This window comes from Novosphingobium sp. FSW06-99 (assembly GCF_001519065.1).
Lineage (GTDB): Bacteria > Pseudomonadota > Alphaproteobacteria > Sphingomonadales > Sphingomonadaceae > Novosphingobium.
This window is the reverse complement of the sequence record NZ_KQ954253.1, coordinates 373430-427914: the sequence shown is the minus strand read 5'-3', so window position 1 is coordinate 427914 and position 54485 is coordinate 373430. Positions and strand designations below refer to the sequence as shown.

Annotated in this window: 62 protein-coding genes and 1 tRNA gene (1 of these 63 cut by a window edge); 29 read left to right on the top strand and 34 right to left on the bottom strand. The window is 58.3% G+C overall.

Translation table 11 applies throughout. The annotated features are described in order from the left end of the window. Positions 1–690 carry the 5' portion of an OmpA family protein gene (locus AQZ49_RS06735; RefSeq protein ID WP_067614190.1) on the bottom strand. It extends 396 nt beyond the left edge of the window, so the window shows 690 of its 1086 coding nt (coding positions 1–690); the start codon lies at positions 688–690; the stop codon falls past the left edge of the window. A gap of 363 nt (positions 691–1053) precedes the next feature. Between AQZ49_RS06735 and AQZ49_RS06730 the strand changes: the two genes are divergently transcribed. Continuing rightward, the gene (locus AQZ49_RS06730; protein ID WP_067614189.1) at positions 1054–1704 is read left to right on the top strand and encodes a YqaA family protein; all 651 of its coding nucleotides are present in this window, start codon (positions 1054–1056) and stop codon (positions 1702–1704) included. On the opposite strand, the gene AQZ49_RS06725 is transcribed toward AQZ49_RS06730, so the two are convergent. From AQZ49_RS06725 to AQZ49_RS06715, 3 genes are read right to left on the bottom strand one after another with little or no spacing between them, the layout of a single operon-like run. Continuing rightward, positions 1701–2444: a GDSL-type esterase/lipase family protein gene (locus AQZ49_RS06725; RefSeq protein WP_067614188.1), complete on the bottom strand. Its 744-nt coding sequence runs from the start codon at positions 2442–2444 to the stop codon at positions 1701–1703. The two genes, AQZ49_RS06730 and AQZ49_RS06725, sit on opposite strands and share 4 nt — an antisense overlap. A 3-nt stretch (positions 2445–2447) precedes the next feature. Further along, positions 2448–3665 carry a serine palmitoyltransferase gene (locus tag AQZ49_RS06720; protein WP_067614186.1) on the bottom strand — a complete coding sequence of 406 codons (1218 nt, stop codon included), beginning with the start codon at positions 3663–3665 and terminating at the stop codon, positions 2448–2450. Between the two features lie 7 nt (positions 3666–3672). After that, positions 3673–3912 (bottom strand): acyl carrier protein, encoded by a 240-nt coding sequence (locus AQZ49_RS06715; protein ID WP_067614184.1) that lies wholly within the window; start codon positions 3910–3912, stop codon positions 3673–3675. A 308-nt stretch (positions 3913–4220) separates the two neighbouring features. Here AQZ49_RS06715 and AQZ49_RS06710 point away from each other — a divergent pair, with 308 nt between their 5' ends. Then, entirely contained in the window at positions 4221–6830 is a 2610-nt protein-coding gene (locus tag AQZ49_RS06710) for a TonB-dependent receptor (protein ID WP_067614182.1), read from the top strand. Between the two features lie 925 nt (positions 6831–7755). Then, the gene (locus AQZ49_RS22205) at positions 7756–8193 is read left to right on the top strand and encodes a hypothetical protein (protein ID WP_156428178.1); all 438 of its coding nucleotides are present in this window, start codon (positions 7756–7758) and stop codon (positions 8191–8193) included. A gap of 8 nt (positions 8194–8201) precedes the next feature. Here the strand turns inward: AQZ49_RS22205 and AQZ49_RS22200 are convergent, their stop codons facing one another. Continuing rightward, complete coding sequence (locus AQZ49_RS22200; protein WP_156428177.1) at positions 8202–8708, bottom strand: hypothetical protein; 507 nt, start codon at positions 8706–8708, stop codon at positions 8202–8204. 139 nt (positions 8709–8847) lie between these two features. Here AQZ49_RS22200 and AQZ49_RS06700 point away from each other — a divergent pair, with 139 nt between their 5' ends. Beyond that, entirely contained in the window at positions 8848–9096 is a 249-nt protein-coding gene (locus tag AQZ49_RS06700; protein ID WP_067614178.1) for a hypothetical protein, read from the top strand. A 54-nt stretch (positions 9097–9150) separates the two neighbouring features. Here the strand turns inward: AQZ49_RS06700 and AQZ49_RS06695 are convergent, their stop codons facing one another. Together AQZ49_RS06695 and AQZ49_RS06690 are read right to left on the bottom strand one after the other, a co-directional pair. Beyond that, positions 9151–9546: a hypothetical protein gene (locus AQZ49_RS06695; protein ID WP_156428176.1), complete on the bottom strand. Its 396-nt coding sequence runs from the start codon at positions 9544–9546 to the stop codon at positions 9151–9153. Positions 9547–9553: 7 nt separating this feature from the next. Continuing rightward, positions 9554–9916: a response regulator gene (locus tag AQZ49_RS06690; RefSeq protein WP_067614174.1), complete on the bottom strand. Its 363-nt coding sequence runs from the start codon at positions 9914–9916 to the stop codon at positions 9554–9556. Between the two features lie 96 nt (positions 9917–10012). Here AQZ49_RS06690 and AQZ49_RS06685 point away from each other — a divergent pair, with 96 nt between their 5' ends. From AQZ49_RS06685 to AQZ49_RS06665, 5 genes are read left to right on the top strand one after another with little or no spacing between them, the layout of a single operon-like run. Further along, on the top strand, positions 10013–10249 hold the full coding sequence (locus tag AQZ49_RS06685) for a DUF3572 family protein (RefSeq protein WP_067614172.1): 237 nt from the start codon (positions 10013–10015) through the stop codon (positions 10247–10249). Continuing rightward, a complete protein-coding gene (locus AQZ49_RS06680; protein ID WP_067614168.1) occupies positions 10246–10875 on the top strand; it encodes an HAD family hydrolase in 630 nt (209 codons plus the stop codon). Before AQZ49_RS06685 ends, AQZ49_RS06680 begins: the two co-directional genes overlap by 4 nt. Next, entirely contained in the window at positions 10872–11339 is a 468-nt protein-coding gene (locus tag AQZ49_RS06675) for a RidA family protein (RefSeq protein WP_067614166.1), read from the top strand. Before AQZ49_RS06680 ends, AQZ49_RS06675 begins: the two co-directional genes overlap by 4 nt. Next, positions 11311–12117 (top strand): glycerophosphodiester phosphodiesterase family protein, encoded by an 807-nt coding sequence (locus AQZ49_RS06670; protein WP_067614164.1) that lies wholly within the window; start codon positions 11311–11313, stop codon positions 12115–12117. The genes AQZ49_RS06675 and AQZ49_RS06670 overlap by 29 nt, the downstream gene beginning before the upstream one ends. Continuing rightward, positions 12114–13250 carry a GNAT family N-acetyltransferase gene (locus AQZ49_RS06665; protein ID WP_067614162.1) on the top strand — a complete coding sequence of 379 codons (1137 nt, stop codon included), beginning with the start codon at positions 12114–12116 and terminating at the stop codon, positions 13248–13250. Before AQZ49_RS06670 ends, AQZ49_RS06665 begins: the two co-directional genes overlap by 4 nt. A gap of 24 nt (positions 13251–13274) precedes the next feature. Here the strand turns inward: AQZ49_RS06665 and AQZ49_RS06660 are convergent, their stop codons facing one another. Further along, a complete protein-coding gene (locus AQZ49_RS06660) occupies positions 13275–13631 on the bottom strand; it encodes a hypothetical protein (protein WP_197410953.1) in 357 nt (118 codons plus the stop codon). 283 nt (positions 13632–13914) lie between these two features. Between AQZ49_RS06660 and dksA the strand changes: the two genes are divergently transcribed. Together dksA and AQZ49_RS06650 are read left to right on the top strand one after the other, a co-directional pair. After that, positions 13915–14373, top strand: coding sequence for an RNA polymerase-binding protein DksA (gene dksA, locus AQZ49_RS06655; RefSeq protein WP_067614160.1), 459 nt, complete (start codon positions 13915–13917; stop codon positions 14371–14373). Positions 14374–14635: 262 nt separating this feature from the next. Beyond that, positions 14636–15001: a PilZ domain-containing protein gene (locus AQZ49_RS06650; RefSeq protein WP_067614317.1), complete on the top strand. Its 366-nt coding sequence runs from the start codon at positions 14636–14638 to the stop codon at positions 14999–15001. Between the two features lie 28 nt (positions 15002–15029). Here AQZ49_RS06650 and AQZ49_RS21740 read toward each other — a convergent pair whose 3' ends face one another. Next, positions 15030–15206: a DUF1674 domain-containing protein gene (locus AQZ49_RS21740; RefSeq protein WP_082701602.1), complete on the bottom strand. Its 177-nt coding sequence runs from the start codon at positions 15204–15206 to the stop codon at positions 15030–15032. A gap of 70 nt (positions 15207–15276) precedes the next feature. Here AQZ49_RS21740 and AQZ49_RS06645 point away from each other — a divergent pair, with 70 nt between their 5' ends. Continuing rightward, positions 15277–16563, top strand: a complete 1287-nt coding sequence (locus AQZ49_RS06645; RefSeq protein WP_067614158.1) for an RsmB/NOP family class I SAM-dependent RNA methyltransferase — start codon at positions 15277–15279, stop codon at positions 16561–16563. 163 nt (positions 16564–16726) lie between these two features. Here the strand turns inward: AQZ49_RS06645 and msrA are convergent, their stop codons facing one another. Beyond that, positions 16727–17254, bottom strand: coding sequence for a peptide-methionine (S)-S-oxide reductase MsrA (gene msrA, locus AQZ49_RS06640; RefSeq protein ID WP_067614157.1), 528 nt, complete (start codon positions 17252–17254; stop codon positions 16727–16729). A gap of 106 nt (positions 17255–17360) precedes the next feature. On the opposite strand from msrA, the gene aguB reads away from it, so the two are divergent. The 5 genes from aguB to AQZ49_RS22195 all read left to right on the top strand — a co-directional run bounded on the left by aguB (position 17361) and on the right by AQZ49_RS22195 (position 20441). Next, a complete protein-coding gene (gene aguB / locus AQZ49_RS06635; protein WP_067614155.1) occupies positions 17361–18215 on the top strand; it encodes an N-carbamoylputrescine amidase in 855 nt (284 codons plus the stop codon). Then, a complete protein-coding gene (folK, locus tag AQZ49_RS06630; RefSeq protein WP_156428175.1) occupies positions 18212–18724 on the top strand; it encodes a 2-amino-4-hydroxy-6-hydroxymethyldihydropteridine diphosphokinase in 513 nt (170 codons plus the stop codon). Before aguB ends, folK begins: the two co-directional genes overlap by 4 nt. A 5-nt stretch (positions 18725–18729) precedes the next feature. Further along, positions 18730–18805 (top strand) — tRNA-Lys (locus AQZ49_RS06625). A 296-nt stretch (positions 18806–19101) separates the two neighbouring features. Beyond that, on the top strand, positions 19102–19917 hold the full coding sequence (locus AQZ49_RS21735) for a ParA family protein (RefSeq protein WP_197410952.1): 816 nt from the start codon (positions 19102–19104) through the stop codon (positions 19915–19917). Positions 19918–19943: 26 nt separating this feature from the next. Then, positions 19944–20441, top strand: coding sequence for a hypothetical protein (locus tag AQZ49_RS22195; RefSeq protein WP_156428174.1), 498 nt, complete (start codon positions 19944–19946; stop codon positions 20439–20441). A 260-nt stretch (positions 20442–20701) separates the two neighbouring features. Here the strand turns inward: AQZ49_RS22195 and AQZ49_RS06615 are convergent, their stop codons facing one another. Beyond that, positions 20702–22357 carry a DUF6119 family protein gene (locus AQZ49_RS06615; protein ID WP_197410951.1) on the bottom strand — a complete coding sequence of 552 codons (1656 nt, stop codon included), beginning with the start codon at positions 22355–22357 and terminating at the stop codon, positions 20702–20704. Positions 22358–22447: 90 nt separating this feature from the next. Here AQZ49_RS06615 and AQZ49_RS06610 point away from each other — a divergent pair, with 90 nt between their 5' ends. Genes AQZ49_RS06610 through AQZ49_RS06585 form a run of 5 tightly spaced genes read left to right on the top strand, consistent with a single transcriptional unit; the run spans position 22448 to position 29680 of the window. Then, the gene (locus tag AQZ49_RS06610) at positions 22448–24235 is read left to right on the top strand and encodes an N-6 DNA methylase (protein ID WP_231738969.1); all 1788 of its coding nucleotides are present in this window, start codon (positions 22448–22450) and stop codon (positions 24233–24235) included. Further along, positions 24232–25437 (top strand): restriction endonuclease subunit S, encoded by a 1206-nt coding sequence (locus tag AQZ49_RS21730; protein WP_082701600.1) that lies wholly within the window; start codon positions 24232–24234, stop codon positions 25435–25437. The genes AQZ49_RS06610 and AQZ49_RS21730 overlap by 4 nt, the downstream gene beginning before the upstream one ends. Continuing rightward, a complete protein-coding gene (locus AQZ49_RS06595; RefSeq protein ID WP_067614143.1) occupies positions 25434–28364 on the top strand; it encodes a type I restriction endonuclease subunit R in 2931 nt (976 codons plus the stop codon). Before AQZ49_RS21730 ends, AQZ49_RS06595 begins: the two co-directional genes overlap by 4 nt. Further along, positions 28364–28657, top strand: a complete 294-nt coding sequence (locus AQZ49_RS06590; protein WP_067614141.1) for a M48 metallopeptidase family protein — start codon at positions 28364–28366, stop codon at positions 28655–28657. Before AQZ49_RS06595 ends, AQZ49_RS06590 begins: the two co-directional genes overlap by 1 nt. An 18-nt stretch (positions 28658–28675) precedes the next feature. Further along, the gene (locus AQZ49_RS06585; protein WP_067614139.1) at positions 28676–29680 is read left to right on the top strand and encodes a restriction endonuclease; all 1005 of its coding nucleotides are present in this window, start codon (positions 28676–28678) and stop codon (positions 29678–29680) included. A 24-nt stretch (positions 29681–29704) separates the two neighbouring features. Here the strand turns inward: AQZ49_RS06585 and AQZ49_RS22190 are convergent, their stop codons facing one another. Continuing rightward, positions 29705–30115 carry a hypothetical protein gene (locus tag AQZ49_RS22190; protein WP_156428173.1) on the bottom strand — a complete coding sequence of 137 codons (411 nt, stop codon included), beginning with the start codon at positions 30113–30115 and terminating at the stop codon, positions 29705–29707. A gap of 356 nt (positions 30116–30471) precedes the next feature. Here AQZ49_RS22190 and AQZ49_RS22185 point away from each other — a divergent pair, with 356 nt between their 5' ends. The 3 genes from AQZ49_RS22185 (at position 30472) to AQZ49_RS06575 (ending at position 33944) form a co-directional block, all read left to right on the top strand. Beyond that, entirely contained in the window at positions 30472–31095 is a 624-nt protein-coding gene (locus tag AQZ49_RS22185) for a hypothetical protein (protein WP_231738965.1), read from the top strand. A gap of 215 nt (positions 31096–31310) precedes the next feature. Continuing rightward, positions 31311–32969 (top strand): chaperonin GroEL, encoded by a 1659-nt coding sequence (gene groL / locus AQZ49_RS06580; protein WP_067614313.1) that lies wholly within the window; start codon positions 31311–31313, stop codon positions 32967–32969. A 3-nt stretch (positions 32970–32972) separates the two neighbouring features. Beyond that, positions 32973–33944 carry a hypothetical protein gene (locus tag AQZ49_RS06575; RefSeq protein WP_067614137.1) on the top strand — a complete coding sequence of 324 codons (972 nt, stop codon included), beginning with the start codon at positions 32973–32975 and terminating at the stop codon, positions 33942–33944. 394 nt (positions 33945–34338) lie between these two features. Here the strand turns inward: AQZ49_RS06575 and AQZ49_RS22180 are convergent, their stop codons facing one another. After that, entirely contained in the window at positions 34339–34656 is a 318-nt protein-coding gene (locus AQZ49_RS22180) for a hypothetical protein (protein WP_156428171.1), read from the bottom strand. A gap of 126 nt (positions 34657–34782) precedes the next feature. Between AQZ49_RS22180 and AQZ49_RS06565 the strand changes: the two genes are divergently transcribed. Continuing rightward, positions 34783–35010, top strand: coding sequence for a hypothetical protein (locus AQZ49_RS06565; protein ID WP_067614133.1), 228 nt, complete (start codon positions 34783–34785; stop codon positions 35008–35010). A 70-nt stretch (positions 35011–35080) separates the two neighbouring features. Beyond that, on the top strand, positions 35081–35344 hold the full coding sequence (locus tag AQZ49_RS21725; protein ID WP_231738962.1) for a hypothetical protein: 264 nt from the start codon (positions 35081–35083) through the stop codon (positions 35342–35344). A 51-nt stretch (positions 35345–35395) separates the two neighbouring features. On the opposite strand, the gene AQZ49_RS06560 is transcribed toward AQZ49_RS21725, so the two are convergent. The 9 genes from AQZ49_RS06560 to AQZ49_RS22170 form a co-directional block, all read right to left on the bottom strand. Beyond that, positions 35396–36571, bottom strand: a complete 1176-nt coding sequence (locus AQZ49_RS06560) for an AAA family ATPase (RefSeq protein WP_082701599.1) — start codon at positions 36569–36571, stop codon at positions 35396–35398. Then, the gene (locus AQZ49_RS21720) at positions 36568–37494 is read right to left on the bottom strand and encodes a DNA-primase RepB domain-containing protein (RefSeq protein WP_082701598.1); all 927 of its coding nucleotides are present in this window, start codon (positions 37492–37494) and stop codon (positions 36568–36570) included. The genes AQZ49_RS06560 and AQZ49_RS21720 overlap by 4 nt, the downstream gene beginning before the upstream one ends. Then, positions 37494–37703: a helix-turn-helix transcriptional regulator gene (locus AQZ49_RS21715; protein WP_231738959.1), complete on the bottom strand. Its 210-nt coding sequence runs from the start codon at positions 37701–37703 to the stop codon at positions 37494–37496. The genes AQZ49_RS21720 and AQZ49_RS21715 overlap by 1 nt, the downstream gene beginning before the upstream one ends. Before the next feature lie 96 nt (positions 37704–37799). Then, entirely contained in the window at positions 37800–38450 is a 651-nt protein-coding gene (locus AQZ49_RS06545; protein WP_067614125.1) for a hypothetical protein, read from the bottom strand. A 91-nt stretch (positions 38451–38541) separates the two neighbouring features. Continuing rightward, a complete protein-coding gene (locus AQZ49_RS06540) occupies positions 38542–39045 on the bottom strand; it encodes a GNAT family N-acetyltransferase (RefSeq protein WP_067614123.1) in 504 nt (167 codons plus the stop codon). After that, positions 39033–39329: a type II toxin-antitoxin system TacA family antitoxin gene (locus tag AQZ49_RS06535; RefSeq protein ID WP_082701596.1), complete on the bottom strand. Its 297-nt coding sequence runs from the start codon at positions 39327–39329 to the stop codon at positions 39033–39035. Before AQZ49_RS06535 ends, AQZ49_RS06540 begins: the two co-directional genes overlap by 13 nt. 50 nt (positions 39330–39379) lie before the next feature. Continuing rightward, positions 39380–40534 carry a tyrosine-type recombinase/integrase gene (locus tag AQZ49_RS06530; RefSeq protein ID WP_067614121.1) on the bottom strand — a complete coding sequence of 385 codons (1155 nt, stop codon included), beginning with the start codon at positions 40532–40534 and terminating at the stop codon, positions 39380–39382. A 301-nt stretch (positions 40535–40835) separates the two neighbouring features. Then, a complete protein-coding gene (locus AQZ49_RS22175; protein WP_156428170.1) occupies positions 40836–42101 on the bottom strand; it encodes a hypothetical protein in 1266 nt (421 codons plus the stop codon). Between the two features lie 521 nt (positions 42102–42622). Further along, complete coding sequence (locus AQZ49_RS22170; protein WP_156428169.1) at positions 42623–43276, bottom strand: C40 family peptidase; 654 nt, start codon at positions 43274–43276, stop codon at positions 42623–42625. A 407-nt stretch (positions 43277–43683) separates the two neighbouring features. Between AQZ49_RS22170 and AQZ49_RS06525 the strand changes: the two genes are divergently transcribed. Then, on the top strand, positions 43684–44649 hold the full coding sequence (locus AQZ49_RS06525) for a DUF4268 domain-containing protein (protein WP_197410949.1): 966 nt from the start codon (positions 43684–43686) through the stop codon (positions 44647–44649). A gap of 399 nt (positions 44650–45048) precedes the next feature. On the opposite strand, the gene AQZ49_RS21710 is transcribed toward AQZ49_RS06525, so the two are convergent. From AQZ49_RS21710 to AQZ49_RS06510, 4 genes are all read right to left on the bottom strand, one after another. Further along, on the bottom strand, positions 45049–45372 hold the full coding sequence (locus tag AQZ49_RS21710) for an HNH endonuclease (RefSeq protein ID WP_082701595.1): 324 nt from the start codon (positions 45370–45372) through the stop codon (positions 45049–45051). A gap of 241 nt (positions 45373–45613) precedes the next feature. Further along, positions 45614–46450, bottom strand: a complete 837-nt coding sequence (locus AQZ49_RS06520; RefSeq protein WP_156428186.1) for an alpha/beta fold hydrolase — start codon at positions 46448–46450, stop codon at positions 45614–45616. 481 nt (positions 46451–46931) lie between these two features. Continuing rightward, complete coding sequence (locus AQZ49_RS06515; protein ID WP_067614115.1) at positions 46932–47540, bottom strand: FMN-dependent NADH-azoreductase; 609 nt, start codon at positions 47538–47540, stop codon at positions 46932–46934. A gap of 34 nt (positions 47541–47574) precedes the next feature. After that, positions 47575–48000, bottom strand: coding sequence for a nuclear transport factor 2 family protein (locus AQZ49_RS06510; RefSeq protein ID WP_067614113.1), 426 nt, complete (start codon positions 47998–48000; stop codon positions 47575–47577). 116 nt (positions 48001–48116) lie between these two features. Here AQZ49_RS06510 and AQZ49_RS06505 point away from each other — a divergent pair, with 116 nt between their 5' ends. Further along, a complete protein-coding gene (locus tag AQZ49_RS06505; RefSeq protein WP_082701594.1) occupies positions 48117–48524 on the top strand; it encodes a winged helix-turn-helix transcriptional regulator in 408 nt (135 codons plus the stop codon). On the opposite strand, the gene AQZ49_RS06500 is transcribed toward AQZ49_RS06505, so the two are convergent. The 8 genes from AQZ49_RS06500 to AQZ49_RS06465 form a co-directional block, all read right to left on the bottom strand. Beyond that, positions 48521–49315, bottom strand: a complete 795-nt coding sequence (locus AQZ49_RS06500) for a substrate-binding domain-containing protein (RefSeq protein WP_067614109.1) — start codon at positions 49313–49315, stop codon at positions 48521–48523. The genes AQZ49_RS06505 and AQZ49_RS06500 overlap by 4 nt on opposite strands. Positions 49316–49352: 37 nt before the next feature. Beyond that, entirely contained in the window at positions 49353–50339 is a 987-nt protein-coding gene (locus tag AQZ49_RS06495; RefSeq protein WP_067614107.1) for a malate dehydrogenase, read from the bottom strand. A 38-nt stretch (positions 50340–50377) separates the two neighbouring features. Beyond that, positions 50378–50989, bottom strand: a complete 612-nt coding sequence (locus AQZ49_RS06490; protein WP_067614105.1) for an HvfX family Cu-binding RiPP maturation protein — start codon at positions 50987–50989, stop codon at positions 50378–50380. Positions 50990–51000: 11 nt separating this feature from the next. Next, complete coding sequence (locus AQZ49_RS06485) at positions 51001–51672, bottom strand: HvfC/BufC family peptide modification chaperone (protein WP_067614103.1); 672 nt, start codon at positions 51670–51672, stop codon at positions 51001–51003. Continuing rightward, a complete protein-coding gene (locus tag AQZ49_RS06480) occupies positions 51656–52501 on the bottom strand; it encodes an MbnB/TglH/ChrH family RiPP precursor modification enzyme (protein WP_067614101.1) in 846 nt (281 codons plus the stop codon). Before AQZ49_RS06480 ends, AQZ49_RS06485 begins: the two co-directional genes overlap by 17 nt. After that, on the bottom strand, positions 52489–52782 hold the full coding sequence (locus tag AQZ49_RS06475) for a hypothetical protein (RefSeq protein ID WP_067614099.1): 294 nt from the start codon (positions 52780–52782) through the stop codon (positions 52489–52491). Before AQZ49_RS06475 ends, AQZ49_RS06480 begins: the two co-directional genes overlap by 13 nt. Positions 52783–52802: 20 nt before the next feature. Next, a complete protein-coding gene (locus AQZ49_RS06470; RefSeq protein ID WP_067614097.1) occupies positions 52803–53738 on the bottom strand; it encodes an MBL fold metallo-hydrolase in 936 nt (311 codons plus the stop codon). Positions 53739–54024: 286 nt separating this feature from the next. After that, positions 54025–54420, bottom strand: a complete 396-nt coding sequence (locus AQZ49_RS06465) for a hypothetical protein (protein WP_156428168.1) — start codon at positions 54418–54420, stop codon at positions 54025–54027. Positions 54421–54485 lie beyond the last annotated feature (65 nt).

The following is a 54485-nucleotide window of genomic DNA, read 5'->3' as shown; positions in this document are numbered from 1 at the left end:
CGGCGGCGGGGGCGGCGGCGGAGCTGCCGGAGCCGGAGCCGGTTTCGGTGCACCACCGAAGTTGTAGGTCAGCGTGCCCATGAACGAGTGGCTGCGATAGCGGCCACCGATGATGTCGCCGCCCCAGGCAGCGCCCTGGCCGACCTGGTTGACGCCATCGACGTTGAAGTAGCTGTAGCGCAGACCGACATCGACATGGTCGGAAACCGGGGCGCGGACGCCCGCGATCAACTGCCATGCAAACTTGCTGACAGCGCCGGCGATGCCGTAGTTGGGATCGTTGATCAGCTGCGAAACGCGGGCAACCCCGACGCCGCCACCGATGAAGCCCTGCAAGCCATTGTCGGGACCGAAATCGACCAGCCCGTTGGCCATCGCATCCCATACATGGGTGTGGCCATATTCGGGGGTGGTGACGCCGTTGACCGTCAGGTCCTTCGGCTTGTTGGTGCGATAGCCGCTTTCCGCTTCAAGGCGGAACGTGCCGAAGTCGTAGCCGATTTCACCGTTGAAGGTGCCGCCGGTGTGCGAGTCCAGCGTGCCATCGAAACCAATGCCGCTGGCTTTGTTTTCGTTTTCGAGAATGGATACGCCAGCTTCGCCTTCGACGTACCACTGACCAGTGCGCGCAAAGGCGGGCGTCGCCATGGCGGTTGTCGCCAGGACCAGGCCCAGGACCAGTTTCCGCATTATCGTTTCCCCTTTTGTGTAGGTATTTTCGCTACGTCGTGGCTTGGGCTCTACCGTTTTCATTGGTTTTTCGCAAGCGCGAGAATGGTGAATGTGTTGCAATCCGGCAACTGTTGTCCCGGATGTGGTAGTCGGTACCGCCGTAATGGGACAAATTTGCGGCTATAGGTACCGCAACGGACCAAGCTGGCAACCTTACCTTGCGCCCGACTGCCTGTGGCCTGCGCCGACGCGCTTTGGCTGAGTCGCAGGCCTTGATGCGTGCGACGGGTGCCGCGCGCGTTTACCTCTGGCCCTTTGGGGGTGGGTCTACTAATCAGCCGTTGCATCATCACCCGTGTCTTGCCTGCAACAGGATTTGCCATGCTTCGCCGATTGTATGACTGGACTATGGCCAAGGCCGCGCATCCCCGTGCAGAATTGTGGCTGGCCTTTTTTGCCTTTGCCGATGGCGGCTTGTTCCCGTTTCCGCCCCATCCGTTGCTGGCGCTGATGTGCCTCGCCGCGCCGAACAAGGCGGTCAGGCTGGCGCTGGTGACCACGGTTGCCTCGGTCGCGGGTGGCCTGCTTGGGTATGGCATCGGCCACTTTGTCTATCAGGCGGTCGGTGCGCAGTTGTTGTCGGTGCTTGGCCTCACGGCGAAATTCCCCACTGCCGCCTGCTATCTCAACGCCTATGGCACCGAAATCATCGTGTTCAAGGCGGCGACGCCGATCCCGTTCCTGCTGCTGTCGGTCACCGCGGGCTTCATCGCGTTTCCGGTGCTGACCTTTGCGGCGGCCAGCCTGGTTTCGCGCGGCGTCATCTTTTTGACCATCGGGGTGCTGTTCCGCGTGTTCGGTCCACCGATCAAGGCATTCATCGACCGTTATCTCGCGTGGTTGGTCGCTGCGTTCGTCGTGGTGGTGCTGTCAGGCTATATCGCGTTTTCGATCCTGAGCGGCGGCACCAAGGTAACCCATGACAAATGCGCGCATGTTGCCGGGTTGCCTGCCGGGGCGAGTGCGATCTAACGGGCTCCGGCGTGCTGCTCTGCTTCGGCAATGGCGGCGCGCGCGATCGGTTCCATCAGTGCATAGCCGGCGGCATTGGGATGCACGCCGTCGGCTGACAGGCCGGGCTTCATGGCGCCTGCCGGATCGGCCATCGCGCTGTAATAATCGGCATAGACCAGCCCGCGCTGTTTCGCGAGATCGCGCAGCCAGGCGTTGAGCGCCACGATCTGCGCCGCCGGGCGATAGCCGGGGCGCCAGGTGAACGCACCGGCGGGCAGGATCGATCCCACCACGACGGCGATATTGTTGGCGCGCGCCATGTCGATCATGGCGAGGACCGCATTGGCATAGTCTTCGGGGCTCGACGGGCCGGTGTTGCCGGCAATGTCGTTGGTGCCGCACATGATCTGCACCACATGGGGGTTCAACCGCACCACGTCCTGATAGAACCGCGCCATGATCTGCGTGCTGGTCTGCCCCGACACGCCGCGATCGACGATGCCGTCGGCAAACAGCGCGGGCGCGGTCGGCAGCCAGAATTCGGTGATCGAATCGCCGATCAGCACCGCGCGGGGCGGTTTGTCCACCGCGTGGTTGGCATCGCGATAGTGGCACAGCGCAGGCCAGTCCTGGTCCGCGTTGCGCGGAGGCGTGCAGGGGGTTTCGGTCATCGCGGTGGTCGCCCCGGCGGCGCTCGCCGGGGCTTGCGCCAGGGCCGGGGTCGCCGTCAGTGCCACCAGGGCCAGCCATGCGCGCATCGGTCAGATGATCCCGACGGCCTTGCCGGCGCGTTCGAACATGCCGATGATCGTCTGCACTTGTTCAGCGGTATGTTCGGCGCACAGCGAACAGCGCAGCAGCGTCATCCCGGCCGGGGTGGCCGGGGGCCGCGCCAGATTGACATAGAGCCCTTCGTGCAACAGCGCTTCCCACATTGCTGCGCCGCGTTCGAGATCGGGCATGATCACCGAAATGATCGCGCTTTGCGGTGTCTGCGTGCCCAGCGCAAAGCCCCGTGCGATCAGCCCGGCGTGCAGCGTGCGCGAATTTTCCCACAGATGCGCGCGCTTTTCGCCGGCATGCATCAGCTTGCGGATCGAGGTCGCGGCGGTGTGCACGACGCTGGGCGGCAGGCTGGCGGTAAACACATAGGGGCGGCACACCAGCCGCATGATTTCGAACTTCGGGTGGTTCGACACACAGAACCCGCCGACGGTGCCGACCGATTTGGAAAACGTGCCGATCACGAAATCGACCTGATCGAGCACGCCCTGGTCTTCGGCCACGCCGCGCCCGTTGGGGCCGATAAAGCCCATCGAATGGGCTTCGTCGACCAGCACCATCGCGCCGTGCGCCTTGGCGACTGCGATCATCTCCTTGAGCGGGGCGATATCACCCAGCATCGAATAGACGCCTTCGAGCACCACCAGCTTGCCCGCGCCTTCGGGAATGCGGCGCAGGCGCTTTTCCATCGCCTCGATATCGTTGTGCTTGAACGGCACGACTTCGGCGTCGCCCATCTTGCAGCCATCCCAGATCGAGGCGTGGCTGTCGATGTCGAGCACGATATAATCGCCTTTGCCCGCGATCGTGCTGATGATGCCCAGATTGGCCTGGTACCCGGTCGAAAACACCATGGCATGATCCATGGCGTAGAATTCGCGCAAGGCGTCCTCGACCGCGCGGTGCCCGGCATACGTGCCGTTGAGCACGCGGCTGCCGGTGGTGCCCGATCCGAATTCGTCGAGCGCCTGCTTGCCGGCCGCGATGACATCGGGATCGAAGGTCATCCCCATGTAGTTATACGTGCCGAGCAGGATCGTCGGGCGCCCGTTGCAGATGGCTTCGGTCGGCGACAGCACGCGTTCCATCACCAGGTTGAACGGGTCGGTCAGCCCGGTCGACAACAGCGCACGGCGCTGTTCGATCAGCGGATCGAATTTCGAAAACAGGTCGGTCTGGGTCAAAACGTCGGTCATGTGGTGATTAGCCCCTCAGCCGGGTCACGGCGTCGACCAACTGGCCATATGTCTCGATTTCGGCCTGCTGGTTCATACTGATGATGATGTCGAATTCGTCCTCGATCGCGGCGACGAAATCCATCACCGTCAGGCTGTCCCATTCGAGATCGCCGGCAAACGTAACCGTATCGGTGATCGCAATGCCCTTCTTGTTGAAGGGCGCGATCAGGTCGGCAATCCGGGCGCTGGTTGCGGCGCGGTCCATGCAAATTCTCCAATTGGGCAAGCCTGCCCCTGCCAGATGATTGCGGCGGAAAAGCGGCTAGGCCCCCGCAATGTCAAGCGCAAGGGCCTGATCGGGCGCCACCGGCGAAACCGGTGGGTGTTGCACAAACAACGCATGTGCAGCATTTCGCGGCCATTGCCCCACCGGGTCAGCTTGTCGCAAACTACTCACAATTGTAACAATCCGGTGCTTAGCGCGGGCTCCACAGGCGGTTCGTCGCTGGCTGCGGCGAATCACAAATCTGTGCGCCGCAGCATTACGGTTCACATACCATGGGGGTACACGACATGCGTTCAATCCGCACCCTGGCCGGAGCGGCCAGCACTCTTGCCGTGGCGATTGCCACGCCGGCATTCGCGCAATCGACCGGTACGCAGGATTTTGAAAACACCATCGTGGTCAGCGCGCATCGCGCCGATCTTTCGGTCGGCGGCATCGATCTGCCCGACACCTCGAAGGCCAAGGCCACGCTGACGCAGGAATGGCTGCAGCATCAGGTCGGCGGCCAGTCGATCAACGATCTGGTCAATTTCGTGCCCGGCGTCAGCTACACCAACAATGACCCTTATGGCGGCACCAGCGGCAACTTCTACATCCGTGGTTTCGACAACACCCGCGTGTCCGAAACGTTCGACGGCGTGACGCTGAACGACGACGGCAACTATGCGCTTTACGGCGGCGAACTGCTCGACACCGAAGTGATTGATTCGGTCACCGTCAACCTTGGCACCACCGACGTCGACAGCCCGACATCGTCGGCCACCGGTTCGACCGTGAACTTTGTATCGCACATGCCGTCTGACACGATGGGCGCCAAAGTTTCCGGTGGATACGGCACCGACAACTATTACCGCGTGTTCGGCATGATCGAAACCGGCAAGCTGGGTCCGCTGGGCACCAAGGCGTGGTTCTCGGCCAGCACCGCCGAAAACGATTCGCCGTACAACAACTATGGCAAGATCAAGAAGTGGGAAGCCAACGGCAAGATCTATCAGCCGATCAATGACGGGCATGGCGATTTCATCTCGCTGGCCGGTTTCTATGTGCAGTTGCGCAACAATTTTTCGGGCAGCGATCCGGTGTCGAACACCCCGTTGGTGGCCGACAACGGCACCGGGTTCCAGTATTTTCCGTCGTCGTACAAGAACGCCTATTATACTTATTCGCCGTGCACCACCGCCGCGGCGACCAACGGTGTGGCCAACACGCCCAACACGTGCGGCACGGCCTATGAATATCGGCCCAACCCGGCCAACCTGTTCAACTTGCGCGCGGCGATCAAGTTGACGCTGGCCGATGGTCTGACGTTCACCGCCGACCCCAGCTATCAGTTCACCAAGGCCAATGGCGGCGGCACCGTTTCGGCGCACGAAGGCTATACCACGGTCGGCACCGACACCAAGGCGACCGGCTATATCAACGGCAGCTATTACGTCGGCCAGGACCTCAATGGCGATGGCGACACGCTCGACACGGTCACGATGTATGCGCCCAGCCAGACCAAGACCCACCGCGTCGCGCTGACTTCGTCGTTGCGCTATGACGTCACGCCGACCCAGACGGTGCGTCTGTCTTATGCCTTTGCACGGTCGGACATCACCCAGACCGGCGAAATGAGCTATCTCAACAGCGATGGCAGCCCGGTCGATGTCTATGCCATCAACGATCCGGTGATCGACGCCAACGGCTTTCCGATCGAAAAGCGCGATACCGAATCGATTGCCGAACTGAACCAGATTTCGGGCGAATATCGCGGGCAGTTCTTCGACAAGCACCTGACCGTCTCGGTGGGCGTGCGCGCACCGTTCCTGCACCGCGTGCTCGATGACTATTGCTTTACCCGCAACAACGCCGGTGCCACCTCGTCGTCGGTGTGCGCGTTCGGGGCGTCCGGTGCGGCCTATGGCGCCATCAATCCGTATGTTTACAACACCACAACCGGAGCCGCGACCGGTGCGGCCGCACCGCAGACGCGCAAATACAATTATAGCACGGTTCTGCCCAACATCGGCGCCACCTATAAACTGCCTAGCGTCGGCGAAGTGTTCTTCAACTATTCCGAAGGCTTCCAGGCGCCCTATACCACGTCGCTCTATAGCACATTCTATTATCCGCAGGGCACGCCCGGTATCGAGCCTCGGCCGGAAAAGACCGAAAACTTCGACCTTGGCTATCGCTACAATGCGCGCCGCCTGACCGGGCAGATCGATCTGTGGTACACGCATTACACCAACAAGCTGGGCACGTCGTATGACTCCATCCAGCAGATCACGACTTATACCAACCTCGGCCCGGTGCAGCGGTACGGCATCGATGCCAATGTCAGCTACAAGATCACGCCGCACGTGCTGGCCTATGGTTTTGGCTCGGTGCTGCATTCGCGGATCGAACAGAACACCATTTCGGGTGTCAGCGGGTGCGCCTCGACCGTCCTTGCGGTCGAAGTGGGGCAGTCGGCCTGTGCGGGTGGCGCGACCTATCTGTTGACCGGCGGCAAGTCTGAATCGGCGATGCCGCACTTCATGATCGGCGGTCGTCTCCAGGGCGATATCGGGCCGCTGACGCTTGGTGCGCAAGTCAAGCATACCGCCGATCGCTACGTCAACGACGAGAACGTCGGGCTGTATTCTTCGGGCAACACGCCGACGGTGGCGAATGGCGTGCAAGTGTGGGGATCGAAGTATCCGTCCTACACCACGGTCGATCTCGACGTGCGCTATTCGCTCAAGAGCATTGTTAACGAACGGTCGTTCGTGCAGCTCAACGTGACCAACGTGTTCAACGCCTATTATGTCGGCAGCGTCAGCCCCGACACGTCGGCGCTGCAGACCGGTGGCACCGACGCGCAAGTCAGCCCGCCGCGCGCGGTGATCGGGACGCTGACGATCGCATATTGATGATGAGCGCAGGTGTGGGCATCCCGAACGGGGTGCCCACACGGTGTGATGGCCAGATCGGTGGCCAATGCGCGGGGATCCGGGAACGGGTGCCCGCCGTTTTTTTGCGCGGTCAAGCCGGGTTTGCGCAGAGGACCCTAAATCGAGCACACCGTGATTGCCCTGAGATGCCCCGTGGCCAGCAGCGCCCTTCGGCTGCTGCCTGCGCAGCCGCTCAGGGTAAACTCGCAGCGTCGTTCGTCGGTCACAACGGATGCCGCGTTGCTTTGTCCCCAATCCCGACAGCGAACGGATTGCGTTCCGCATAGCTGAGACGCCGGGCCAAAATCGGCTCCGTCACGGTGTCCTGATCTATTTCGTCGAGATCCTGATACCAGGCCGCGCAAAGCGCTGTTCATACCTCCCGCCCCACCATCCCGCCCCACCAGCATAGCCTGCTGGTATCGTTGATGGTCGGGCGGGGAGGGGCGGGAGGTATGACTGCACGTCAGTGCAGCTTGGTATGAGGCCCAAGTTTTGGGATGGTAGTGCAAACGGTTGCTCCTGTGGCGCGCCACGAAAAGGCTGATGGTCCTGGAACCCGTGTTTAAAGGGAGGCGGTTTGCGGCCTATTCCAGCAGGCAATTCTTTCCTAAAATAGCGCGAAGCGCCGTGAGAAAATTCATGCAAGACGATGTTTTTCAAGCCATATTGTGATGCATATCTATAAAATTTATCAATAATAATCAAATAAATATCAAATATTTTGCTATGATAATTGTCGATTATTCAAAATTCGAGCTAAATTATTTTGCCAATTAACCAAATTGGAATATATTTATGAACTGCCTGATTCGTAATTTACGGCTCAATCGATCAGGTAAATAAGCGTCTCGAGTTGTATTTCGTGCGGGACTTTTCATTCGATTATTCGATGAGGTGGGGCATGATTTCTTATAACCGCGATAAACTCGTCGCTTTGGAGAATATTCTTCAAGAAATTCTCATTCTTGATGGAGAATATGTTCCAAGAATGCAATGTGGTCATTTGGGAAATAACCATTTGAGCGCAGCCAGGTCGGAGATTGCATCACGGCGAGGCCGCCGAAAAACGTTCGCTGGAATGGAAGTATTTTCTGATCCTGCCTGGGACATATTGCTTGAGCTGTTTGTCGCCGACGTTATTGATGTAAGGCTGTCGGTCACTGCGGTTGGGCTCGATGCTGGCGTCGCGCCCACGACTGTGATCCGTTGGATTTCCGTTCTCGAAGGGTATGGCCTTGTAAAGCGTGTCTGTGATCTTGCGGACAAGCGCCGAAGTTGGATATGTATGACGAACAAGTCGAGATCAATAATGGGGAAATATTTTTTAGAAAACTGGTAAATTAAATATCAGTGTTTTGATGAATCGTCGTGGCTAATTTCAAGTAATTCTAGTGCGGTTGATAAGATGGCTCCGACGTGAATTATTTTTGGGTTTTTTGAATCCATGGAATCTATTTTCTCTACTAAAAATTTTATTTGCTCTCTTAATTCAAATATCTGTTTTTTTTCAAGATTTTCTGGTTTCATGTCTCGTGTCCCACGCCGCGGAGCCAGATTTGAGGTGTTGGTCGTGGGCGTATAATCGAAATTTGTTCGCGAGTCGCAATTTCGCTTGATCCGAATGTGACTTGTAACCGCGCCACGGCATGGCTCATGCGTGCAAGAGCGCTCGCCCTCGACAATCGCGGGTGCCGGTTTTACCATCTTTTCTATCGTTGGTGCTGCCGTTGCCGCGTCGATGTGCGCGCCTTGGCCTGGTCGACGGGCGTGGTGCGGTGCTGTGCGGCAACCGATTGCCGGCGTCGCGGTCGATTGGATGAACAACATCATCTTGCGGACATAAGTAAAATACATCCATTTTGAATTAAATTTATATCAATCGATTGCATGCAGAAAATAGCGATAATTTTCAGCGATAAAGCTAATTATTGTTTTTATGGAATTTCCTGGACTAGAAAGGTTAATCCGATCGGTGGGAAAAGGAAATTCCGCTGTGATAAAGATCGTATTTTTATGGTTAATTTCTTCCATAATAATCAGCCCGTTCATCGGGCGATTTATCAAGGGTAATATCCATATTGTGGGCGATGACGATTTTCGTGAGAAGATCATTGTCGTCGAAAGATCCGCATACGAAGGGTCTGTCGCGACGGACGAAGCCACCAGCGCGGCGACGTATCCGGCAGCGGCCACGCAATCCGACTATGCATCCGTGGAGCCGCAAATGAAAATCGCCGTCTAGTTAAAAGGCCGCAATGAATCTCGGATTATGACGAGAAACGATATGCAAACGATCCTAACCATCGAAGATATATTGAAAGTCAAACTCGTAACAAGTGATTTTCGCGTAATTTACAATCTGTTTGTTCACGGTCCCACCCGATCGAGCGAGCTGTTTCATCTCAGTCGAGCATCGGCCGCGAATTTCCAGATCATCCTGCGTCGACTCAGGAACGACGGATTGATCGTAGCGCAGCAGGTCGACAGCGATGGACGTGCGCGTGTCTATGATCTTGCGCCCCAAACGAGGCTGCAAATCGAAGAGATCGTCAGCGATGAGCGTGGTGGTCGCCTCTTGAGGCTGGCCTCGCAAAGATAAGCTCCGTTGGCGGGAAGACGGCCTGGTTGTCGCTTCGCCTGCGTATTCGGGAAGTGATTCGCACGTTTTCGCCCAGGCTGTGCGTTCGCGCATTTTCGCCCTAAATCAACTGCCCGACTGCCTGCAAGAATGGCATGATTGAAACCGGTTTGGCCAGATAGCCTTCGGCGCCCGCTTCGCGGATGCGCTCTTCGTCGCCCTTGCCGGCATAGGCGGTGACTGCCAGCACCGGGATGGCCCGCAACGTCGCGTCGGCTTTCAGCGCCTCGATCAGTTCCAGACCGGAAATCTTTGGCAACTGGATGTCCATGATCACCAGATCGGGGGCGAACGCGCGGGCGCGCTCGATCACCGCAAATCCGTCGGCCAGCGGCTCCACCTCAAAGCCCTTGGCCTTGAGCAGATCGCTGAACAGTTTGCGGTTGAGGTCGTTGTCCTCGACAACCAGAATTCTTTTTGCCACGGAACGACCTTATGCATCGGGAGACACCGGTTCCCCGTCTATGCATGCAAAAGGACGCTGGCAATCATTCGCGAACCAACTTCGCCCGCCGATCCGATGGCGCTCGCGCTCCAGGCGCTGGTCTTCGTGCTGGGGGATGAACCGCGCACCGATCGCTTTCTGGCGCTGACCGGGCTGACCCCCGATGCCCTGCGGGCAGGGGTGGACGATCCGGTGATCATGGGCGCGGTGCTCGAATTTCTCGCCAATCACGAAGCGGATCTTGTGGCGGCGGCTGCGGCGCTCGATATACCCCCCGAAACACTGGCTGCGGCCTGGGAGAAACTGCGATGACCCGCCCGCTGGTGATCAGCGATTGCGATGAAGTGCTGTTGCACATGGTCGCCCCGTTCAAGGACTATGTGGCGCAATGCCACGGCATCGATTTCGTGATGAAGGACAACGATTTTGGCAAGGCGATGCGCTATGCCGACGATGGCCGTCAGGTCGAAGGGCCCGAAATCTGGCGCCTGCTCAACCTGTTTTTCGACACCGAGATGTACCGTCAGCACCCGATCGTCGGCGCGGTAGAAGGGATCAACGCGATCGCCGCGCATGCCGATGTGGTGATCCTGACCAATCTGGGCGATGACCGGCGCGCCGCGCGCACGCAGCAACTGGCCGATCACGGCATCCACGCGCGGGTGTTCACCAACCAGGGCCCCAAGGGCCCCGCGTTGCGCGCGATCCTGGATGAATATCGCCCCAGCCGCGCGGTGTTCATCGACGATCTGCCGCAGCACCATGCCTCAGTCGGCGAAATTGCCCCCGAAGTGCACCGGTTGCATCTGTGTGGCGAGCCGATGCTGGCCCCGCATATTTCCTGCGCGCACGAGGCGGGCCACGCCCATGCCCGGATTGACACGTGGTCGCACGCGCTGCCCTGGATCATGACCCGTGTACATGGAGAGACCGAATGACCGATACCGTTGCTGACACGCTTGCCGCGGCAGGGTTCGTCCTGCCCCAACCGGCCGCGCCCGTTGCTGCCTATGTGCCGACCGTGCTGGCGGGCGACATGCTCTATGTTTCGGGCCAGGTCTCGTTTGTCGATGGCACGCTGCTGACCGGGCGTCTGGGTGAAGATGTCAGCCTGGAGGAGGGCAAGCGCGCTGCGCAGGCTTGCGGGTTGATGCTGCTGGCGCAGGCCAAGGCGGCGCTCGGCTCGCTCGACCGGATCGAGCGCGTGGTCAAGCTGGGCGCGTTCATCAATTCGGCCGCCACCTTCACCGACCAGCCCAAAGTCGCCAACGGTGCCTCCGAACTGATGATCACCGCCTTTGGCGACGCCGGGCGCCATGCGCGCAGCGCGGTCGGCGTGCCGGTGCTGCCGTTGGGCGCTGCGGTGGAAATCGATGCTGTATTTGCTGTTCGCACTGCTTGACCGCTGGTTCGTGCCGCCCCCGGCGCGGGGGCGGTGCGACTGGTTGACGGCCACAGTCTATGCCCATCGCGGGTTTCATGACCGGGTCGGCGCGCGCATCGAAAACAGCGCGGCGGCGTTTGCGGCGGCAATCGCGGCAGGGCTGGGCATTGAATGCGATGTGCAATGCAGCCGCGACGGGCAGGCGATGGTGTTCCACGATGACGACCTGGCGCGCCTGACCGGTCAGGCCGGGCGGCTGGCCGACGAGACCGCCGCAACGCTGGGGCGGATCGTGCTGACGGACAGCACCGATGCCATCCAGCCGCTGGGCGCGCTGCTGGCGCAAGTGAGTGCGCAGGTGCCACTGCTGATCGAAGTGAAGATCGCCCGTGGCGGTCATATCGCGCCGCTGTGCCTGGCAGTGCGCCGCGCACTTGAAGGCTATGCCGGTCCGGTTGCGGTGATGAGTTTTGACCCGCGCGTGTCGGCATGGTTTCGCCGCTATGCGCCGCGCGTGGTGCGCGGGCTGGTGATGACCGAGGCGGGCTGGCGCACGCTGGGCGCCAAGGCGCGGCGGCATGTGGCGCTGTGGCGGGCGCGGCCCGATTTCCTGGCCTATGACATCGACGATCTGGCGGGTTCGTTTGCGCAAAGCCAGCGCCGGCGCGGGGTGCCGGTGTTGAGCTGGACGATCGACAGCGCCGCGCGCGTCACCCGTGCCGCAAACCGCGCCGATGCGCCGATTGCCGAAGGCGAAGGGCTGGCGCTGCTGCTGGCCGAAAGGGCGCGGGGATGAGCCATATTGCGCGGATCCATCAGGGCGTTGGCGCGATTGCCGCCGCCGACTGGGACCGCATGGCGGGCACCGACAACCCGTTTGTCAGCCACGCCTTTCTCTCGCTGCTCGAACAATCGGGCAGTGTTGGCGGACGCACCGGCTGGAGCCCGCTGCCGATCGTGATCGAGGATGCCGAGGGGCATCCGCTGGCGGCCTTGCCCGCCTATCTCAAGACGCACAGCCAGGGCGAATATGTGTTCGACCATGCCTGGGCCGACGCGTGGCAGCGCGCTGGCGGGGCATACTATCCCAAATTGCAGATCAGCGTGCCGTTCACCCCGGCCACCGGGCCGCGCCTGCTGCTCGGCGATCGACCCGATCTGGCCCCCGTCTTGCTGGCGGCGGCGCAGCAGGTCGCGGCCGAACATGACCTGTCATCGGCGCACGCGACATTCATCGCTCCCGATCAGGTTGGCCTGTTTGAGGCATCGGGCTGGTTGCCGCGCGCCGATATCCAGTTCCACTGGGAAAACCGGGGCTATGCCTCGTTTGACGATTTTCTGGGCTCGCTGGCCTCGGCCAAGCGCAAGAACTTGCGCAAGGAACGCGCGGCGGCACAGGCCGGGGTAGAGATCGCCGCGCTCAGCGGCGAGGCCATCCGCGCCGAACATTGGGACGCGTTCTGGGCGTTCTATCAGGACACCGGCGCGCGCAAATGGGGTAGGCCCTATCTGACCCGCGCGGCGTTCGATCTGATGGGCCAGACGATGGCCGATCGCATCCTGCTGGTACTGGCCTTCGTCGACGGGGTGGCGGTGGCGGGCGCGCTGAACTTCATCGGGCGCGATGCGATCTATGGCCGCTATTGGGGATCGGTGATCGACAAGCCGTTCCTGCATTTCGAGCTGTGCTATTATCAGGCGATCGATGCCGCCATTGCACGCGGCCTCAAGCGCGTTGAGGCGGGGGCGCAGGGGCAGCACAAGCTGGCGCGCGGCTATGAACCGGTGCAGACCATTTCGGCACATTACATCGTCGATCCGGCCTTTCGCAGCGCGGTGGCCGATTTCCTGGTGCGCGAACGTGCGGGGGTCGCGCAGGACCAGCAATGGCTGGGTGAGCGCACACCGTTCCGCAAGGATCAGGACTGAATTTAGGCCACGCGCATCGCAGGTTTACGCGACACGCATTGCCGGGCTGGCGCGCAGCCATTCGCGGGCGCGGCGCTGCGCTTCGGCGATTTCACGCGCGGTCATGTCTTCGGCAACATCGGCGCGGCATTGCGCGGCATGGTCATGCCCGCCGACAGCGGCCAGGTTGAACCATTTGTGCGCTTCGACCAGATCGACTGCCAGCGCGTCGCTGCCGGTGCAAAAGGCCATGCCCAGATCGAAATAGGCCTCGCTTTCGCCATCTTGCGCAGCGGCCAGACAGTGCGCGACAAACGCGTCGCGTGCGGCATTGCTGGCGGCTGTTTGCGCCGCCGATTGCATGTCGGTGCCTGCCACCAGCTTGATATTTGCGTGATCCATTGCCCGTTATCCCCAACCTCTTCGCCCTGTCCCGTGATGGGCGCCACTGCCGCAAGGTCGGCGGGTTTGGCTAATATATGGTTAACGACGGCAAGATTCTGCCGATCTGCCCGGTTTGCCCTGATGTTCAAAACCCGCCCGTCGCAAAAAGAGCTTGGCAGAATGACTTGTGCGCAAGAGGCGTGCCCCCTATAGGCGCGGCAAACCGGGATACGGGGTGCCGAAGCCGGGTGGCGTGATGGCAATCGGTCCGGGGTCGGAAGGCGCGTAAGCGGAGGGCCGGATGGCTGGGATTTTGAGTGACGAAATCGACGTTTTGGCCAAAGCCCGGCGCGCCATGCCGGGGGATTACGTTCCCGGTGAAGACGAACCCTATATGAGCGAGCAGCAGCAGGACTATTTCCGGCGCCTGCTGCTTGAATGGAAACGGTCGATCCTGTCGGCGGCGGTGAACACGCTGTCGGCGTTGCAGGAAGGTCCGATCCGCGAACCCGATCTGAATGATCGTGCCAGCAGCGAAACCGATTGGGGTATCGAACTGCGCACGCGCGACCGCCAACGCAAACTGATTGCCAAGATCGATTCGGCGATGCGCCGCATCGATGAGGGTGAATACGGGTTTTGCGAAGTGACGGGCGAACCGATCGGTCTGGGCCGTCTGATCGCGCGCCCCATCGCCACGATGACGGTCGAGGCACAGCAGGCGCATGAACGCCGCGAAAAGGTTTCGCGCGACACCTGACCGGGTCTGCCGGACAAGCCCGGTGGGGGCGTCCACACCGGGGTTTCGCGTGGATCTGCGCGGTCTTGGCAATTGTGTGCCAAAACGGGGCCATGCCGAACAGGTCTGGTTAACGCACAATCATCTTAACACTTCATTTGCCACTGAGCGGTACCCCTTTGCCCAACGTCCCGACGGATCGGGGCGGATGGGTTTTTACGGTTTTCCGACAGGCGGGGTGCCTGGATTGCAAAGCCGATGACAAAGAAACGGAATTTGCGTGGTGACGGACATCGATCATCGGCAGGCCGGTCGCGACAGCCTGTTCCTTATGGCTGATCTGCGGATCGAGGCGCAGGCGGGAGACCACCGGGTCAAAGTCCGCAACTTGTCTGCGCGCGGCATGATGGCCGAGGGGACTGTTCGCGTCACATCGGGGGTCGGGGTCGAAGTCAGCTTGCGCAATCTTGGCTGGGTGCCTGGCCGGGTCGCCTGGATTCAGGACAACCGCTTCGGTATCGCCTTTCTCGACGACATCGATCCGCGGGTGGTGCGCGCGCCGGCAGGACAGGGCGCCGGCGAACACACCCCGCGCTATCTGAAATCATCGGTCCAGCCGCCAGACCCACGCAATCTGCGCAAGCTTTGATGGCCTGTAACACCGACACTGCCGTCATCTAGAAATCGATGGCGATCCCGTTGCGTTCCCAGTCGCCAAACCGGGTCGGGTCAAGCCCGTCGGGATCCTTGGCCGGCGCGGCGGCGCGCGGTTCGGGCAGGGGAGGATTGGTCCAGTGTGGCGGGGGTGTGAAACTCACCGGGCGGATGGTGGCGCGCTTGGTCGGTTCGGTCATGTCCTTCCAAATGCGCCCATGCGCGCGGCGTTGCAATTGCCAAGTGGGGCATATGCGACGATAGGGGCACATGACCCGTTCGCGTTCGACCCCCGCCACCACCCCGCCTGCCGAAATTCCCGGCGCTGCCACCCGGCTTGCCGCGCTGCGCCTGATCGATGCCGTGTTGCGCCGGGGCGAGCCGCTCGATCGGGCCGCGCCGCCGCTGTTGCGCCCGGTGCCGCGCGCCGATGATCGTGCGCTGGCGATGGCAATCGCACAGGAAGTGCTGCGCTGGCTGGTCGATCTCGATGCGCTGATCGACAATGCCATGCGCCAGCCTTTGCCCGACGATGCCAAGGCGCGCAGTGTGCTGCGGATGATGCTGGTGCAAGTGCTGCGGCTGGACCTGCCGCCCCATGCGGTGATCGCCACCGGGCTGCCGCTGCTGGCGGGCGGCCCGCGCCGGCTGGCGCACGGGGTGTTTTCCGCCGTGCTGGCGCGCGGGGCCGAGGCGGTATTGCCGATTTCGCCCAGCCTGCCCGATGCGGTTGCGCTGCGTTGGGAAGCGGCGTGGCCCGACCGGCTGGACGCCATCGCCGCAGGGCTGGCCGAACCGCCGCCGCTCGATCTGGCGCTGGCCGATCCCGCCGCCACCGCGCACTGGGCACAAGTGCTGGGCGGGGTCAGCCTGATGCCCGGCCACGTGCGGCTGGAACGCGGCACCCCGGTGGAAAGCCTGGCCGGATTTGGCGAAGGCGCGTGGTGGGTGCAGGATCTGGCCGCGATGATCCCCGCGCGCCTGATCGGGCCGCCGCCGTTTGCGGGCGCGCGCGTGCTCGATCTGTGCGCCGCGCCCGGTGGCAAGACGCTGCAACTGGCCGCTGCCGGGTGGCAGGTGACTGCGCTCGACAAATCGGCGCGGCGGGTCGAACGCCTGACCGAAAATCTTGTACGTACCGGCCTGAGCGCCGATGTGATTACCGCCGACGCGCTGACCTGGACGCCCGAGCAGCGCTTTGACGCGGTACTGATCGATGCGCCGTGCAGCGCCACCGGCACCGCGCGCCGCCATCCCGACGTGTTGCACCGGTTGCAGGCACTGGACGAACTGGTCGGCCTGCAATCGGCCATGCTGGCGCGTGCGGCGGATTGGCTCAACCCCGGCGGCACGCTGGTCTATGCGGTATGCTCGCTCGAACCCGCCGAAGGCGAAGATCAGGCGCGCGGCTTTGCCGGAACCCCGGTGCCGATCACGCCCGACGAATTGCCCCAGGGTATCGTGCCCAGCGCCGCAGGCTGGCTGCGCACCGACCCCGGCATGCTGTCCGGGGTCGGCGGTCTGGATGGCTTTTTCGCGGCGCGCTGGACGGTTTAGAGTCTGATCGGAAATTCCGGCTTTGCCGAAATTTCCGAAGGCCGCACCGGCCCGCTCCCCCACCCGACCACCCACGTAAGTGTATGGTATTGGGTGGTCGGGTGGGGGAGCGGGCCGGTGCGGCCTTCAAAATTCGCTCTTTGGCGAATTTTGAATCAGCCTCTTAGGCTTTGACGCGGTCGGCAAAGCTCTTGCGCAGTTTGTTGAGTTTGGGCGGGATCACCGCCAGGCAGTAGGGATTGCGCTGCCCTTCGCCTTCCCAGTATTCCTGGTGGTAATCTTCGGCCGGATACCACGTGGCGGGGCCTTCGATCGTGGTGACGATCGGGGCTGGCCAGTGCGACGCGTTGCGGGCAATCGCGGCCTCGGCCTCGGCGCGCTGCGCATCGTCCAGCGGGAACAGCGCCGAACGGTACTGGGTGCCCACATCGTTGCCCTGGCGGTTGAGCGTCGTCGGATCGTGGATCACGAAAAACACGTCGAGCAGCGTGCCATAGTCGATCACCGCGGGATCAAACGTCACCCGGATCCCCTCGGCATGGCCGGTGGTGCCCGAACAGACCTGCTTGTACGTCGGGTTGGGCACGGTGCCGCCAATATAGCCGCTTTCGACGCCCGAAACGCCGATCACGTCGCGCAGCACCGCTTCGGTGCACCAGAAACAGCCGCCGGCAAGGATGGCTTCGGCCATGGAAAAACCCTTTCGTTGGTATCGTCGAGGCAAAGATAGGGTGCCGATCTGCCCTTGTCATCGTCCTGTCGTTGAAACATGCGGCGCTTGCCCCTAATCTTGCGCTATGACCGAAATCACCGTCGCCGCGCTGCAACTCGCCCTCAACGATCCCGATCCCGCCGACAACATCGGTGCGGTCGCGCACCTGGTGGAAACCGCAGCCGGGCTCGGCGCGCAAGTGATCCTGCCGCCCGAACTGTTTGCCGGGGCCTATTTCTGCCAACAGGAAGACGAGGCGCGCTTTGCGCTGGCGCATCCGCTTGACGAAGACCCCTCGGTCAAGGCGATGCAACGGCTGGCCCGGACGCTGGGCGTGGCCATCCCGACCAGCTTTTTCGAACGCGACGGACAGCATTATTACAACACGCTGGCGATGATCGATCCCGCCGGCGAAGTGATGGGCATCTATCGCAAGAGCCATATCCCCGATGGGCCGGGGTATGAGGAAAAGTACTATTTCCGCCCCGGCAACACCGGGTTCAAAGTGTGGAACGTGTTCGGCACGACCATCGGCGTGGGGGTGTGCTGGGACCAGTGGTATCCCGAATGTGCGCGGGCGATGGCGCTGATGGGGGCCGAACTGCTGTTCTATCCCACCGCGATCGGCAGCGAGCCCTATGATGCCGATCTCGATACCAGCCGGGTCTGGCGGCGCGCGATGCAGGGGCACGCCGCATCGAACTGCATGCCGGTGATCGCCGCCAACCGCATCGGTGTCGAGGAAAACGACCAGACTTTCTACGGCCACAGCTTTATAGCCAACGAATGGGGCGATCTGGTGACCGAATTCGGCGCGCAGGAAACCGGCCCGCTGGTGGCCACGCTCGACCTTGCCCAGGCGCGCAAGCACCGTGCCGGGATGGGGTTTTTCCGCGACCGGCGCCCGCAATTGTACACCCGCCTGGCCCAGGATACGTGAAGCATACTTATCTGATTGCGCTGGGCTCCAACATGCCGCATCCGCACCACGGGCGACCAGCCCATGTGGTGCGTGCCGCGTTGATCGCGCTCGATCTGTGCACGCTGCCGGTGACCGCGGCGGCGCCGATAATGGCCAGCGCCCCGGTGGGCCCGTCGCGCCGCCGCTATGCCAACTGCGCCGCGCTGATCGAAACGACGCTGTGCCCCGATGCGCTGCTCGACCGCCTGCACGCGATCGAGGCCAGCTTTGGCCGCAACCGCCTGGGACAGCGCTGGCGCGCCCGCACGCTGGATCTGGATATTATCCTGTGGAGCGGCGGCATCCACCGCACGCGCCGTCTGACCATTCCCCACCCCGCCTATGCCGGTCGTGATTTTGTGCTTGGTCCCGCCTTGCGCATTGCCCCCCACTGGCGTGACCCAAAAACCTGCCTTTGCGTGAAACACGCGCACGCCCGCTTGACCCGCCGCGCGCGCCTGCCTAAGGCGCCTCCACCGCACGCGTAAGTGCCGGGCCCATAGCTCAGTCGGTAGAGCAACTGACTTTTAATCAGTAGGTCGCTGGTTCGAATCCAGCTGGGCTCACCATATTTCAAATACTTATGCGTCGCATGCTTGCGGCACCTGATGACGGGGGTCCCAATCGGGCATCAGAGTGAATCGGCATTTTGCGCCATCATTTTTGCGTTTCAAGCAACATGCGAGCGCCATTGCATTTGAGACCCGACAAGCATGTGCATTGATCTGCGCTGCGAGCGCCTTCGGTCATGGGCATAAGCGGCAACAGGCGAGTGTTCTCTTTTCGATTCCGAGTAGCTACGCTACCACGCTGTGATCGATGGGAGGGGGCAGTGGCGAGACCAAACGGACCAGTGACGGTTTGCGTGATCAACCTGAAAGGAGGGGTAGGCAAATCGACCATCTCTGCGTTGCTTGCGCGGCGCGGGTTCAGCAATCGCGGGCTCGACGTCTTAGCGATTGACATCGATCCTCAGGCCAACTTGAGCCAAGGCCTTATGCATCGAGGTTATGCCAGTTTTTTGACCCAGCAGCGCCCTTCGATCGTAGAAGTCTTCAATGGTTATATTCCCCCAAGCAAGGCCAATCCTGTTCCAACACCCCTCACTGCGACTACTTCGTTCGAGACAATTGGCAGCGTAGGCACCCGCTCGCTTGAATTAATCCCATCGCGCTTTGATTTTTCCGACAATTTGCTGGGAGCCGTCCGTCCCGATCCGCGCTCTTTGGCCAGATTTTTGAGCGCAAATTATCATCACAAGGACCTGATAATCATTGACTGTGCCCCGACAGAGTCTGTGCTGACCACTGCCGCATATCACGCAAGCAGCAGCGTTCTCGTTCCAGTGAAGCCAGAATTTTTCGCGACCATCGGGTTTCCTCTATTGCAGCAGTCGCTCAACAACTTTCGTAATCAGAACCGTGCGCACAGCATTTCAGTCGCTGGAGTGGTCGTCAATAATGCATTTTATCATGGCGGCAATGACGGCGGGCCGGAGAAAGCCCGTGCGATGTTGGAAATACGATCGGAATCGGCGCGCAATGGGTGGCCAATCTATCAAAATGAAATGCTCCACTCTCGCGGGTATCCAAAAATGATGCGTGGCGATAATAGTTACCTTGGCAATGCTGAAATGTTTGGGCGATTTGCAAATGAATTTTTTAGCTCTGTAGGCCTTTGAGGCAGTGAATTTGGAATGAATGGACCATGAAAAGCCGGAAACAGCTACTCAATAGCCTTTTGAAAGCCCTCCTTGCTGAATGGGGTACTGATGAAGTTCGTTCATCACTTGAGAAGGCTATTGCGGAACATGCAAGCGAGCGGAGCCAATGGAGCTTTAGATCAGATTCGCCTCGAGTCGAACGTGCAACCGCGCTCCAGCTTGTCGATCGTCTTGAGGTACAAAAGAACGTGAAGCAGCCGTTGAGAATTCTTGCCACCCGCTTTGATCAAAAGGATTTTTTGCCGAGTATCGCGGATGTGCGTGAGTTCATCATCATGGCGGGGCAACGCCCACCGGCGATAAAAAACAGGCAAGAGTCCTTCCGCAATTTGTTGCGTATCCTTTTGGATCTTTCCCCTGAGCGATTGCAGCAAATGGCCGAGGCTGCGAACCATGCGGGACCGGCGCAGTTGGGACCTATCTCTGACGCTATCGCTGCCGCTGGGGAACGCCTACCTCGTCGGAACCACGAGCCTGAATAGTGACCAGTGCCAGCATTGCGTGCCGAAAACCGCACTGCCGCCTAGTTTCATGATGTTGTCGCGGCGCCTCTTGGCGCGCCCCATTCAGAACAAGCCGCGTTATCGATAGCAGCTTTCCTCCAATACCGAGTTCGTAGGTTTCTGGCGTTCGTGTGATGCGCAATTTGCCATATTGCATTTACCGGTGGTGGGTGGCGCAGAGCATCATGATGTTGCTAACGTCTAATTGCCCAATTTCTTTCAGAAGAAATGAAACCCGCTCAAGTGGCTTGTGCGCCTGGATGAGCCGTCTTGCGTTTAGCCTTTGTCTTTGCAGACGCAGGCTTTGCGATCCATGCAAAGGCGCATTTATAACCCAACGCTCGCAGTTCGTTCACGGCTTGCCGGAACGTAACCAAACTGAAGAATGGCAGCCGACTGGTCCCCGCAGCAACGCCAGAACTGAGCACCGCATAAACGATCAGATGCGCGTCAACGTCAAAGGGTGTTCCGGCGTCAACCACGAGCGTTTGATAACCAGTCAGAGTCAGTGCCGCTTCTTGTTTGACGATTTCAGCCCGCAGGCGGTCCCGAAATGCACCGTCCATCTTCATCACGCGGGCCGACACAGTGCCCTGATTGAACAGGTGGCTTAGTCGTGATGATGAGGTCTGGTCCTTAATGTGGATCATTGCGCCATCGTTTTGAAGGAAGTCGCAAGCCTCGATCGCGTATGACGCCCCGGTCGGCTTCACCAGTTTGCGATCAAGGCACAGCATGTTGTGCCCTGCCGTCGCGATCCGCTTGTTGTACTTATCCTCGTTGTCACCCGCCACGGCGGGGGGCATAGTATGTTGATCGATCCCCGCGAAGAACGCCGTCACTGCGGTGGCAAGGTTGGTGTCGATCTTGTACCAGCGATCGGCCGATAAGACATATTTTTCGCCGTTCAAGTCGGTCTCGAAGACGAGGCATTCCTTGATGCGCCAGAACTGGCCATCGTCCTTTCCTTCATCATTCACCTCGTGAACCCGATGCGTAGCGAGATTACCCGGCTCATACGTGGTGAGGGGCTTTTCCCGCATGTCCGCGACATAGTCCGCGATTTCGAGGTCGGTGTGAATGTTCCAGCAACCGAACCCCTTGTAACGGATTTGCCGCGCCTTTTCCGGGTCGTAGATAACAGGATAGGCAAGGTGAAGGGTGTCCGGGATCGCGCCCGCCAAACAGCCATGCAACGCCGCCACCAGCGCGGCATCGAGCAATTCAATCGTCGCCTTGTCGCGCACATGCTTGATCTGATCAATCCAAGCAAAATTGGCCTGGTAGTCCGTCTTCCCGAATGCAGCGAAGGCATCGGCGCACACTTGCGGCAGGTCGTTGACCTCCATTTCCTTGGTCAGCGTCAATCCGTCACTGCCCGCGACGCGTGATGCAAAGGCGGCGTCCTTGGGTTCGCCCGCAAGGCCGCGCACAATGTCGCGTTCGATATCAATGCTGAAAGCGGTCTGATCGGACCGACGCGCTGTCTGCGTACGCCGTGAGGTCGTGTTTTCATCAGGCGTGCGAACGTCGGCGCTGCGCAATTTATCAGGATCTACGGTGTTCAACACCACACGAAGGCCAAAGTCTTGTTCAAAGGCATCGGGGTCAAGCTTTACATGGCCCAAGCCGAATGACACTGCAAACCACCGCCCGCCTGACTGTACAAAAACCAACCCATAAGCGGTCACGTTGTAGAGCGAGGCCTTTTCCGCCTCGGTAAGTTCAAGGAATTTGGCCCACTTTGGTGCTCCGCCACCGATTGTGTCGAGCGCAATTTGCGCGCCTTCCAGCTTATACCAAGGTGTCAGAGTGACACCTGCCCGGATGCTGTTGGAGGGTTGTTTACCATCGCGCAGCAGGCGGATCGAAACGGTTTGAGATTTTTTGGTCATGAAGACGCTCCCCCACACCATGATCCGCTTGACCACGGCAATCTAAAGCGACATATAACAAACATGACAAATATAGCAAGACCGTCCGCAATGTTGCGGGCCATTCGCGACACAATGGGTATCACGCAAGAGCAGCTTGCTGAGAAGCTGGGGGTGTCTTTTGCCACTATAAACCGCTGGGAAAACGAGCAAAATAAGCCGCAAAAGGCAGCACGGGAAGCCATTGCGGCGCTTGCTCTTGAGGCGGGTCTTGATGTCGCCGAAGATGCGCCACCGCTTCCCGCCATCGCATCACCCGGTCGTCGCGGGCGGCGAATCGCAGGGCAAGCGCCGTCCACAAAATCTATGGAGCAGATGCTTTGGGATGCGGCCTGTTCGATTCGTGGGGAAAAGGACGCGCCCAAGTTCAAGGACTACCTGCTGCCGATGGTGTTCCTCAAACGCCTGTCGGATGTGTTCGATGACGAGATTGCGCGGCTGGCTGAGGATTACGGCAGCCGGGAGACGGCGCTGGCGATCGCTGCCGCCGATCATACGGTTGTGCGCTTCTATATGCCGCCCGAGGCTCGTTGGGCGATCATCAGCGGGCGCGAGCGGTTCGAATGGCGCAAGGATGAAGCACCACGCGATATCGGCGAACATCTGACCAAGGCCATCCGCGCCGTCGTGAAGCAGAACCCAGACCTTGACGGCACAATCAACGTGGTGGACTTCGCCGCCGAGCGGAATGGGGAGCGTGACATCAACCCCGCTAAGCTGCGTGAAGTGGTCGAGACATTTTCCGATCCGCGTTACCGGTTGGGCCTTGCCGATGTGGAGCCAGACTTTCTCGGTCGCGCCTATGAATACCTGCTGCGCAAGTTTGCAGAAGGGTCAGGCCAGAGCGCAGGCGAGTTCTTCACGCCGACCGAGGTCGGTTTCCTCATGGCCTATCTGCTGCGGCCACGTCCGGGCGAGGAAGTGCATGACTATGCCTGTGGATCGGCTGGGCTGCTGATCAAGCAGCAGATCGTGTGCCGCGAACTGGACCCGCTTAGCAAAGTTCCGCTCAAGCTATTCGGACAGGAATTGATGGCAGAAAGCTTCGCCGTCGCCAAGATGAACGGCATCATCCACGACATGGCGGTCGAGATCGCGCGTGGCGACACGATGATCAACCCCAAGTTCAAGACCGCGCAGGGTGACATTCGCACGTTTGATATTGTGGTTGCCAATCCGATGTGGAACCAACCGTTTGATCCTGAGCGGCTGGCGGCAGACCCGTTCGATCGTTTTCGCACGGCAGGCGGCGTGACCACCGGCAAGGGCGATTGGGCATGGTTGCAGCATACGCTTGCCTGCATGAAGCCGAACGGCCGTGCGGCGGTGGTTCTGGATACCGGCGCAGTGACGCGCGGATCGGGATCGAAAAACGAGGACCGCGAGCGCAACATCCGCAAGTGGTTCGTGGATCGTGACTTGATCGATGGCGTGATCCTGCTGCCCGATAACCTGTTCTACAACACCAGTGCGGCGGGCATCATCGTCGTGTTGAGCAAGCGCAAGCCCGAGGCGCGTAAGGGCAAGATTGTGCTCGTCAATGCCAGCAAGCGGGTGAAAAAGGGAAAGCCGAAGAACTACCTGCCGGATGATGCGGTGAAGGGTGTCGCTGCTCTGTTCGTCGTCGGCGAGGCGGTGGATGGTGAGGTCGCGGTGATCGATACAGCGCAAGCGATTGAGGCAGATTACAACCTTAGCCCAAGCCGGTGGATCGGACAGGCAGATGCAGCCGAGGCGGCTAAGATACCCGATTTGCTGAAGCAGCTTCGCGCCCTCTCGAAATCTATCAGGGACGGCGACGTCCGGCTGTTCAAACTGCTTGAGCCTCTTGCACAATGAGCAACGGCGAAACCTATGTCGGCGATATGATCGAACTGGCCTATGGCCGTTCACTTTCGGCAGATAACCGGAAAGATGGCCCTGTTCCGGTTTACGGATCGAACGGAATAGTTGGTTACCACAATGATTCAGCTGTCGATGGACCTGGTATCGTTGTCGGGCGCAAAGGTTCGGTTGGGGCGTTAGCGTTCTCCGATGGGCCATTTTGGCCGATAGACACGACTTATTTCGTCGTCAACAAAGGTGCGCACGATTGGCGCTTCTTATACCATTTCCTTCGCAGCCTCGGTTTGACTGGCCTCAATAGCCACAGCGCCGTTCCCGGCCTAAACCGTGAAGACGTCTACTCCATTTGTGTCAGGCTCCCAGCCCGTGCGGAAGGGGCAATCATCGGGCAGGTTCTCGATCAGATAGAAGGAGCGGTTGCACGGGAAGATGCCGCAATCGTTAGTCACCAGACGCTGAAGCGTGCAGTCATGCGCGAACTATTCACGCGTGGCTTGCAGGGTGAGGAGCAGAAGGAATCTGAGTTTGGCGCGGTTCCAGCAAGTTGGGCAATCACCGATCTAGATAACCACGCTCAAGTGCAAACCGGCGCCGCGAAAGGCAGAAAATTCGGTGATGCCGATACGGTTGAAGTCCCCTATCTGCGCGTGGCCAACGTGCAAGATGGTCACCTCGATCTGCGCGAAATGAAGACGATCCAAATCCGTCGAAGTGAAGTGGAGCGGTACAGACTGCACGATGGAGATGTGGTTCTCACCGAAGGCGGCGATTTTGATAAATTGGGTCGTGGTTTCATTTGGCGAAGCGAATTGGACCTGTGTGTTCACCAAAATCACGTTTTTGCGGTGCGCCCTGACCCAACGGTGCTGATCCCTGAATTTTTCGCTTACCTGGCCCAAAGTGCGTACGGAAAAGCGTATTTCTTGAAAGTCGCTCATAAAACGACAAATCTGGCGTGCATCAACAGCGCCAAGCTCAAGGCATTCCCGGTACTAATTCCGCCTACATTGCAAGAACAGCGCGAAATCGCTGACATCTTTCATGCCATCGACGCCAAAATCGACCTGCACAAACGCAAAAAGGCCGTTCTCGAAGAGCTGTTCCGCGCCCTGCTCCACAAGCTGATGACGGGCGAAATCCGCGTCGCTGATCTCGACTTGTCGGCGCTACAAGCCCATCAGGAGGTCGCCGCATGACCGACCTTGCCATCTCCGAAGCCGGTTCTGTGCAGTTTCCGATGGTACGCCATGCCGCCGAAATCGGCTGGACGCCGCTGATGCCCGATGACGCCCGTGCCAAGCGGGGCAGCGAGGCGGCGATGTTCCTGCGCGATGAACTGGAAGGCGCGATTGCCCGGTTCAATCCGTGGCTCGCCCCCGATGCTGTGCGCTCGATCTTCGAAACGCTTGATGCCATTCCGGCGACAATAGAAGGCAACCGGGCCATGCTCGGCTGGATGCGCGGCGAACAGAGTTGGTATGACGAGAATGAAAAGCGCCACCGCCGTGTAACTCTGATCGACTATGAACATATTTCCGCCAACGCCTTTCATGTGACCTGGGAATGGACGCTCAAGCCGCCAGCCCGCAAAGGCAACCGCGCCGATGTGCTGTTCCTGATCAACGGTCTGCCCGTCGCCATTGTCGAACACAAGAACCCCAAAGACGGCAACGCGATGGAGCGCGCGATCGTCCAGCTTCGCCGCTATGAGGCGGAAACACCTGAACTGCTTGGCGCGCCGCAGTTGTTCAACGTCACCCACTTGATCGATTATTGGTATGGCGTGACCTGGAATGCCAACCGCCGATTTATCGCCCGATGGAAGGAAGCGCGCGAGGAAACCTATCGCTTCGCGGTGCAGGCGTTCTTTGAACGCACCGACTTCCTGCGCACCTTGCAGCATTGGGTGCTGTTCTATGTGGAGGACAACGAGACCCGGAAGTCTGTTCTGCGTCAGCATCAGCGCCGCGCGATCGATGCCGTCGTTGCGCGTTGCGCCGACCCGGCCAAGCGGCGCGGACTGGTATGGCATACCCAAGGATCGGGTAAGACGTTCACTCTGCTGACCGCCGCCAAGCTGATCCTTGAAGACAAGGAACGGTTCGACAATGCGACGGTGATCCTCGTGGTCGATCGCACCGAACTGGAAGGGCAGTTGAAGGGCTGGGTCGAGCGCTTGCTGGGCGAGATGCAAAAGCAGGATATCGCGACACGCCGGGCAAATTCAAAGGACGACCTGCAAGCCCTGCTTGATGCCGATTTTCGCGGGCTGGTGATCGCGATGATCCACAAATTTGAGGGGATCACCAAGGGCAGCGCCGATCGCGCCAACATCCATGTGTTCATCGATGAGGCGCACCGGTCTGTAGCAAAAGACCTGGGCTCATATTTGATGGGCGCTGTGCCCAATGCGACGATTATCGGGTTTACCGGCACGCCGATCGCTGACACCGAGCGCGGCAAGGGCACGTTCAAGATATTCGGTGCGGATGACGAACGGGGCTACCTCGACAAATATTCCATCCGGGAATCGATCGACGACGAAACCACGTTGCCGATCAAGCATGTCATGGCGCCCAGCACGATGACCGTTCCGCTGGACCGGATCGACCGGGAATTCTTCGCGCTGGCCGAAGCAGAAGGCATCAGCGACATTGAGGAATTGAACCGGGTGCTGGACCGCGCGGTCGGGTTGCGCGCTTTCCTTAAAGCCGATGATCGTGTGGCAAACGTCGCGAAATTCATCGCGGACCATTTTCGCGAAAATGTGCTGCCGCTCGGATACAAGGCGTTCGTGGTCGCGGTCGATCGCGAGGCTTGCGCCAAATACAAGCGTGAACTCGACAAGCATTTGCCGCCTGAATGGTCTGAGGCGATCTATACCAGCAATGTGAATGATGCGGTTGAACGCCCGGACGTCGCGGCACTGCAATTGACCGACGATCGCGAGAGCGATGTGCGGCTGCTGTTCAAAAAGCCTGCCGAAGAGCCGAAAATTCTGATCGTCACCGACAAGCTTTTGACCGGATACGATGCCCCGGTGCTTTATGCGATGTATCTCGACAAGCCGATGCGGGACCATGTGCTGTTGCAGGCGATTGCCCGCGTGAACCGGCCCTATGTCGATAGCGAAGGGGTACGTAAGCCGATCGGCCTTGTGGTCGATTTCGTTAGCGTGCTGCGTGATCTGAAAAAGGCGCTCAAGTTCGATTCCGAGGATGTCAGCGGGGTCATCGAAGACCTTGACCTGCTGCTGACCGACTTTCTTGGCAAGATCGCCGTTGCCAAGACAGAATTTCTCGACGCGGGCGAAAGTGGCAGTGCGGACGAACGGCTTGAAGCCTTGGTGTATGGCCGGTTTCTCGACCCCGAGCCGCGTAAGGCGTTTTTCGAGGCCTATAAGGACATTGAGAACCTATGGGAAATCCTGTCGCCATCGGCAGAACTGGTTGATCATATCGCGACGTTCAAGCGCCTGGCGCAGCTTTATGCCACGGTGCGCAATGCCTATGCCGATCAGGTCGGGTTCGTTGCCGACCTGGCTTATAAGACGCGCCGGCTGGTCGAAGCGAACGCCGAACAGTCGGGCCTTGGCAACCTGACCAAAACCGTGACGTTTGATGTGAAAACGCTCGACGCGTTGCGTGACAGTAAAGGCAGCGACGAAGGCAAAGTGTTCAACCTTGTGCGTGGCCTGCAAAAGGAAGTTGATGACGATCAGGCCAATGCGCCGATCCTTCAGCCGCTCAAAGACCGGGCTGAACGCATTTTGAAGGATATGGAAAGCCGGAACGTCAACGGGCTGGCGGCAATTGACTTGCTGGGCGCCTTGGCGGCGGAAAAGGAGGCCCTGCTTGCCGAGGCGAAGGCAAGCGGCCTGTCGGCTGAGGCGTTCGGGGTGATGATCGCGCTGCGCGGTGACCCGGCGCTGGTCGATGGCAAAATCGATGTGCGGCAGGTGGCCGGTTTGATCGATGAACTTCGAAACCGGTATCCCAATGCCAAGCTGAATGACGATGAACGGCGGCGTTTGCGCGGCGCGCTTTATCTGCCTCTGCTCAGCCTGAGCGACGATGACCGTAGTCGCATTGTCGATCTGATCATGCGGTCGCTGCTGTCGTGATGCAGGAAGGAGGCGCAATCGACCTGAAATTGCGCGTGATCAGGTGGGCGGTGAAGCTGCGGGTCAATCCGCGTATCGTGCGTGTCTATCCCATGCGCCGCAAATGGGGGTCATGCTCCGCCGCAGGTGTCATTACACTTGCCATCGATCTTGCCGACCGTGAGCCGGAATTTCGCGATTTTGTGATTGCGCATGAACTTCTTCATCTTCGATTTCCGCATCATAGCCGCCTTTTCAAAGCAACAATGTCGCTGCACATACCCAATTGGCGGAATCTTGATGCGCGCCGCTGAGGGCAACAAGAGGTTGGCATGACTGATAGGACGATTTGGGGCATTCACATGCGCCGCGATCACGGACTGGCCCCAATCGAGCAAGGTTACATCGCGATCGGCTGGACGCAGATGGGTGATTTGTCCCTGATTAAGCCGAACCGCGACGCCTTCAAAGCCGCGTATCAGCGCGCATACCCTGACGAGAAGCCGGGCAAAATTCCGGTGTCTGCGGGCGTGGTCTATCGCTTCGCGGTTGAAATGAAGCCGGGCGATATCGTCATTTATCCCTCAAAAGCCGACCGCATGGTCAACATCGGCATCTTGGAAGGTGGTTTCGAGTATGACGCCGCCGCGCCGTTCAATTGCCCCCAGCGCCGACGGGTGAAGTGGCTGCAACACATCCCGCGTGCGAATTTTTCCCAGCCCGCTTTGAATGAAATTGGCTCTGCCGTGACTCTGTTCAAGGTAACAACCAACGCAGATGAATTTTTGGCCGCGATGGAAGGGCAGAGTTTTGAAGCTGAAGAAATCGACGAGGACAGCGCGGAGCGAGTGACGGAACAGGTCGAAGAATCGACCGAGGACTTCATCATCAAACGGTTGAAGACGTCGCAAACGCCTTTCCAGTTCGAGCATTTCATCGCGCACTTGCTTAAGTGCATGGGCTATTATGCTCGCGTTACCCAAATGAGCGGTGACGGCGGTGTGGATATCATCGCCCATCGAGACGAACTCGGTTTTGAGCCGCCGATCATCAAGGTGCAGTGCAAGCAGGTTCTGACGACAATCGGTCGTCCCGATGTGCAAAAGCTATTCGGCGCGATTGAGCGCGAGGAAAAGGGACTGTTTGTTACGCTGGGGCCGTTCAGTGCCGACGCCAAAACTTTTGAGCAGACCAAGCCCAATTTGCGGCTGATCGACGGGTCTGCCTTGATCGAATTGATTTATGAGCACTATCACGAGTTCGAACCGCGATATCAGATGCTGCTGCCGCTCAAGCGGTCATACATCCCCGGTCCGATTGCGACCGCTAACATTTGATCGGTTAGAAATTTTTATGAATAATTACGGCATACTCATGTCGATTTTTCTGCAGAACTGATAAATCTTGCCCGCCTCATCATTGTCGACATCAAATTTAACAACCTCAGAAATTTCAACTAAAGCGCTAAAATATACATCAATTGCGGGGTTTGATCGCGGTCGAAGAACTCCGCAAATCAAGGTCTTTGTTTGATTCAACGGCTTTCTCAAGGTCACATGGACGCCTGTATGGGGAACCATAATCTGTAGATCCATTACCTTTGATTCAATTGCAGTTTCCTCAACGCCTCGAATGTACCACCCGTCCGTTGGCTTAGCCGATGTTGAAGATATGGTGAGAAGTAACGCCGCAATGGCGGCTCCTGCTAGACGCTGCATTTTCTGACTTTCCCCGGAGAGGTCGAAGGCGGTGCGCCCCCGCTTCGACTTCACACCAAGACCTGGTGATCGGGGAGTTAGTAAACCGTACTGAGCCGGTCCCTGTGGCCTCTAGTTCGGGTGAACCTGTTGCATACGCCACAGGCTCCCCGACCATAGGTCAAGGATGTTCGGGCCACATCAGGTGACCCAACCGCTCAGTAAGGGGTTACTACGCCCCAGAGCCGTGCGTGGCGGCTCCGATCTCTATATGAGATAGTCGGACTCTCCACTCAACAGGAAACCTGCCCCAAGCCACAGAATTTCGCAGAAAACCTTGTTTGGCAGCGACATAACAACGTCCGAAGAGCGGCCCTGAGATCAAACCTTGGCTGGTGTATGATCACGGTGAACCCAAAACGGAGGCGGGCATGGGTGGCATCGGATCAGGGGCAAAACGGACAACGCGCATAGGCAATGTCGAAGATGTTCCGGCACTCGACATTCGTCTGTTGCGCCGCCTAGGCGTTGTCACACCCGGCACATGCATGATCGACACCGTGTATTGGCGCATCGGCGGCCTACGCGCTTGCAGCGTGCGCCTTCGGGTTGATCTCAGCGACATTGAACGCGGTGGCGACATGATGGTGACCGGCGACATGCCCGGTGGTGCGATCAAGCAGCGCATCGCGATCGATGCCGTGCCAGCACATATGGGTGGCCACCGCTGCTATTATATATGTCCGACGACCGCCGAGCGTTGCGAAGTCCTGTATTACGCCGATGGCCGTTTCGCATCGCGCAAGGCCCATCGGTTGAGTTACGCCGTGCAGAGCATGACCGCATTGTCTGCCGCGCGATTGAGGGACGGTAAGCTGCGCCGACGTCTGAAAGGCGAGGGGGGGATGCCGCGTGCCCGAGGGCGCAACCGCCTTACGGTAGTTCGACGCGCCGAAGAGGCGGAAATGATTGCGATAGCATTATATCGTGACCGACTTCGTGGCGCTGCGGACCTGTCTGGTACCCGACGGAGACCCAGCAACAAACGTAGATAGGTCTAAGATGCGGTATTCCGACATCTCGGGCGAGGTGACCCATGGCATAGGCCGAGGACTGCTTTATGCGTCCACGATTGACCGGTATTGGGATTATCCCACAGGTTAGATTTGGGTGGCGCTAAGGCAATCAGCTGCACTGCCCAATGATCTCTTGATCAATAAGGCGCCGGCTGCAACGCTTAACAAGCGGAGTGAACAAGGGCGCGAATCGCATGGCGGCGAAGGACGTAAAATTTTCGCGCGATGCGCGCGAACGCATTCTCAAGGGTGTCAATATCCTCGCCGATGCGGTGAAGGTGACACTCGGGCCCAAGGGCCGCAACGTGGTAATCGACAAGAGCTTTGGGGCACCGCGCATCACCAAGGACGGTGTGACGGTTGCCAAGGAAATCGAACTGAAGGACAAGTTCGAAAACCTCGGCGCGCAGCTGCTACGCGAAGTGGCCTCGAAGGCCAACGACAAGGCCGGTGACGGCACCACCACCGCCACCGTGCTGGCCCAGGCGATCGTTCGCGAAGGCCTGCGCTCGGTTGCCGCCGGGATCAACCCGATGGATCTGAAGCGCGGCATCGATCTGGCCGTGACCAAGGTTGTTGCCGATCTCAAGTCGCGTTCGACCCCGGTCAGCGGTTCGTCGGAAATCAGCCAGGTTGGCGTGATTTCGGCCAACGGTGACACCGAAGTCGGCCAGAAGATCGCCGAAGCGATGGAACGCGTCGGCAAGGAAGGCGTGATCACCGTGGAAGAGGCCAAGGGCCTCGAATTCGAACTCGATGTCGTTGAAGGCATGCAGTTCGACCGCGGCTATCTGTCGCCGTACTTCATCACCAACGCCGAAAAGATGACGGTCGAGCTGGAAAACCCCTACATTCTCATCCACGAGAAGAAGCTTTCCTCGCTCCAGGCACTGCTGCCGATCCTCGAAGCCGTGGTCCAGTCGGGTCATCCCCTGCTGATCATCGCCGAAGACATTGAAGGCGAAGCGCTGGCGACCCTGGTGGTCAACAAGCTGCATGGCGGGTTGAAGATCGCTGCGGTCAAGGCACCGGGCTTTGGCGACCGTCGCAAGGCGATCCTGGGCGATATCGCCACGCTGACCGCCGGTGAACTGATCTCGGAAGACCTCGGCATCAAGCTCGAGACCGTCACGCTGACGATGCTGGGCCAGGCCAAGAAGGTCACCATCGACAAGGACAACACCACGATTGTCGATGGCGCTGGTGCGGCCGACGACATCAAGGCCCGTGTCGACCAGATCAAGGCGCAAGTGGAAACCACCACCAGCGACTATGACCGTGAAAAGCTGCAGGAACGTCTGGCGAAGCTCGCCGGCGGGGTTGCCGTGATCAAGGTCGGCGGCGCTTCGGAAGTCGAAGTGAAGGAACGCAAGGACCGCGTCGACGACGCGCTCCACGCCACGCGCGCAGCCGTCGAAGAAGGCATTGTCCCCGGCGGCGGCACTGCGCTGCTTTATGCCACCCGCGCGCTCGAAGGCCTGCAGGGTATCAACGAAGCACAGACCCGCGGCATCGACATCATCCGTCGCGCGATCAGCACCCCGCTGAAGCAGATTGCTGAAAACGCGGGCTTTGACGGCGCGGTTGTCGCCGGCAAGCTGCTCGACCAGAAGGATGAAAGCCTGGGCTTCAACGCCTCGACCGACGTCTACGAAAACCTGAAAGCAGCTGGCGTGATCGACCCCACCAAGGTCGTGCGCATCGCCCTGCAGGACGCCGCCTCGGTCGCTGGTCTGTTGATCACTACAGAAGTCGGCATCTCGGAACTGGACGGCGACCCCACGACCCAACCAGGCAGGCCCGGAACGATGCCGGGCGGCGGTATGGGTGGTATGGGCGGTATGGACTTTTGATCGATGCTTGATGAGATCCCTAAGCTGTTCGGCCGGGGGTTCATTTTTGGATATGTCCTTCCTGTACTGATTGTCGTCATCTATCTCGCCTACGGTGCCGGTCTGGATGTTCTCGATATCGGCCCGTTTGCGCTTGTTGATCTCGAAAAACTGGGAAAAGCAGTATTTTCTACTGTTCTTATCGCATTTTTGATGCTGATACTAAATCGACCTCTCGTGAGGATTCTTGAGGGCTATGGTCGCTTAAACCCTCTCCGGCTTCTTGGTGGATGGAGTCGACGCAGGTACGATAGGCTGTATGTACCTGTCGCAATTGAATGGGACCGCCTCGAAGCGGCATGGAAGCAGAACAACGACGCGAAGCCCGATTCTGCGCTTGCGAAGGCGGGAGCGCAGGCGGCCGCAGCGTGGCCAGCAAGACGCGAACACGTTCTGCCGACACCTTTTGGCAACACCTATCGAGCTTTCGAGAGTTACCCGGCGATCGTTTATGGTATGGACGCAGTGGTGTTCTGGCCACGTCTTTCGGCGATTTTACCGAAAGGTGCACAAGAGCTTTTGCAGGACAGTCGAGCACGCCTTGACTTCCACATTACTCTGTTCTGGGGAAGTTTGATCGACGCAGCTATCGTTGCGGTTTATGCTCAGGGGTGGATGGCTCGACTACCTGCGATCCCGCCGCTTATCATGACAACACTGCTCTGGTTGACTTTGCCCAATGCTGCCCGGGCATGGGGGACCAGCTTTACGGCGATGTTCGATCTTTACCGCCGACCTCTCGCAAACAGCATGGGGTTTGAGCTCCCGCCAACCGCGCAACAAGAACGCCAAATGTGGTACGATCTGAGTAGAGTTTTATTATTTCGCCGCGCCTATACTTTGGATTGCTTAAATTCCAATCGGGCAATCCGGGCCCCGGAACCTTTGCAGGCCGTGACAGAAAACCGGTCGAACGACGGCGAATCGCAGGAATGATACATATTGTTATGTGGCATCTGGATCGCAAAAGAGGTTGGATGAGGCGTCCGTAATACTGCGACTACAGCCCGTAAAACGGCTCTCGCAGGGCGCACGGGCTGACCTACGCAGTCGAGAGCATGGATTCACTTCGCCGCTGCCCGGAAAAGGCGGGCAACCTGGGCGCGCGCATGATGGGCGGGGAAGGCGTATTGCGATCCCAACGCCGCAATCGCTTCATAATCGCGTGCGGAGGCGAAGAGGCAGAGGTGATGACGAGGTCGCATTATCGCAAACGGCTCGTGGGTTCGGTCGGTAGGTCTGGTGCCCGCCGGATACCCGGCGGCAGAAGTCAACATGCCCGAGACTCGCCAAACCGCGATCTATGAGCAGCTTGCGGACTCGTTTGATATCAGTAGGTCTGGCGTCTTGATCGTTGGCCTGAATGCAGGCGCCGGTATTCCGGCACGACCATTGCGGCATCGTTGACCATACGGTGCGTAGCGCCATGACACCCAACGAGGTGGCGCAAAATTTCATGGAACATGTCTATGCGCTTTTCGGGGAGTTCATCCCACCGAGCATCGCAGGCGCCCCAAGTCAGGTCCCACTCGGTTACGTTGCAGGATATCTCGCGGTCGAGGTGTGCGAACACTTTTACCTTGATTGCTAAACCCGAGGCGTCAAGTTGTGCGGCAATAACAGAATTGCCCAGTGGTATATTACGCATTTCCAATAATCCCTTTGATGAATTATTATAACATCAGAAGTTCAATGGATTATTTATAGGAATTTTCCTGATTGGCGCCGGTCGTTGTCTTATGAAGTTGATGGTCTAAAAAAGGAGATCATCACAATGCCCGCCGACGAACCACTCGATTGCCTCCACATTTTCAGTCACGCGCAAGCTCTGTTTCCGGGTGCGACAATTGACGTGATCCACACACCCGACGAAATTATCCACCTCGACGTAAACGGGCATCGCTACACCTTCGAGAGCGGCAGCGACGATGACGAGTATGTTTTTTCCGACGGGGAAACGACTTTCACGATTCCGCTGATGGATTTTGATGAAGATTTCTAGGATTTGGCCTGACAAACCTTCCAAACCCGTCTTAATCGAGATGTCGGCAATCAACCAAGGAGCCGACAATATGACGACGACCAATTCCAAATCGACCGCCCCGCAACCCGAAGCCACAGGTGCTGTGGAATTTATCACACTTGAGCATGTCGCCCGTGAGGCGGGCATTTCCCCACGCGAGGCCCGGATGATGCTGCGCCTTGCTGCAAAACAGACAAAGCAATATCCGAACCTCGGCAAGGAACACGAACCGCGCCAGCCGTGGCAATGGTTGCCGGGGTCAAAGTCGCTCGAAGAGGCACGAAAAGCGCTTACACAAGCTGACGCCGGATGATCGAAAGAGCGCCAAACACATATATACAAATGTTTGGCGCTCTTTGGCATCTCACAATGACCACAGTGCGCCGGGCCCCCGTGCAGCCTTGACGCCAGCAATGGGCTTCGCACGGTCGATGGTTCGCTCGCTAAAGCCTTTGCCCTTTAGGTGATCCATGGCCTCACTTGCCTTCATTGGCCCCGCTGCGAGAAGCTCGACTATGACTTCTGCTGCGGTTTGGTCGGCATTCTGTTTCGCTTCCGCCTGCATAAGCTGGTCGGCAGTTTCACTGAGTTCTGACAACCATTTGATTTTCGGCACGGAGGCGCCTTCGCGCGCCTCGATCTCGAAGGTAAGAGAAGGGCCCGGCTTTGACCAGTTTGCCTTGGGGTGTGCAAAGACCTTTGTGTTCGGGTCTATGCGGTGCGGAAAAACGATCAGACCCGATCGCACGGCGGCGATGAAATCTATAGAACCCTGCCCGGCTTCAATCGCAAAAGCAGAGCCTCCCTTGCGCAAATGCCGGACCAGCAAGATTGCAATATTCATTTCGCGCGCCAACAATGCTAATGGCTGCATGAAGCTGCGGACTTCCGTCGCCTTGTATGTGTTCGTTTCCTCACTCATGAACGGTGGGAGTGGATCGATTATTGCCAGTTCCGGTGGATAATCGAGAAGCTCCTTGCGCAGCAGCGCGCGGCCTTTTTCGTCCATAGGGTGCAAGTTCGCCATAAAGCGGATTTTTGCCAGATTGGCGCCCTGCGCCTCCAAGCGAGGCCGCAATACCCGATCGGCATCGTCTTCGGGCGCCATGAATAGCACCCTGCCTTTGGGCACCTCATACCGTTTGGCAAACAGCTTGCCGCTTGTCACCGCTGCGGCAAGATGGGTGGTGATCATTGATTTGCCCTGCCCGGGATGCCCGTCGAGCATGGTCAGCGCACCGCGAGGGATAAAGGGGTCTACCAAAAACTCAGGCTCCCTCGCTTCGACCTCGTGGAGGTTTTGAAAATATTCTTCTTTCTCCTCCGCATCAAAGCGCGACCACGCATCGCGGAATGCTTCCGTGAATTTTTCATCGCCGAGTGGCGGTACATTTATTTGTTCGTTTAGCGTAATTGCCAAGGCCTTGGCTTGCGCCTTTGACAATCCTCTCGCCCCCCAAGCTGACGTAGAAATTGCGATCTCACGCTGGCGGCTGTCGCCCTTCAAACGGAGTTTGCTGTTGTTCTGATTGCGACTCATCGTCCCGCCTCCACCTTGGCGCGGATGGTCACGACTTCGCGCTCTGCCATTGGCTGATTGTCACCGTGCTTTTCCAAGAAGTGCGGGTTGGCCAAGATAACACAGACGATTTCTGCATCAGTTGCACCAGCCAAAACGAAAGCTGAAACGATTATGAAAATGGCGTCGGACCGGTCTGGATAAATGGCCCGCGTTGCCATTGTCAGCGTTCGCGCACGCAACTCCAAATGCTTCCTGTAGCGCTGGATAATCTCCTTCGAATCGAGCCCGGTCAGGTCTGCACTCCCAATGATGGCAGCCTTCGGCGCGATCGGGCGAATTTCAGCAAGACTAGTTGGAAGGCGTTGCTGAGCGGCGGAGAATGACAGCAACTTGACCCAAGGCCGGTCATATTTAGGCTTAAGGTTGCGCGTGCCAGGAATACGCAGCATTTTGGTCACCGACCATCCCCCCCTGTCGCCGCCGTCTTTGGTGACGATGTTGCGGGAATACTGCTCAGCGACATCGCCAGGATAAACCTGGTCCCAAATCCAGAGCCCTTGATGCCGACCCGGCGACGTTTGCCATAGAATGTGAGGCTGAGGGTCGTAGTTGGCTACTGAATTGTCATCGATGTCGCACCATGCGTAACGGGTGCGGTTCGCAAAAATTGTCTTCCGTTCTTGTTTGGAAAATGAATTTGGGCAAAAATAAAGATTGTACCGATCTGCGGGGTAATTTTCCAATATCGTCGCAATTTTATTTTTCCTATCGCCTCGGATTGTATGGTCTTTCCAAAGCCCGTTATCATTCATTGTTCCGACAAATGTGTATTCTGACGGGTGATAATCACCCCAGACTCGCATGAGAAACTGAATGATGGCTTTGCGCGTTTCGGCTGAATTGCTGGGATTGGCGAGGGGGTGCAGCTTTGATGGGATCATCACGCGACCTCCCGAGCTGCGGCAAGCGATGCGATGTGGGCGTGAACCTCATCTGCCAGCCATGCGACGCTGTGAGCACCAAATCGAATGCGCCGGGGGAATTGCCCCTTCGCTTCGAGTCGCAGAAGCGTTGAGTTCGACATCGAAATGCCGAGCTTATTCAGACCATTTCGGTCGATAACGATTTTATTATTGAGTATTGTCACCACGATTACTCCGTTTGTGATGACAATGTATTATTCACATATTTTTGCCGAAGGCGATAGTGGCAAATGAAAGTGCCACCCGAAATTCGCTTGGAACGTTCATTTGCGTCGATTTTGATCGACCAGTTCCTTGATCAACCGGTCAAGGGAATCCGCCTTGCCGGTGATGGCTTCGAAGACCATTCGGACGATGGCCGGATAGCGGCCATGGAACCCTTTGGGTTCTTTCAAGTAGGTGCCACGGCTTGGCTTGAGCTCGGGGACGACTTCCTTCAAAACCTTCGCAATATCCGTGACGATATGGAACTGAAGGAACTCGTTGAATGGCAGCCCCGTTCGGCGGTGCACTACCAGATTGATGACCACATTTTGTGCCATTTGCCGCAGGTTTTCCAACTGAGCCCGCGCAGCGTCGTAATCCGGCTTGAGTTCATCGATGACATCGTTTGGCCACAGGGAAAACCAAGCCCGATTTTCCGGGCTTAGCGCGTCAATCAGGCGCTTGAGCGGGTTCAAAACCTCAATGTCGAGCCAGTCCACGCGCTCAGTCAGCGTCGCGTCGAACGGGGCAAACCTGTCGAACTCGTTGGGCATTGAAGACAGGACATCACGGTAATAAGCCGCAAGGTAGTCCAACCGTTCCGCCAAAATCGCTTGTCGATCCGGGTCCGTGATCTTGGCTTCATCGATGATGGCCTTGAGCACGCGGCGAGGAAAGGCGGGCTCTATCGGTTCGACTGGTTCGGTCATGATCAGTTCGCTGCCATACCTCTTTCACCAAATTGCGGGCCGCAGAATTCCATGCGTGGGTGACGAATGTTGGCGCGTTTGCTCCGATATCTCATAGGCTTGCCTCAAGATCGCCGAGCGGGATCATCAAGGTCAGTTCGTTTGTCGGCGATGGTAGCATGCCCATGTTGAGGTAAAACGCTTTGGCATCCTCCGAAATGGCGTGCACCACCAAGCCCCTGATGCCGATTTCGCTGGCGGCGGCAAGGACGCGCAAAGCTGCATCGCGCATCAAGCCACGGCCAATGCTCCGCCCTTGATAGCCCCGGTCAACTGCAAGGCGGGCCAGCACGACCACGGGAATTGGATCGGGCATGTTGCGACGCATGCGCCCGGTGGCGTCGCTGCAGGCAATAGCGCTGGATGCCAACGCATAGTACCCGACGACCCGATTGTCGGCACAGGTTACGAAGACACGGCTGGCGCCTGCGATTTGATTGGGGCGAGCGCGCCGCAACAGCCAATCATCAAGCGTTGGCACGCCTGATCGGAATTCGTCCAAATTGTGATGATCGGCAAGCAACGCCGGGGTAGAAAGGGCGGTCACTGATCCCATGGCGCCTTCGTGTGCATGAGCTTGCGCAGCTTGTCATTGCTCTCCGGCGCACGGTCCAAGGCGGCCAGGAAGCGGTCGTAGCTTTCCTGATCGACCATAATCACCCGCTGGTCCAAAATGGCTTCCTCAGCCGCGCGGCGCGCCGCCTCGATCATGAAGTCCGTTCGGGAACGGCCCTGAATGGTCGCCGCCTTATCGATTAGCGCACGGGTGTCTTCGCGAACCCGAAGATTGACCGCCTTTAGCTCTTGCGCCCGGCCTGCGCGGTCGGTGGACATATCCATCGCGAACTCCTTTCCGTGCGATGATATCACGAATGATACACGCTGTGTATCTAATTCTGTCTCGCGAGTTTGGCGAGCGTTTCGCCCCATTGTTCCAAGGCGTCGCGCTTCTCGGTGTCGTAGCCATAGCGATTATACACCGCCGCCACGCCTGAAATCGTGCCCGAGATGTGGTTCAAGACCTTTTCGATGATGTGCGGCGCGACCTTTGCCCGGGCCATGCCTGAGGCGGCTGTACGGCGCAGATCGTGGAACCGCCAGTTGGTCGTCCCCGAAATCTCATGCATACGCCGTATGGCCTTTGTGAATCCGTTGATCGGCACCCGGCCATTGGTGGTGAACACGATGTCGCATCCAGCGTAGCGCGGGACTTCGCCCAGCAGTTGCAGGGCAAACGCGCTGAGTGGCACGGCATGGGGCTTGCCGTTCTTCGACAAGTGGCTGGGAATGACCCATTCCTTCTGGTCGAGATTGATTTCGCTCCAACGCATTTCATTCAATTCGCCCCGGCGTTGCGCGGTTGCCAGCAGCAGGGGAGCAAATTGCCGATATGGGTATGGTTCGGCCTCGCAGGCTTTCAGGAGGGCCGTGATTTCGGCATCGGTCAGGACGCGGTCGCGCGCTTGCTCCCGTGTCGGTGCCCGCAGGCCCAGCACAGGCGAAGCATCGACGATGCCGCGTTCGACACACCAATTGAACAGTTTGCGCAAATGCGAATGGATGCGGTTCGCCTGATAGGCTGATCCACGTTCCACAGCGCCGTCGATCAAAGACATGATGTCTGGGCGGGTGAGGTGTCGGATGTCGCGCTGGCCGAACACTGGCACGAGTTCGCGTTGCAGAATGCGCTCGGCCTCACGCCAACTGCGATTGCGCGGGCGTGCGTAAATCCGAATGAACTCGGTGCAGATTGCCTCGACACGCATATCCAACTGGCGACGCTTTGCTGCGGGATCGACACCTTCATCGACCAAACGCCGCGCTTCGATCGCCCGAGTGCGGGCTTCGGCAAGGCTCAACCGCGGGTAAACACCTACATCCATGCGGCGCTGTTTGACACCATAGCGGTATTTGACCGTGAAGACCTTCTTGCCGGTCGGATACACGCGAACGCTGAAGCCAGGGCATAGAAGGTCGTGGACCTCATATCGCTTGTCCTGTGGTTTCAGCGCGTCGATTGCTTTCGCATTGAGTGCCTTGCGCATGTGCCGTTCCTTTCAACGGCACCTCAATAATCACGCAATTCGCATAATCTCAAAGAAAATCCTGAGCATAGGATGACCTGAAACGGAAAAGTTCGGCCTGCACTGACCTGCAACGGACCGGGGGTGGGTGGAACCAAATTTCAGTACGCGTGCCCACACCAAGCGCCGCGATTCGGATTGGCAATTTTGAACGTCAGGCGATTACATGAATCGTACCTAACAATGTAGCAGAAACTTTCACCGGAATTTTCAATTCACTACAATAGAAGGCGCAGTTTGAACAAATAAATTTTCCAAAAACTCAACTACGGAAAGTAAATTTATTTATCACGCACAATTTTGGATTAATACCTACGTTTTTACACCGGGCGATTGCTCTAGCATTGGCGAGCGCAAGACTCGCATCAGGTGAAACTATATAAGAGTTGTGATGTGTATTTTTGGTATCATTCGATCCACCAATACGCAAAATTGTTGAATCAAATGATTTTCCCGCTTTAATATCAGCACTAATAATTGCCGCCAATTCGCGCTGTGGGCCCATCATATTTATATCACTGCCTGATAGATTAGAGAGCGCCTCTAAGTGACTTGGAGTTACTTGGATAATATGTTGCCCAGCTACTGTTTTTTGCGGCATATCATATGCAATAGTTTCAATTACAACCTGGGGGTTGTTTAATACAGAGAGGGGGTTTGTAACCTTCGAGCAATCGACCGCACTGCCTTGTTCGGCATAACTTACTGAGCCACCGGTCAGATAGAAACAATAACGTTTTTGCCCCGCGGGGATCGGGCCTACTCCGGATGCAATTGTAGAAACATCGATGACACCGTCCGGCCTATTTCCACTTGTAACAAAAAGGCCACCACCTGATTGAAAATCATACAAAATAGCGTAAGTGCCTTCATGTAATTGAGTTGCCTTACAGGTCCCATTGCCTGCGAAAAGGTCGTTATTAACTGCTGCTAACGCCTGAGAGTTTTTTGGATCAGATTCTGAATTTTGAAGCTGAGACACAAAATTTCCAAAATATTGTACGCCTTGCTCATAAGGATTGGCGGGAATAGGCAAGCTCTTGGTGAAAGATATCAATGAAGTTATTGTGCTCGATAGGCTATTGCTTCCTGTTATATCTATAAAACTGACGTCAAGACCGACGTTAGAATAGGGATTTCCGCTATTATCTGAGAAATTATAGTTGGTTAGAATTGGAAATTGATGAACTGGTATTTCTAAAACATCACCCTTTCCGACAGGAGTCAGAGAAAGAGCTCTTGGAAATGAAAATGTACCTTGGTTAGGGCCAGTCGGCCCTAGCATTGTGACATCTATTTTGACGCCTATATTCTTAGTTTCCGAAAACCAGCTCGAATACCTTTGGGCTTTTAGGTCCAATACCAGCATGGATACGGATTGTTTTGTTACGTCAATGCAATCGCTACCATTAGGGTCTACGACGGGAACGATGATGCCACCACTTACTGTCCCTGGGTCCGCATGAGCTGCCTTCGCTATTCCCAAGCTAATGCAAGCTAGAACGGAGATAAATGATCTCAAGTTCATATACCGCCTCCTTGCAAAATATCAAACTATGGTCGTTCATATTCAATTCGACAGTAAATATTTTATGTTAATAAATGCACAAATAATGGCAATTCATTTATAAAACTGCGTCGCCATGATAGGCTGTTTTCAATTGAATAATTCAATGCCCATCATAATTTGGCGATTTAACGCATAAAATAATATTTATAAATTAAAAAATATTAAATATGAAATTTATTATAGATAATAAATATAGAAATTGCCAAATATATTTTAAAGTTCATATCTATCATTGGTGTGATTAATTTCAATAAAGGCAGGCGTGGGTCTATCAATATTGCCTTCAATGATTATTCATGTAACGTAAGCGCCAAATAAGAGAAATCAGCATGCATGTTATCGCGTCAAAATGTTTTTGATAAGCGTTCACAGGCCTGTTCCAATGCTATCCGGCAGGGCAATTTCGCTGCCGCCAGAGCAATCTTGAAAGACTGCAATCAACCAATTTCGGTTAGTAGACATTCAAATTGCATACCCGATCACCTTAGTAATTGAGGACCGTTCACTGCACGCGATGGGGGTGGTTCTTTTGTCGGAGCGCGAACGGGTGCCGGTGGTCGGATGTAGGCGGCGACATGCCAGCCACTGATCGCTTTGTTGTTTACGTCGTATTGCCGCGTGTCGAGAGGCATCCGCTCCTCGTTGATCGCACTGACGGGCACCTTTGGGCAATTAGACGTGATCTTCAAATCCTGGTTGCCGCCCAATCCAATAATATGGTTTGCGTCCAGTTGGCTGCGAAAGACGGTGACATGGCCATGTCCCGCGTCCTTGGGGGCATCGTCGGTGAATACAACAATATCGCCCGATATTGGGACGGCGACCTGCGTGCCCCAGCCACTGAGAAAAGCCTGCGAGCTTTCAACATCAGCGGGAGTATCGCGGCCAGAGCGTTTCAAAGCCCAACCCAAGCAGATAGCGCACCATTGAGAGCAATCTGTTGACTCCCCCTTGTAGCCCATATCGCGCCACATACGCAGGATGAGCGGATTTGTATAATTCGACCATCGATAGCTAAATGGCTCCCCATCCGGGCTTCTGAATGCCAGATTGGTCCTCAGGGCTTCCAACGCTTCCATGATTGCAACATAGTCATTGGTAACGGGAAGAGTTCGAATCACATCTTCCGCCATGTCATCGTATTTTGGACCAGCAGGGATTATACCTTCGGGGCTCGCCTTAGGTTCGGAAGCGAATGACGGTGAGAATCGGAAGGCCGCACTAGCGGCTATTCCCAGCACGAACGAACGCCTCTTCATAGTCGCCCCCGACTCGATGATCGGCCAACAGTTCACGCAGGTTTCAAGGCAGAGTCAATCAGGAACGCTGTAGCTGCTAACCGGCAAAGCCCCCAGCGCCTCAGGGTAGTTTGTCCAACCGGAATCGAAGACGTTGAATGCTTTTGGTGTTAGGGCTGCGAACTGGTCTAACTGTGACAACGTTGCTAGAAACGCTGAATTAACATTAGAAGATGGTGCAAAAATCTGTCGAAAATGTGGGGTAGTAGGTTATGTCTAATGCACTTGGGCGCCTGACACGCGTGGAACTCCGCGAAATCTGGACCGGCGAAGCTACAGATTTTACGCCATGGCTTGCGCATGAAGAAAATTTGACGGTTCTCGGCGAGGCGCTGGGACTGGAGCTTGAGCTTGAAGCGCAGGAAAAAGCTGTTGGTCCGTTTAGTGCCGATATCCTATGCAAGGACATTGCGTCAGGCACATGGGTGCTGGTAGAAAATCAGCTTGAACGAACAGATCATAAGCACCTCGGGCAATTACTTACCTACGCGTCCGGGCTTGAGGCTGCGACGATCGTCTGGATCGCAAAGCGATTTGCCGATGAGCACCGTGCCACGCTCGACTGGCTGAATAGGATTACCGATGAGACATTTCGGTTCTTCGGCTTGGAGGTGGAGCTCTGGCGAATCGGCGAATCCCCTGCTGCGCCGAAGTTCAATATAATTTCCAAGCCCAACGATTGGTCCCGGTCAATGGCAACGGCGTCGCGCGTGATCGAAGAATCTGGAATGTCTGGAATCAGGTTACTTCAGCGAGATTTCTGGGCGTCATTAAATGACGAGCTCAACCGTCAAAAAGGGCCTGTTGCGGGCAATCGAAAGCCACAACCTCAACCATTTATGTCATATGCAATCGGTCGAAGTTCATTCAGTATTGGCGCAACGATGATGCGGCCTAGCCGCCAGATTCGCGCAAACTTGTGGATTGGCGGGGACCATCGGAATGCGTTCTTTGGTCTTCTCCAAGAGCAGCAAGAGGCTATCAATGGCGAATTGGGTTACCGCCTTATCTGGGAGCCGTTGCCTGAGTTGAGGGATAGCCGCATCAGTGTCTTCCTGAATGATGTCGATCCAGAGGACAGGCAAGATTGGTCGCGGCAGCATGCGTGGCTGGCTAAGCATGTTAATGACATTTACCGGGCTTTCTTTCAGCGCGTGAGGCTGCTCGATGCTGGCGCATGGGGCGGGGCGGATGGTGAGGAAAACTGAAGTAAGCGAAAGATGATCAGGTCCGGCGCCATGCGCATGCATCCCGATATTGTTAACTCCAGTTTTCATGGCGGGTGACCGAGCGGTGGCTGCTTGGACGGCTGGTTAAAAATGGCGTGAGAATTGGTTAGAGACCAAAGCGTGGGTCACAGCGGGGTATCAGAGGCAGGCAATTGCTTGCCACGGAATGGAAAGGTATGAAACGGTGTAATCCAATAGAGAGCGCAGAAATTCTTGATCTAAGATACGAAATGAAGTAATATGCAGCGATCTGCAAAGAAGTAATGGTCAGCTTTTAATCAGTAGGTCGCTGGTTCGAATCCAGCTGGGCTCACCATACTTTCAATAATTTATCCAGCGAGTGTTGACGCCGCCTCATGGCGGGGTCCCAGCGGGGCATCAGGTGATCAAAGCAAACGGCTTGATCGACAGCAGCTTTCCGTCGATTTCGAGCCCGAAGCTCTTTGGCATTCTCTCGATGCGAACATCTCCATGGTGCATTTGCCTGTGGCGGTTGGCGCAAAGTATGTTGATATTGCTCGCGCCAAGCGAGCCAATTCCCTGTTCTGAATCAGGTATTACGTGGTGGGCTTCAGCGTAGCGCTCGCCGTTGGGCTTGATAAAGCTTCCATGTCCAGTTCCAAGCGCATCGCAAATTTGGCAGGCGAACCCGTTCGGGCACCCGCTCGTGGTTGAACTGCGCGAGTTTTCGACGAGATACACGTCGTGCTAGACAATCGGCCCGTCTGCTTCGACGGATCTGGAGTACGCATCCGAGGCGACCGGTGCACCCGCAGTGGCCGTGGTAAAATACTTGACGCTCATGGCGAGTTTCTCCCGTTCGGCAGGCTGGACCTCTGGGCCGATAACGCGCGGACAGCGCGCGGCGAACGCCATGTTGGTCTGATGTGGTTTTGCCGGGATTGGTCCGGCGCCGGGCGAGGCCCGGCGCCGGATCGTCGCGTCAGCTCTTGATGAACGCCAGCAGGTCGGCGTTGATCACATCGGCTTGCGTGGTCGCCATGCCATGCGGGTAGCCGGGATAGATCTTGAGCACGCTGTTCTTGAGCAATTTGGCCTGAAGAACGGCCGCATCCTTGTAGGGAACCACCTGGTCGTCGTCGCCCTGCATGACCAGCGTCGGCACCCGGATCGCCTTGAGATCTTCGGTCTGGTCGGTTTCCGAAAAGGCCTTGATGCCTTCATAATGGGCCAGCGCGCTGCCCATCATGCCCTGTCGCCACCAGTTGTCGATAATCCCTTGCGAGATTTTCGCGCCCGGCCGGTTGAAGCCATAAAAGGGCCCGGTCGGCACATCGAGGAAAAACTGCGCGCGGTTTGCCGCGAGCGCTGCGCGAAAGCTGTCGAACACGTCCATCGGCGTGCCTTCGGGATTGGCGGCGGTCTTGAGCATCAGCGGCGGCACTGCACTGACCAGCACGGCCTTGGCCACGCGGCCCTGCGGTTGCCCGTGCCTTGCGACATAGCGCGCCACTTCGCCACCGCCGGTCGAATGACCGACATGGATGGCATTGCGAAGGTCGACATGTTCGGCGACGGCCGACGCGTCGGCGGCATAGTGATCCATGTCGTGGCCGGTATCGATCTGGCTCGAACGGCCGTGGCCGCGACGGTCATGGGCGACAACGCGGAAGCCGTGGGCAAGGAAGAACAGCATCTGATTGTCCCAGTCATCCGAACTGAGCGGCCAGCCGTGATGAAAATGAATGGGTTGCGCCGATCTCGGGCCCCAGTCCTTGTAGAAGATTTCTGCGCCGTCCGGCGTTGTCACGTATCCCATGTCTTTTCGCTCCTTTTGCCTGGTGTTTACGGCAGCGGCGGCCACCTGGCCAAAGCTGCGCGGAATGGCTGCAAGGACGCCTGCTGTGCCGCTGGCGGCAATGAGCGTGCGTCGGGTCAGAGTCATTTTGGCCATGACAGGCCCCTTTTTGTTCGGACGTCATGCGCAACTGCGCTGCGCCTGTGGTTGAACGGTTCGATCGAAGTGGTTTCCTGCCGATCCCCCCGATCGAGTGTAGCCAAAAGGCGCCCTGCGGCCCGCCAGGTGTGGGCCGCAGGGCTTAGGTACGCCCGCAACGCGAATTGGCGGGGTTCGGGGCTTCGCGTTTGCGGGCGACTACCGGCGGGAGAGTTTTCCGTCGGCGCCTATCGGGAAGAGTATCGATTCGGCCGGTGGTTTTCTTGTGTGTATGTTGGGAAATTTGCAAAATCGCACGTCGATGTCGTGCATGCGCGCACCCCGTCGAAGTCAGCGCGCGCGTTCAGGCAGCAAGGCTCTCGATGGCAGCAAAGGCGTTGGGCACGGCCTGTTCGGCAAGCCCGGGGATATTCATGCCCTCGATGCGAATAGTCTCGACATCACTGATGCCGATGAAGCCAAGCACTTGTTTCAGGTAGGGTTCGACAAAGTCCCACGGGCGCCACGGGCCTTCGCTGAACACGCCGCCCGACGCCGGCAACAGGATGGCCTGTTTGCCCTGTGCAAGGCCGAGAACGCCTTCGCCAGCATACTGGAACGTGAGGCCGGGGCGCACGACCAGATCGATCCAGGCCTTGAGCACCGAGGGAATGCCGAAATTCCACATCGGGGTCGCGATCACCAGACAATCCGATGCGAGCAATTCGTCGGTCAATTCGTCTGACAGTCTTGCCAGTTCCGTCATCGGCGCGGGATTGGCGGGATCGCGTGCGGCGATCACACCGAGCGTTGCGCCGTCGAGATGTGGCAGCGGGGATGCGGCCAGATCGCGGCGGATCAGCCGAGCGGCGGGATGGGCCGCGATCAGGTGTGCGGCCAGTCGGTCGGCGGCGGCGCGGCTGCCGGACGCCGGGCCGCGCGGGCTGACTTCGATCATCAGAATTTGTTTCATGAGCGGATCCTTTTGAATGGGGGAATGATGGTGGTCAGGCACTCAGCGCGTTCCATGCCGCAAGCGAGTCCATATAATCGCGCCATTGCACGATCTTGCGGTCGCTGATTGTGGCAATCGAGCAGAAGCGGTTGTGGTAAGCTCGTCCGGTAGAAAGAATTGTGCCGTGTACTTCGTATTCGAGCACGACAACCTGGCCGTTTTCTGCACGCATCGTCACCAGATCGCTGGTCGAGTTCAGAGCGATATTCTGAACATAACTGGCAAACATGGCCATCAGGTCTGCGCGTCCACTGGTGATGCGTGGCCAGCCTGGAAATTCGTAGCGCACTTCGTAAATGATGTCGGGTGCGACAATGTCGAAGAAGTGTTCGCCATCGACCAGATCACCCATCGCCTCGCGCACCACGTTGAAATAGGGTTCGGCAGGAGCATATTTCGCGTAATTCGAATGCGTCATCGTGTTTTCCCCGGCTCTCTGCAAGGTTGCTTACCGAACGTGAGTGTCATATAGATGAGAAGTGCCTTCTGAAAAAGAAGGCACTTTGAAATCAGTCACACACACCGAGGTAAGCGATGGCAAAGTCTCCAAAAAACGCCGTTCTCGACCCGGCTGCGGTTTGTCGCAGCTCTGATCCGGTGGCCGTGCGCGAGCTGCTGACCAAAGTGGGCGACAAATGGACGATCTTCGTGATGCTCTCGCTCGATCTGTTAGGGGGACGCGCCCGCTTTTCGGCCCTTGAGCGCGCCATTCCCGGTATTTCTCAGCGGATGTTGTCGGTCACGCTGAAGAATCTCGAACGCGACGGGCTGGTTGTGCGCGAAGTGTTCGCCGAAGTGCCGCCGCGCGTCGAGTATGAGATCACTGAACTAGGCAATAGTCTGCTTGGTCCAACGCAAGCGCTGGTCGATTGGGCTAAAGCATGTTGGGAGCAAGTGCGGGAGGCGCAAGTGAATTACGATTCGCGGCAGAACGCCGCCTAACGCGTCCAGCCTTCGGTCTGCATGATCGCCGCGCCGCGTGCGCTCATCAGAAAGGCGATGAACCTGTGCGCCTGTGGGTCGGCATCGGGGGCCATCACCAGATTGAGATCGCGCCAGATTGTGCGTGATGGCGCCAGCGGGACCAGATCGGCTTTGTCCGCATGGGTGATCGGCCAATCGGGCCAGGTGATCCAGGCATCGGCATCCTGTTCGACAAACGCCTTGTAGCTGGCGCCGCTGCCTTTGCCGAACGCGATGATATGGCGGCGCAGCGTCGCCATGTCGGACAGATGGCCAAGCCGGCCCGCCACATCTTCCCACACCCCGGTGCCAGACGTGTTGGCAACGCCCGCGCCTTCGGTCACGACCACGCGCATGCCGTCTTTCAACAGATCGTCAAACCCGGCGATATGTTTGGGATTGCCCTTCTTCACTGCGATGATCGCCGGGCGCAGATAGACCGGCATGACATCGCTCGAGGCAAAATCTTTGTAGGTTTCGAGCAAGGCGGTGATTTCCTCTTCGGATGTGCCCCACACGATATCGGCGTCGGCTTGCGCGTGTTTCGACCAGGTTGGTTCGGGGCCGGCGGTGATCACAACGTCGATGCCGGTTTCCTGGTGAAACACCGCCGCCACTTTGCGCAGCGCGGTATCGGGGCCGCCCGCGCCATAGAGCCGCACCACGCCGTCGCGGGCATTGTGGACGATGGTCGGATCGGGAGTTTCATGCGCACTGGTGGCGCAAGTTGGCAAGGCCGCCAGCGCCACAGCGCAAAGCAGCATCTTCATTCTGCTCACGGATATGTCCTTTGCTTGGCGTAAAGTCTTATTCGGTCAGGATTGCGGTTACCGCGTCGCGTTCGTCGATCAGTTCGGCGACTGTGCGTGCGATCATGCTGCGCGCATAGGCATCGGGTTCCAGCCCGCCGATGCGGGTGTATTCGCCCGCTTCGCACGTGACCGGCACGCCGCAGAACAAGCCCTCGGGGATGTCGTATGCGCCGTCTGATGCCACTGCCATCGATACCCAGCGCCCGTCGGTGCCGCTGATCCAGTCGCGCATCTGGTCGATCGCGGCATTGGCGGCCGATGCCGCCGACGACAGCCCGCGCGCTTCGATGATCGCGGTGCCGCGCTGGGCGACGGTGGGGATGAACGTGTTGCGATACCAGTCGTCATCGCCAATCGCGGCGGGCAGGGGCTGGCCCGCGACGGTCGCCTGGCTCCAGTCGGCAAACATTGTCGGCGAATGGTTGCCCCAGACCACCAGATGCTCGATTGCACCCAGCCCGACGCCCAGTTTCTCGGCCAGCATTGCCAGCGCGCGGTTGTGATCGAGCCGGATCATCGATGAAATATTGGCCTTGGGAAAACCGGGCGCGCTGTGCGCCAGGATATAGGCGTTGGTGTTGGCCGGATTGCCGACCACCAGAACTTTGGCCTCGCGTTTGGCGACCTGGTCGAGGGCGCGGCCCTGCACCTGAAAGATCCGCGCATTGGCCGCAAGCAGATCGCGCCGCTCCATGCCTTTGCCGCGCGGACGCGATCCGACCAGGATTGCCGCATCGATGTCGTCAAAAGCGACCAGCGGATCGTCGGTGACGACAATCTGGTCCAGCAGCGCAAAAGCGCAATCGCGCAATTCCATCACCACGCCGTGCACTGCAGCTTGGGCCTGCGGCACATCGAGCAAGTGGAGCGTGACGGGCTGGTCCAGCCCGAACAGGTCACCGCGCGCAATGCGGAACAACAGCGAATAGCAGATCTGGCCTGCTGCGCCCGAGACGGCGACTTTCATCGCTATTCTGGTCATGGGGTGAGTCCTTTTGCGGTGTTGGAGAGATCAGGATTTCACGCGTGATCGGCGGGCATCAGCCAGCCGATCTGGTGGGGGCGCCATTTGGCCAGCCAGTAATCGACACTGAGGTAACGCCCGCCGCCATAGAAGAACAGCGTCATCAGCATGATCAGATACGTGACCGTGAATTCGATCCCGTTGTTGAGGATGATCGGGTCGCCAAGCTGGGTGATGTAATTGAACCGGCCAGGAAAATTCTGCGCCAACCAATCCATGAAGGCCTGCATGCGCAGCGTTGATTCGGCGGTTTTCCCCGCGATCGCGGCCCAGCCGTGCGACCAGTGGACCGACAGCCCGGCGATCGTCATGGTGACCATCAGCGGGATCGAAACCAGCCGCGTGAACAGCCCGAGCGCCATGCAGATGCATCCTGCCGTTTCGGTTGCGGTGGCGAGCGTCGCCAGCAGCAAGGGAAACGGCATGCCAAGCCCGCCCTGGCTGACGGGCGCGGCAAACCACGCAACCGTTCCTGCAAAACCGGTGATCTTGGTATGTGCGCCTTCGTAGAATATCGGCAAGAGGTAGAGGCGGGTGGCCAGCAGCGGCAGGAAATCCAGCCGTTTGATCCGGGCAAACCCGCCATCGACAAGTTTGAACACGTTCATCGAAATCTCCTCTATTCGGGGGCGACCTGGCACAGCAGGCCGAACTCAAGGTTGGTCGCGACCCATTGCGCGACGTCGTCGGGTGACCATGATGCCGCGGCTTGTGCGGCCAGCGCGGTGGGGGTGATCGATGCTGCGGCCTTGATCAGCTCGATCAGATGGCAGTCCTGTTGCGACAGCACCTGGGTCAGCACCTCATGTGCGGCATTGCGATAGATCGCATGTGCGCGGCGCGTGGGCCGATCCCAATCTCCGCCGGTCGCATCGAAGGGCAGCACGACCAGCCGGGCGACCGGATTGATCGCAACGCCAAAGCGATCACCTGGCGATGGCGGGGTGATGCGGGCCGGATCGATTTCCGCCGCCAGCAGCGCCCACTCGTATTCGAGCACGCACAGCAAGGAGTTCGTCAAGGATAACCGCGCTTGCGCAAATTCGACAAATTCGGTCGCGACTTGATGGAACTGTGGCCGGATTGCCGGGTGTTCTGCAACAAACCGATCGACCATTTGCGCCAGATCCGCAGGCTCGATCCGCTCGCAGAAGCTGGGAAAGCTGCACTCCAGCACATCGCGCACGTTTTCGCGCAGCAATCGCCCATAGAGGCATTCGGGATCGTGGCGTGCCCGCACGCACAGTTGCGCAACTTCGCGAACCATCACCGGATCAGGCTGTTGCGTCATGGCATGACCCCATCTTTATGGCACGGTGGACCGTTGTGGCCTCGTCGACCAGCGCATCGAGCGTCGGTACGAAATTGTCGCGTTCGAGCAGCAGGGGCCGGGGGCCGTGTTGGGCCCAAACCGCCTGGCCCAACCGCACCACCTCGTCGGCCACGGGCGTGCCATGGGTGTCGAGGATCAGCCCGTCGTCACAGACGAGATGGCCTGCGATATGATAATAGGCGAACGCGTCCGACGGCAGGTTGCGCATGAATGCCAGCGGGTCTTCGCCGTGGTTGCGCCCGTTGACATAGGCGTTGTTGATGTCGAGCAGCAGCCCGCACCCCGACCGGTGTGCCACTTCGGCGATGAATTCGCCTTCGGCCATCTGATCGTCATAGCGATGATAATACGAGATGTTCTCGAGGATCAGGCGGCGGCCGATGATGGCTTGCACCTGACCGATCCGCGCGGCCAGATAGTCGATATTGGCGGCGCGACGTGGGCTCGGCAGCAAGTCATAAAGATAGCCGGTCGCATCGCGTGCCAGACACAGATGATCGCTGAACACATCGATTGCGTAATCGTCGAGAAACCGGCGCAAATCGCTGACGAAATCGATGTCGAGCGGTTCGGTATCGCCGATCGACAGGCTGAGCCCGTGGGCCACCAGCGGATAGCGATCGGCAATCCGGTCGAGCTGGTCGCGCTTGCGCCCGCCCATTGCCATCCAGTTCTCGGGTGCCAGTTCGAGAAAGTCTAGGGGCGCCGCGACCGGACCGTTGCACAAGGCATCGGCCAGTTCGGGGCGCAGCCCGATCCCCAGGCTGGTTTCGCCTAGCGGCCGCATACGCCCTCGGCCAGCCGGTCGCGCTCGGTGGCAACCACGTTGTACCCCTTGCCGGTCAGTCCGCATTTGCCATCGCGCGCGCGCACCAGTTGGCCATCGGGATTGTGCTGCAATCTGGTCTGCCCATAGATTTTCTCGGTGCCGCATTTGCCGCTGGCGCATTTGCCGCCGCCATGGCTGGCAGGTGCCGCAGCAGGGGCGGGCGTTGCCGCAGGGGCGGCATAGGCATCGGCGCAAAGCAGCGAGGTTGCTGCAATGCCCAGAACGATTTCACGTTTCATGATCCGGTCTCCTTGAAGTATCAGCGATTGAACAGGGGAAAGCAGGACAGATCGCGGCTGGCGAAAACCGGGCCGTGATAATAACGCTGGATGATCTGCACGTTTTTGTCCTTGTCGATCAGCGATCGGCCCATGAAGTGATCCAGCACCAGCATCTTCGGCTTTATTTCGGCCGCAAGCTTGCCCACCACGGTTGGCGTGGCATGAAGGAAGCGTGATTGCGCATCGGCATCGTCGTCGATCGCGGCGGGCATCATCAGAATGTCGGCGCCTGCGGCAAAGCCGACGAATGCCTTGCGGCTGCCATTCTGGTCGGCCGACAGCACGATCACGCCTTTTGGCGTTTCGATGCGAAAGGCCAGGGCCGGCACATCGCCATGCGGGATGCCGAACGCATAGACGGTTACGCCATCGCCCTGAAACACCAGCGTCCGCGTGGGTTTGTCGACCCTGACATCGGCCGGATGAACCGCCAGGCGCAAACCGTCGGTGGCATTGCCCAATCCCGAAAGATATTGGTACGCGCCTTGTCCGCGGCCAAATTCGCGCGCGAAAAAGGCTGTCATGCTGGGGAAATGTGCATTGCCGGTGGGGCCGGCCAGTGTGACGGCGTGACTTGAGCTCAGGAAATAGCCGCCTTTGAGAATTGCCGGCAGGTCGGCCACATGGTCGGTGTGAAAATGGGAGATGCCGATGAAATCGAGGTCTTCCAGCCGCGCGCCCGATTGGCCAAACCGCAAGTATGTGCCGCCTCCTGCATCGATCAGCAGACGCGCCTTGCCGTTGATCCACACGATCGCTCCCGACGAAGCGCGGGCATCGTCGGAAATCGGGCCGCCGGAGCCCAGCAATTGCAAGGCGATGCCGCTTTTGCTGCACGAAGTCTGGTCGGCAGCGGCCGGCGTTGCGAGGATCAGGCCAAGGACGAGCGGGACAAGGCGTGACAGTGTTTTCATGGGGAACTCCTGTTGGTGTGCTGCGCAGAGCGGCGGGGAACGGCCGAAATCAGACGCAGAGGTTTTCCAGCGAGTGACGTCCCGGGTGAGCCGCAACAGCGACAGGCTCCCCCGGCAGGAAGGCTGCATCACTCATCACGGGTTCTTTGGGGGTTTGTGCGGTTGCCGGGTTGTTCTGACTTTGCTCGCCTGGGACAATCGGCCCGCCGGTTTGATCAATCCAACGGATATTACAGATTGTTTCAATTCTGTGGGCCGATTGATTCCAGTTTCGATCCCAAGGTTGTCAGGACCCAATGGATTCCCGGGCGACGTCGAGCCCGAAGACCTTGCCTTGCTGGCTGTTCAGGCGAACGGTCCAGGCCACGTCGTGAAGATGATCTTCGATGCTTTCAAAGCTGTTGTACGTGCACTTGGTCTGGCCGTCGCTAGCTGCTTCGCCGCAATGCGCGCCCATGCGCCGAACAATGGTCCGAGCCGCAGAAATCGGAGTCCCCACAGGGATTTGAGCGTTCAGCGAAGCACGCATTGCCGGTACCCGGTCGCCCGCGTCATTGGTGTATTCGATATCGCTGAAGGTGGTGTGGCCGTTGACCACGATGTCGGCGGCCACTGCTGGCGAAAAGCCGATCGCGCTGGCGGCAATGGCGAGGGCGGGAAGGATTGCCTTAAAGTTGTTCATTTCTGCCTCCTTGGTTGGTGAGGCTATTGTGACGGTCCCGATCGTTCTCGTATAACGATTAAAAG

Excerpts from the sequence above, each read along its gene's own strand:
- AQZ49_RS06545 (WP_067614125.1), bottom strand. The coding sequence starts at position 38,450 with ATGACCGAACCAGTCGAACCGATAGAGCCCGCCTTTCCTCGCCGCGTG.
- AQZ49_RS06645 (WP_067614158.1), top strand. The coding sequence starts at position 15,277 with ATGACCCGTTCGCGTTCGACCCCCGCCACCACCCCGCCTGCCGAAATT.
- AQZ49_RS22180 (WP_156428171.1), bottom strand. The coding sequence starts at position 34,656 with ATGCGTAATATACCACTGGGCAATTCTGTTATTGCCGCACAACTTGAC.
- AQZ49_RS06535 (WP_082701596.1), bottom strand. The coding sequence starts at position 39,329 with ATGGATATGTCCACCGACCGCGCAGGCCGGGCGCAAGAGCTAAAGGCG.
- AQZ49_RS06715 (WP_067614184.1), bottom strand. The coding sequence starts at position 3,912 with ATGGACCGCGCCGCAACCAGCGCCCGGATTGCCGACCTGATCGCGCCC.
- AQZ49_RS06670 (WP_067614164.1), top strand. The coding sequence starts at position 11,311 with ATGCTGTATTTGCTGTTCGCACTGCTTGACCGCTGGTTCGTGCCGCCC.
- groL (WP_067614313.1), top strand. The coding sequence starts at position 31,311 with ATGGCGGCGAAGGACGTAAAATTTTCGCGCGATGCGCGCGAACGCATT.
- AQZ49_RS06560 (WP_082701599.1), bottom strand. The coding sequence starts at position 36,571 with ATGAGTCGCAATCAGAACAACAGCAAACTCCGTTTGAAGGGCGACAGC.
- AQZ49_RS06475 (WP_067614099.1), bottom strand. The coding sequence starts at position 52,782 with ATGAAACGTGAAATCGTTCTGGGCATTGCAGCAACCTCGCTGCTTTGC.
- AQZ49_RS22185 (WP_231738965.1), top strand. The coding sequence starts at position 30,472 with ATGGGTGGCATCGGATCAGGGGCAAAACGGACAACGCGCATAGGCAAT.
- AQZ49_RS06575 (WP_067614137.1), top strand. The coding sequence starts at position 32,973 with ATGCTTGATGAGATCCCTAAGCTGTTCGGCCGGGGGTTCATTTTTGGA.
- AQZ49_RS06615 (WP_197410951.1), bottom strand. The coding sequence starts at position 22,357 with ATGACCAAAAAATCTCAAACCGTTTCGATCCGCCTGCTGCGCGATGGT.
- AQZ49_RS06730 (WP_067614189.1), top strand. The coding sequence starts at position 1,054 with ATGCTTCGCCGATTGTATGACTGGACTATGGCCAAGGCCGCGCATCCC.
- AQZ49_RS06710 (WP_067614182.1), top strand. The coding sequence starts at position 4,221 with ATGCGTTCAATCCGCACCCTGGCCGGAGCGGCCAGCACTCTTGCCGTG.
- AQZ49_RS22195 (WP_156428174.1), top strand. The coding sequence starts at position 19,944 with ATGAAAAGCCGGAAACAGCTACTCAATAGCCTTTTGAAAGCCCTCCTT.
- AQZ49_RS06530 (WP_067614121.1), bottom strand. The coding sequence starts at position 40,534 with ATGCGCAAGGCACTCAATGCGAAAGCAATCGACGCGCTGAAACCACAG.
- AQZ49_RS06470 (WP_067614097.1), bottom strand. The coding sequence starts at position 53,738 with ATGAAAACACTGTCACGCCTTGTCCCGCTCGTCCTTGGCCTGATCCTC.
- AQZ49_RS21740 (WP_082701602.1), bottom strand. The coding sequence starts at position 15,206 with ATGACCGAACCGACCAAGCGCGCCACCATCCGCCCGGTGAGTTTCACA.
- aguB (WP_067614155.1), top strand. The coding sequence starts at position 17,361 with ATGACCGAAATCACCGTCGCCGCGCTGCAACTCGCCCTCAACGATCCC.
- AQZ49_RS06590 (WP_067614141.1), top strand. The coding sequence starts at position 28,364 with ATGCAGGAAGGAGGCGCAATCGACCTGAAATTGCGCGTGATCAGGTGG.
- AQZ49_RS21730 (WP_082701600.1), top strand. The coding sequence starts at position 24,232 with ATGAGCAACGGCGAAACCTATGTCGGCGATATGATCGAACTGGCCTAT.
- AQZ49_RS06610 (WP_231738969.1), top strand. The coding sequence starts at position 22,448 with ATGTTGCGGGCCATTCGCGACACAATGGGTATCACGCAAGAGCAGCTT.
- dksA (WP_067614160.1), top strand. The coding sequence starts at position 13,915 with ATGGCTGGGATTTTGAGTGACGAAATCGACGTTTTGGCCAAAGCCCGG.
- AQZ49_RS06505 (WP_082701594.1), top strand. The coding sequence starts at position 48,117 with ATGGCAAAGTCTCCAAAAAACGCCGTTCTCGACCCGGCTGCGGTTTGT.
- AQZ49_RS06485 (WP_067614103.1), bottom strand. The coding sequence starts at position 51,672 with ATGACGCAACAGCCTGATCCGGTGATGGTTCGCGAAGTTGCGCAACTG.
- AQZ49_RS06540 (WP_067614123.1), bottom strand. The coding sequence starts at position 39,045 with ATGGGATCAGTGACCGCCCTTTCTACCCCGGCGTTGCTTGCCGATCAT.
- AQZ49_RS06685 (WP_067614172.1), top strand. The coding sequence starts at position 10,013 with ATGGCGCTCGCGCTCCAGGCGCTGGTCTTCGTGCTGGGGGATGAACCG.
- AQZ49_RS06725 (WP_067614188.1), bottom strand. The coding sequence starts at position 2,444 with ATGCGCGCATGGCTGGCCCTGGTGGCACTGACGGCGACCCCGGCCCTG.
- AQZ49_RS06500 (WP_067614109.1), bottom strand. The coding sequence starts at position 49,315 with ATGAAGATGCTGCTTTGCGCTGTGGCGCTGGCGGCCTTGCCAACTTGC.
- AQZ49_RS22200 (WP_156428177.1), bottom strand. The coding sequence starts at position 8,708 with ATGTATTTTACTTATGTCCGCAAGATGATGTTGTTCATCCAATCGACC.
- AQZ49_RS06495 (WP_067614107.1), bottom strand. The coding sequence starts at position 50,339 with ATGACCAGAATAGCGATGAAAGTCGCCGTCTCGGGCGCAGCAGGCCAG.
- AQZ49_RS06720 (WP_067614186.1), bottom strand. The coding sequence starts at position 3,665 with ATGACCGACGTTTTGACCCAGACCGACCTGTTTTCGAAATTCGATCCG.
- AQZ49_RS06565 (WP_067614133.1), top strand. The coding sequence starts at position 34,783 with ATGCCCGCCGACGAACCACTCGATTGCCTCCACATTTTCAGTCACGCG.
- AQZ49_RS06510 (WP_067614113.1), bottom strand. The coding sequence starts at position 48,000 with ATGACGCATTCGAATTACGCGAAATATGCTCCTGCCGAACCCTATTTC.
- AQZ49_RS21725 (WP_231738962.1), top strand. The coding sequence starts at position 35,081 with ATGACGACGACCAATTCCAAATCGACCGCCCCGCAACCCGAAGCCACA.
- msrA (WP_067614157.1), bottom strand. The coding sequence starts at position 17,254 with ATGGCCGAAGCCATCCTTGCCGGCGGCTGTTTCTGGTGCACCGAAGCG.
- AQZ49_RS06520 (WP_156428186.1), bottom strand. The coding sequence starts at position 46,450 with ATGGGATACGTGACAACGCCGGACGGCGCAGAAATCTTCTACAAGGAC.
- AQZ49_RS06675 (WP_067614166.1), top strand. The coding sequence starts at position 10,872 with ATGACCGATACCGTTGCTGACACGCTTGCCGCGGCAGGGTTCGTCCTG.
- AQZ49_RS22205 (WP_156428178.1), top strand. The coding sequence starts at position 7,756 with ATGATTTCTTATAACCGCGATAAACTCGTCGCTTTGGAGAATATTCTT.
- AQZ49_RS22175 (WP_156428170.1), bottom strand. The coding sequence starts at position 42,101 with ATGAACTTGAGATCATTTATCTCCGTTCTAGCTTGCATTAGCTTGGGA.
- AQZ49_RS06465 (WP_156428168.1), bottom strand. The coding sequence starts at position 54,420 with ATGAACAACTTTAAGGCAATCCTTCCCGCCCTCGCCATTGCCGCCAGC.
- AQZ49_RS06595 (WP_067614143.1), top strand. The coding sequence starts at position 25,434 with ATGACCGACCTTGCCATCTCCGAAGCCGGTTCTGTGCAGTTTCCGATG.
- AQZ49_RS22170 (WP_156428169.1), bottom strand. The coding sequence starts at position 43,276 with ATGGCGGAAGATGTGATTCGAACTCTTCCCGTTACCAATGACTATGTT.
- AQZ49_RS06490 (WP_067614105.1), bottom strand. The coding sequence starts at position 50,989 with ATGAACGTGTTCAAACTTGTCGATGGCGGGTTTGCCCGGATCAAACGG.
- AQZ49_RS21720 (WP_082701598.1), bottom strand. The coding sequence starts at position 37,494 with ATGATCCCATCAAAGCTGCACCCCCTCGCCAATCCCAGCAATTCAGCC.
- AQZ49_RS06695 (WP_156428176.1), bottom strand. The coding sequence starts at position 9,546 with ATGCGCGAACGCACAGCCTGGGCGAAAACGTGCGAATCACTTCCCGAA.
- AQZ49_RS06665 (WP_067614162.1), top strand. The coding sequence starts at position 12,114 with ATGAGCCATATTGCGCGGATCCATCAGGGCGTTGGCGCGATTGCCGCC.
- AQZ49_RS06480 (WP_067614101.1), bottom strand. The coding sequence starts at position 52,501 with ATGCGGCCGCTAGGCGAAACCAGCCTGGGGATCGGGCTGCGCCCCGAA.
- AQZ49_RS06680 (WP_067614168.1), top strand. The coding sequence starts at position 10,246 with ATGACCCGCCCGCTGGTGATCAGCGATTGCGATGAAGTGCTGTTGCAC.
- AQZ49_RS06585 (WP_067614139.1), top strand. The coding sequence starts at position 28,676 with ATGACTGATAGGACGATTTGGGGCATTCACATGCGCCGCGATCACGGA.
- AQZ49_RS06660 (WP_197410953.1), bottom strand. The coding sequence starts at position 13,631 with ATGGATCACGCAAATATCAAGCTGGTGGCAGGCACCGACATGCAATCG.
- AQZ49_RS06515 (WP_067614115.1), bottom strand. The coding sequence starts at position 47,540 with ATGAAACAAATTCTGATGATCGAAGTCAGCCCGCGCGGCCCGGCGTCC.